The organism is Streptomyces sp. NPDC047002, from assembly GCF_040704505.1.
Classification (GTDB): domain Bacteria; phylum Actinomycetota; class Actinomycetes; order Streptomycetales; family Streptomycetaceae; genus Streptomyces.
The window spans coordinates 1-55,466 of sequence record NZ_JBEYWC010000035.1 but is presented as its reverse complement, the minus strand read 5'-3'; the positions used below and the strand labels follow the sequence as shown (position 1 = coordinate 55,466).

At 73.5% G+C, this 55,466-nt stretch carries 49 protein-coding genes, 1 pseudogene and 2 CRISPR repeat arrays; of the genes and pseudogenes, 24 read left to right on the top strand and 26 right to left on the bottom strand.

The annotated features are described in order from the left end of the window. Positions 1-68 precede the first annotated feature (68 nt). Both AB0910_RS26300 and AB0910_RS26295 read left to right on the top strand, forming a co-directional pair. Positions 69-914 (top strand): MurR/RpiR family transcriptional regulator, encoded by an 846-nt coding sequence (locus AB0910_RS26300; RefSeq protein WP_366747119.1) that lies wholly within the window; start codon positions 69-71, stop codon positions 912-914. Between the two features lie 136 nt (positions 915-1,050). Next, positions 1,051-1,617 (top strand): hypothetical protein, encoded by a 567-nt coding sequence (locus AB0910_RS26295; protein WP_366747118.1) that lies wholly within the window; start codon positions 1,051-1,053, stop codon positions 1,615-1,617. A gap of 84 nt (positions 1,618-1,701) precedes the next feature. Here AB0910_RS26295 and AB0910_RS26290 read toward each other — a convergent pair whose 3' ends face one another. The 5 genes from AB0910_RS26290 to AB0910_RS26270 form a co-directional block, all read right to left on the bottom strand. Further along, on the bottom strand, positions 1,702-2,076 hold the full coding sequence (locus AB0910_RS26290) for a hypothetical protein (RefSeq protein WP_366747117.1): 375 nt from the start codon (positions 2,074-2,076) through the stop codon (positions 1,702-1,704). Positions 2,077-2,181: 105 nt separating this feature from the next. Then, entirely contained in the window at positions 2,182-2,574 is a 393-nt protein-coding gene (locus tag AB0910_RS26285; protein ID WP_366747116.1) for a roadblock/LC7 domain-containing protein, read from the bottom strand. Positions 2,575-2,647: 73 nt separating this feature from the next. Continuing rightward, on the bottom strand, positions 2,648-3,424 hold the full coding sequence (locus AB0910_RS26280; protein WP_366747115.1) for a transcriptional regulator: 777 nt from the start codon (positions 3,422-3,424) through the stop codon (positions 2,648-2,650). Continuing rightward, a complete protein-coding gene (locus AB0910_RS26275; RefSeq protein WP_366747114.1) occupies positions 3,421-3,888 on the bottom strand; it encodes a hypothetical protein in 468 nt (155 codons plus the stop codon). Before AB0910_RS26275 ends, AB0910_RS26280 begins: the two co-directional genes overlap by 4 nt. A gap of 318 nt (positions 3,889-4,206) precedes the next feature. After that, positions 4,207-5,574 (bottom strand): diaminopimelate decarboxylase, encoded by a 1,368-nt coding sequence (locus AB0910_RS26270; protein ID WP_366747113.1) that lies wholly within the window; start codon positions 5,572-5,574, stop codon positions 4,207-4,209. Between the two features lie 166 nt (positions 5,575-5,740). Here AB0910_RS26270 and hutU point away from each other — a divergent pair, with 166 nt between their 5' ends. The 10 genes from hutU (at position 5,741) to AB0910_RS26220 (ending at position 19,098) form a co-directional block, all read left to right on the top strand. Continuing rightward, positions 5,741-7,414 (top strand): urocanate hydratase, encoded by a 1,674-nt coding sequence (hutU, locus tag AB0910_RS26265; protein ID WP_366747112.1) that lies wholly within the window; start codon positions 5,741-5,743, stop codon positions 7,412-7,414. Between the two features lie 20 nt (positions 7,415-7,434). Continuing rightward, a complete protein-coding gene (locus AB0910_RS26260; protein WP_366747140.1) occupies positions 7,435-8,637 on the top strand; it encodes an allantoate amidohydrolase in 1,203 nt (400 codons plus the stop codon). Next, positions 8,634-10,004: a formimidoylglutamate deiminase gene (locus AB0910_RS26255; RefSeq protein ID WP_366747111.1), complete on the top strand. Its 1,371-nt coding sequence runs from the start codon at positions 8,634-8,636 to the stop codon at positions 10,002-10,004. The genes AB0910_RS26260 and AB0910_RS26255 overlap by 4 nt, the downstream gene beginning before the upstream one ends. Positions 10,005-10,129: 125 nt before the next feature. Next, positions 10,130-11,299, top strand: coding sequence for an imidazolonepropionase (gene hutI, locus AB0910_RS26250; protein ID WP_366747110.1), 1,170 nt, complete (start codon positions 10,130-10,132; stop codon positions 11,297-11,299). A gap of 377 nt (positions 11,300-11,676) precedes the next feature. Next, positions 11,677-12,813, top strand: coding sequence for a GNAT family N-acetyltransferase (locus AB0910_RS26245; protein ID WP_366747109.1), 1,137 nt, complete (start codon positions 11,677-11,679; stop codon positions 12,811-12,813). A gap of 354 nt (positions 12,814-13,167) precedes the next feature. After that, entirely contained in the window at positions 13,168-14,529 is a 1,362-nt protein-coding gene (locus tag AB0910_RS26240) for a glycosyltransferase (protein WP_366747108.1), read from the top strand. After that, positions 14,520-15,332: a polysaccharide deacetylase family protein gene (locus AB0910_RS26235; RefSeq protein ID WP_366747107.1), complete on the top strand. Its 813-nt coding sequence runs from the start codon at positions 14,520-14,522 to the stop codon at positions 15,330-15,332. The genes AB0910_RS26240 and AB0910_RS26235 overlap by 10 nt, the downstream gene beginning before the upstream one ends. Before the next feature lie 207 nt (positions 15,333-15,539). Then, positions 15,540-17,429, top strand: coding sequence for a hypothetical protein (locus AB0910_RS26230; protein WP_366747106.1), 1,890 nt, complete (start codon positions 15,540-15,542; stop codon positions 17,427-17,429). A gap of 161 nt (positions 17,430-17,590) precedes the next feature. Next, positions 17,591-18,001: a hypothetical protein gene (locus AB0910_RS26225; RefSeq protein ID WP_366747105.1), complete on the top strand. Its 411-nt coding sequence runs from the start codon at positions 17,591-17,593 to the stop codon at positions 17,999-18,001. Between the two features lie 2 nt (positions 18,002-18,003). Next, positions 18,004-19,098, top strand: coding sequence for a glycosyl hydrolase (locus AB0910_RS26220; RefSeq protein ID WP_366747104.1), 1,095 nt, complete (start codon positions 18,004-18,006; stop codon positions 19,096-19,098). 114 nt (positions 19,099-19,212) lie between these two features. Here AB0910_RS26220 and AB0910_RS26215 read toward each other — a convergent pair whose 3' ends face one another. From AB0910_RS26215 to AB0910_RS26205, 3 genes are read right to left on the bottom strand one after another with little or no spacing between them, the layout of a single operon-like run. Then, positions 19,213-20,460 carry a dipeptidase gene (locus AB0910_RS26215; protein WP_366747103.1) on the bottom strand — a complete coding sequence of 416 codons (1,248 nt, stop codon included), beginning with the start codon at positions 20,458-20,460 and terminating at the stop codon, positions 19,213-19,215. A gap of 8 nt (positions 20,461-20,468) precedes the next feature. After that, positions 20,469-21,002: a 5-(carboxyamino)imidazole ribonucleotide mutase gene (gene purE, locus AB0910_RS26210; RefSeq protein ID WP_366747102.1), complete on the bottom strand. Its 534-nt coding sequence runs from the start codon at positions 21,000-21,002 to the stop codon at positions 20,469-20,471. Then, positions 20,999-22,156, bottom strand: a complete 1,158-nt coding sequence (locus AB0910_RS26205) for a 5-(carboxyamino)imidazole ribonucleotide synthase (protein ID WP_366747101.1) — start codon at positions 22,154-22,156, stop codon at positions 20,999-21,001. The genes purE and AB0910_RS26205 overlap by 4 nt, the downstream gene beginning before the upstream one ends. A gap of 161 nt (positions 22,157-22,317) precedes the next feature. Here AB0910_RS26205 and AB0910_RS26200 point away from each other — a divergent pair, with 161 nt between their 5' ends. Continuing rightward, positions 22,318-22,866: a GtrA family protein gene (locus tag AB0910_RS26200; protein ID WP_366747139.1), complete on the top strand. Its 549-nt coding sequence runs from the start codon at positions 22,318-22,320 to the stop codon at positions 22,864-22,866. A 49-nt stretch (positions 22,867-22,915) separates the two neighbouring features. On the opposite strand, the gene AB0910_RS26195 is transcribed toward AB0910_RS26200, so the two are convergent. After that, positions 22,916-24,181 carry an ATP-binding protein gene (locus AB0910_RS26195; protein WP_366747100.1) on the bottom strand — a complete coding sequence of 422 codons (1,266 nt, stop codon included), beginning with the start codon at positions 24,179-24,181 and terminating at the stop codon, positions 22,916-22,918. 349 nt (positions 24,182-24,530) lie between these two features. Next, positions 24,531-25,208: a response regulator transcription factor gene (locus tag AB0910_RS26190; RefSeq protein WP_366747099.1), complete on the bottom strand. Its 678-nt coding sequence runs from the start codon at positions 25,206-25,208 to the stop codon at positions 24,531-24,533. A gap of 392 nt (positions 25,209-25,600) precedes the next feature. Between AB0910_RS26190 and AB0910_RS26185 the strand changes: the two genes are divergently transcribed. Next, the gene (locus AB0910_RS26185; RefSeq protein ID WP_366747098.1) at positions 25,601-27,121 is read left to right on the top strand and encodes an oligopeptide:H+ symporter; all 1,521 of its coding nucleotides are present in this window, start codon (positions 25,601-25,603) and stop codon (positions 27,119-27,121) included. Positions 27,122-27,292: 171 nt separating this feature from the next. Here AB0910_RS26185 and AB0910_RS26180 read toward each other — a convergent pair whose 3' ends face one another. Then, positions 27,293-27,775, bottom strand: coding sequence for an ATP-binding protein (locus AB0910_RS26180; RefSeq protein WP_366747097.1), 483 nt, complete (start codon positions 27,773-27,775; stop codon positions 27,293-27,295). A gap of 174 nt (positions 27,776-27,949) precedes the next feature. Beyond that, entirely contained in the window at positions 27,950-28,318 is a 369-nt protein-coding gene (locus AB0910_RS26175) for an STAS domain-containing protein (protein ID WP_366747096.1), read from the bottom strand. Between the two features lie 354 nt (positions 28,319-28,672). Here AB0910_RS26175 and AB0910_RS26170 point away from each other — a divergent pair, with 354 nt between their 5' ends. From AB0910_RS26170 to AB0910_RS26160, 3 genes and pseudogenes are all read left to right on the top strand, one after another. Next, positions 28,673-29,665, top strand: a complete 993-nt coding sequence (locus tag AB0910_RS26170; protein ID WP_366747138.1) for an RNA polymerase sigma factor SigF — start codon at positions 28,673-28,675, stop codon at positions 29,663-29,665. 222 nt (positions 29,666-29,887) lie between these two features. Continuing rightward, positions 29,888-31,078 (top strand): DegT/DnrJ/EryC1/StrS family aminotransferase, encoded by a 1,191-nt coding sequence (locus tag AB0910_RS26165; protein ID WP_366747137.1) that lies wholly within the window; start codon positions 29,888-29,890, stop codon positions 31,076-31,078. Between the two features lie 64 nt (positions 31,079-31,142). Next, positions 31,143-32,339, top strand: a pseudogene (locus AB0910_RS26160) (lipopolysaccharide biosynthesis protein); the annotation flags it as partial. 49 nt (positions 32,340-32,388) lie between these two features. Here the strand turns inward: AB0910_RS26160 and AB0910_RS26155 are convergent. The 3 genes from AB0910_RS26155 to AB0910_RS26145 form a co-directional block, all read right to left on the bottom strand. After that, positions 32,389-33,060: an MmpS family transport accessory protein gene (locus AB0910_RS26155; RefSeq protein WP_366747095.1), complete on the bottom strand. Its 672-nt coding sequence runs from the start codon at positions 33,058-33,060 to the stop codon at positions 32,389-32,391. A 196-nt stretch (positions 33,061-33,256) separates the two neighbouring features. Then, a complete protein-coding gene (locus AB0910_RS26150) occupies positions 33,257-33,514 on the bottom strand; it encodes a non-oxidative hydroxyarylic acid decarboxylases subunit D (RefSeq protein ID WP_366747094.1) in 258 nt (85 codons plus the stop codon). Further along, positions 33,511-34,968: a non-oxidative hydroxyarylic acid decarboxylases subunit C gene (locus tag AB0910_RS26145; protein WP_366747093.1), complete on the bottom strand. Its 1,458-nt coding sequence runs from the start codon at positions 34,966-34,968 to the stop codon at positions 33,511-33,513. Before AB0910_RS26145 ends, AB0910_RS26150 begins: the two co-directional genes overlap by 4 nt. A gap of 256 nt (positions 34,969-35,224) precedes the next feature. Here AB0910_RS26145 and AB0910_RS26140 point away from each other — a divergent pair, with 256 nt between their 5' ends. After that, a complete protein-coding gene (locus AB0910_RS26140) occupies positions 35,225-36,055 on the top strand; it encodes a helix-turn-helix domain-containing protein (protein ID WP_366747092.1) in 831 nt (276 codons plus the stop codon). A 21-nt stretch (positions 36,056-36,076) separates the two neighbouring features. Here the strand turns inward: AB0910_RS26140 and AB0910_RS26135 are convergent, their stop codons facing one another. The 3 genes from AB0910_RS26135 to AB0910_RS26125 form a co-directional block, all read right to left on the bottom strand. Then, entirely contained in the window at positions 36,077-36,802 is a 726-nt protein-coding gene (locus tag AB0910_RS26135; protein ID WP_366747091.1) for a class I SAM-dependent methyltransferase, read from the bottom strand. A gap of 66 nt (positions 36,803-36,868) precedes the next feature. After that, positions 36,869-38,356 carry a class I adenylate-forming enzyme family protein gene (locus AB0910_RS26130; protein ID WP_366747090.1) on the bottom strand — a complete coding sequence of 496 codons (1,488 nt, stop codon included), beginning with the start codon at positions 38,354-38,356 and terminating at the stop codon, positions 36,869-36,871. Positions 38,357-38,457: 101 nt separating this feature from the next. Further along, a CRISPR array of direct repeats spans positions 38,458-38,867; the repeat unit is 21 nt; unit sequence CCCCGCACGCGCGGGGAGCAC. Between the two features lie 109 nt (positions 38,868-38,976). Then, positions 38,977-39,441 carry an ATP-binding protein gene (locus tag AB0910_RS26125; protein WP_366747089.1) on the bottom strand — a complete coding sequence of 155 codons (465 nt, stop codon included), beginning with the start codon at positions 39,439-39,441 and terminating at the stop codon, positions 38,977-38,979. 194 nt (positions 39,442-39,635) lie between these two features. Here AB0910_RS26125 and AB0910_RS26120 point away from each other — a divergent pair, with 194 nt between their 5' ends. Continuing rightward, positions 39,636-40,484 carry a helix-turn-helix transcriptional regulator gene (locus AB0910_RS26120; protein WP_366747088.1) on the top strand — a complete coding sequence of 283 codons (849 nt, stop codon included), beginning with the start codon at positions 39,636-39,638 and terminating at the stop codon, positions 40,482-40,484. A gap of 2 nt (positions 40,485-40,486) precedes the next feature. Then, a complete protein-coding gene (locus AB0910_RS26115; RefSeq protein ID WP_366747087.1) occupies positions 40,487-40,693 on the top strand; it encodes a DUF397 domain-containing protein in 207 nt (68 codons plus the stop codon). Positions 40,694-40,740: 47 nt separating this feature from the next. Continuing rightward, a CRISPR array of direct repeats spans positions 40,741-41,013; the repeat unit is 29 nt; unit sequence GGGACCACCCCCGCACGCGCGGGGAGCAC. Positions 41,014-41,159: 146 nt separating this feature from the next. Here AB0910_RS26115 and AB0910_RS26110 read toward each other — a convergent pair. Then, positions 41,160-41,522 carry a VOC family protein gene (locus AB0910_RS26110; RefSeq protein ID WP_366747086.1) on the bottom strand — a complete coding sequence of 121 codons (363 nt, stop codon included), beginning with the start codon at positions 41,520-41,522 and terminating at the stop codon, positions 41,160-41,162. A 139-nt stretch (positions 41,523-41,661) separates the two neighbouring features. Here AB0910_RS26110 and AB0910_RS26105 point away from each other — a divergent pair, with 139 nt between their 5' ends. Beyond that, the gene (locus AB0910_RS26105) at positions 41,662-42,153 is read left to right on the top strand and encodes a CGNR zinc finger domain-containing protein (protein WP_366747085.1); all 492 of its coding nucleotides are present in this window, start codon (positions 41,662-41,664) and stop codon (positions 42,151-42,153) included. Between the two features lie 87 nt (positions 42,154-42,240). Here the strand turns inward: AB0910_RS26105 and AB0910_RS26100 are convergent, their stop codons facing one another. Continuing rightward, positions 42,241-43,584, bottom strand: a complete 1,344-nt coding sequence (locus AB0910_RS26100) for a UDP-glucose/GDP-mannose dehydrogenase family protein (protein ID WP_366747084.1) — start codon at positions 43,582-43,584, stop codon at positions 42,241-42,243. Positions 43,585-43,775: 191 nt separating this feature from the next. Here AB0910_RS26100 and AB0910_RS26095 point away from each other — a divergent pair, with 191 nt between their 5' ends. Beyond that, positions 43,776-44,957 carry an acyl-CoA dehydrogenase gene (locus AB0910_RS26095; RefSeq protein WP_366747083.1) on the top strand — a complete coding sequence of 394 codons (1,182 nt, stop codon included), beginning with the start codon at positions 43,776-43,778 and terminating at the stop codon, positions 44,955-44,957. Positions 44,958-45,033: 76 nt separating this feature from the next. Here the strand turns inward: AB0910_RS26095 and AB0910_RS26090 are convergent, their stop codons facing one another. The 4 genes from AB0910_RS26090 to AB0910_RS26075 form a co-directional block, all read right to left on the bottom strand. Next, positions 45,034-46,161 (bottom strand): methyltransferase domain-containing protein, encoded by a 1,128-nt coding sequence (locus AB0910_RS26090; RefSeq protein ID WP_366747136.1) that lies wholly within the window; start codon positions 46,159-46,161, stop codon positions 45,034-45,036. 74 nt (positions 46,162-46,235) lie between these two features. Next, positions 46,236-46,370 (bottom strand): hypothetical protein, encoded by a 135-nt coding sequence (locus tag AB0910_RS26085; protein WP_366747082.1) that lies wholly within the window; start codon positions 46,368-46,370, stop codon positions 46,236-46,238. Positions 46,371-46,439: 69 nt separating this feature from the next. Next, positions 46,440-47,693 (bottom strand): helix-turn-helix domain-containing protein, encoded by a 1,254-nt coding sequence (locus AB0910_RS26080; RefSeq protein ID WP_366747135.1) that lies wholly within the window; start codon positions 47,691-47,693, stop codon positions 46,440-46,442. Between the two features lie 103 nt (positions 47,694-47,796). Then, positions 47,797-50,187: an FUSC family protein gene (locus tag AB0910_RS26075; RefSeq protein WP_366747081.1), complete on the bottom strand. Its 2,391-nt coding sequence runs from the start codon at positions 50,185-50,187 to the stop codon at positions 47,797-47,799. A gap of 147 nt (positions 50,188-50,334) precedes the next feature. On the opposite strand from AB0910_RS26075, the gene AB0910_RS26070 reads away from it, so the two are divergent. Beyond that, complete coding sequence (locus AB0910_RS26070) at positions 50,335-50,883, top strand: MarR family transcriptional regulator (RefSeq protein WP_366747080.1); 549 nt, start codon at positions 50,335-50,337, stop codon at positions 50,881-50,883. A 111-nt stretch (positions 50,884-50,994) separates the two neighbouring features. Here AB0910_RS26070 and AB0910_RS26065 read toward each other — a convergent pair whose 3' ends face one another. Together AB0910_RS26065 and AB0910_RS26060 are read right to left on the bottom strand one after the other, a co-directional pair. Continuing rightward, positions 50,995-52,311 carry an LCP family protein gene (locus AB0910_RS26065; RefSeq protein ID WP_366747079.1) on the bottom strand — a complete coding sequence of 439 codons (1,317 nt, stop codon included), beginning with the start codon at positions 52,309-52,311 and terminating at the stop codon, positions 50,995-50,997. 194 nt (positions 52,312-52,505) lie between these two features. Continuing rightward, a complete protein-coding gene (locus AB0910_RS26060; RefSeq protein WP_366747134.1) occupies positions 52,506-53,882 on the bottom strand; it encodes an LCP family protein in 1,377 nt (458 codons plus the stop codon). Between the two features lie 487 nt (positions 53,883-54,369). Between AB0910_RS26060 and AB0910_RS26055 the strand changes: the two genes are divergently transcribed. Then, entirely contained in the window at positions 54,370-55,401 is a 1,032-nt protein-coding gene (locus AB0910_RS26055) for a glycosyltransferase family 2 protein (protein ID WP_366747078.1), read from the top strand. The last annotated feature ends 65 nt before the right edge of the window (positions 55,402-55,466 follow it).

Genomic DNA, 55,466 nt, shown 5'->3' with positions numbered 1-55,466 from the left:
TCCCGGTGTTCTGTATGGACGTATGCATACGGGTGCGGTCGTGAATGGATCACTGATACCTTGCCCGCATGAGCGACACCCCCGCAGAGCGGTTGCAGCGCCTCTTCGAGGGGCACCGCCTGACGCCCGCGCAGCGGCGCATCGCGCACAGCATGGTGCGCCGCGCGGGAGACGCCCCGTTCCTCTCCAGCGTGGAGCTCGCGGAACTGGCCGGGGTCAGCCAGCCGTCCGTCACCAGGTTCGCGGTCGCCCTCGGCTTCGACGGCTATCCGGCGCTCCGCCGCCACCTGCGCGAGGTCGCGCCCGCCGCGGCGCCCGATGAGGCGGACGAGGCCGCCGAGTGCAACGCGTACCAGCAGGCCGTCCTCGGCGAGATCGACAACCTGCGCGAGCTCGCCGCGCTCCTCGCCGACCCTGCGCCCGTCGAGCGGGCCGGGCGGCTGCTCGCCGCTTCGCGGCCGCTGCCGGTGCTCGGGCTGCGCGCCGCCTCCTCGCAGGCGCGGGGCTTCGCCTACTTCGCCGCCAAGGTCCACCCCGACGTGCGGCTGCTCGACGAGGGCGGCACGATGCTCGTCGACCGGCTCGACGCGGCCCGTCGCGCCGGCGCCACCGCGCTCATCTGCTTCGCCCTGCCACGCCACCCGCGCGAGGTGGTGGAGGCCCTGGCCCACGCCCGCGAGGTCGGGCTCACCGTGGTCACGGTCGCCGACTCGGCGTTCGCACCGGTCGCCGCCCACAGCGATCTGCTGATCCCGGCGGCCGTCGGCACCGGGCTCGCCTTCGACACGGTCTGCGCGCCCATGCTGCTCGGGCGCGTCCTGCTCGAAGCCATGTGCGACGAGCTGCCGGACGCGCCCACGCGCCTGGAGGAGTTCGACGCGGCCGCCGTCGCCCGCGGCCTCTTCGCCGGGTAGCCGAGTAGTCGATCAGCCGCCCGCCGCGCCCGCCTCCGTCCGTTTTTTCTCAGCGGGCGTTCAGCTTTTCTCATACCTCCCTCACGTGCGCTGATTACTGTGCGGCCACCGATGGCACGGACAGAGGAGGCAGATCGTGGCGCGCGGAGGGCAGCAGTCGCTCGCACGGGTGGCGGTGATCGTCCGGGCGGGCTCGGCACCGCTGTTCTGGCTGGGGGTGCTCTCCGCCGCGCTCGGCCTGCTCCTGCCGGGGCTCACCGGCCGGCGCGTGGGCGGGTACGCGGGCGCCGCGCTGTTCGTCGTCTGCGCCGCCCTCGTCGCGCTCGTGCGCCGCGGCCGCTACCGGGCCTGGGCCGAACGCGCCTCCCGCGCGGGCAAGTTCGACTTCCTCCAGGACCGTGCCGTGACCCTGCGCCATTGGCGCCGCGCGCACCGCTGGTGGCTCGTGGGCGCGTTCGTGCTCGGCGTCGCCTCCTCGTTCGCGGCGCCCGCCGTGCTCGGCCTCGCCTTCGCGGGCGCGGGCGCCGGGCTCCGACTCAAGGCCGGGTGGCTCGGCCGCAGGGAGCGCAGGGACGAGAGGGCGCTGTGGGTACGCACCGACTGGGCGGGCACCGGCAGCCCCGTGGGCAAGCGGGTCAAGGGCTACCGCACCACGGGCCTCGCGGCGGGCGACGCCGCGCCCGGCGGGGCGCGGCGCCGCTGAGCCACGGGGGCGCATCGGGCGCGTGCGGGGCCTGCGGCGGGTCCGCGGCGGCCTCGCAGCGGTCCGCCGGGCCGCGGCTCCGGCTCAGATCTCCAGGCCCGCCTCGATCTTGATCAGCTGGTGGCGGGCCATCGCGAGGTTCGAGCGGGCCTTGTCGAGCGCCAGATAGAGGAAGAGGCCGTTGTTGCCCCGCCCTCTGAGCAGCCGGATCAGGTGGTACTGGGTGCCCAGCGTGATCAGGATGTCCTCGATCTCGTCCTTGAGGCCGAGCAGTTCCATCGTGCGGACCTTCGCCCGTACGACGTCGGTGTTGCCCGCGGCCGCGACCGTCAGGTCGAGGTCCTTGCCGCCGCCGACCGTGCCGAGCGCCATGCCGCTCGTGTAGTCGACCAGCGCGGCGCCGAGCGCGCCGTCGATGGTGGTGAGGGCTTCCTTGAGGGAGGCTTCGGTGTTGGCCATGGGTGTCGCACTTCCTTTGCCGTCGGGTGCGGCCGCCGCCTTCGGCGCTCTGCGGCCGCGTCTCACAGGGGATGTGGGGGGTTTCGCACGAGCAGGGGTCATCGCTCAGGCGTTCTCCAATCGGTCGAGGGCGCCGTCCACCAGCTCACCGATGCGCGCGCTCGACCTGCGGGCCTCCAGATGCAGGCGGCCCACGTTGGTCCTCGGCTCGGCCACCAGGGTCAGGACCGCCGACGCGCCCGCCGCGTACGTGGCGACGTAGCCGTCCTCGCCCCGTACGAGCAGCTCGCGGAAGGCGCCCTGGCCGGTGGCGCCGGTCAGCCGCTGCGCCACCCCGAGAGCCGCCGCGGTCAGCGCGGCCACGCTCTCCGCCTCGGCGCCCGCGGCCTCCCGGGCGAGCACGAGCCCGTCGACGCTCGCCGCGAGCGCGCCGGTCACCTGGGGCAGGCGCGCCCGCAGGCGCCGCAGCTCGCCGAGTACGTCGGCCTCTGCCGTCATCAGCTGTCTCCTCTCGGCGCGCTGCCGCAGCGTGCGCCTCATGACGGGCTCGTCGGGGCGGGGGAGCGGGGGGTCACAGGGTCGCCTCCAGTGCGTCGCGCAGCCTGCGCAGCAGCGCGATGTCGGGGTCGTCGGAGACCGTCGCGACCCAGGCGGGCACGGCCCCCGCGGCCTGCGGCGGGGTGCGGGCCTCCCGGGGCGTGTCCAGGAGTCCCGCGGCGGCGAGCCTGCGGATGTCCAGCAGGGTGTGGAAGGCGGGGCGGCCCAGCGCCCACGCGATCGCGGCGGGCGACTTGGTGCCGTCGGCCAGCGCGAGCACGGCGCGCTGCCTGTGCGGCACGGCCTGCCCCGGTGCGGGCTCGCGGGCGACGACCGGTGCGGTGTCGACGCTCTGGTCGGGCCAGACGCTGTCGAGGAGTTCGCGGCGGCGGAGCGTCTCGCGCTCGACGGCCGCGGCCGACACGGGCCGTACGGTGCCGAACCAGTGCGCGGCCCCGTACCTGAACCTGGTCGGCCCGCTCCCCGGCGCAAGCGCGAAGAACGCCGCGTCGAACACCGCGCCCACATGGCACAGTTCGAGTTCGCCCCCGCGCACCCGGCCGCTGTCGACCAGGTAGCGTGCCACCTCGCGGCGGGCCCCCGCCCGGTCGACCGCCTCACGCCACGCGGTGGGCGCGAGCCGCCCGCCCGCGGTGAGCAGCACGTCGACGCCGGGCGCCGCCGGGCTCTCCGCGTGCACGACCCGCCCCTCGACGAGATACAGGGTGCCGTGGTCGCGCAGCAGGGCGCCGGTGGCGCGCTCCTCGGCGAGGCGCAGCAGCATCGGGGGGACGGAGCGCGCGGCGGTCATCCGAGCACCAGCCGTTCCGCGAGCTGCCGCAGGCGTATGCGGGCCAGCGCGAGGTTGCCGGTGTCCCGGTCGAGCCAGAGGTGCAGGAAGACACTGCTGTCGAACGTCGTCTCCACGAAGCACAGCACGTGGTAGCCGTCGCGGGTGGAGACGATCACGTCCTCGACGGGCAGGCCCTTGCCGCCCGCCGCACCGCTCCCCGCGCCGGGCGGGGGCCCGGGCGCCGCGCCTTCCGCGGACCGGGGCTCCGATGCCGTGCCCTCCCGTGCGTCCGGTGCGAACGTCGGGAACTCGGCCGCCGCGCGCGCCAGTTCCGCCGTCTCGGCGGCCGCGGCCTCCGGGTCGCCGCCGGGCGGCTCGCCCGCGGTGCCGAGCGCGAGCCCGCTCGTCCAGTCGACGACCGCCGCGCCGCGCGCCCCCGGCAGGGCCATGGCCTCGTCCAGGCATGCGTCGATTCCGGACACGCGCACTCCCTCCCCCAGACGGATGTCCTGACGCACAGTCGTGCGGAATCCGTGACGGCGACACTACGCACAGCGCACGCCGTGGGAGGGAAGTCCGGCCTTTTCCTTCACAGGAATCCAGTTATGAACCTGGCATATGCAAAAACCTGTCCGATCCCGACCGCCCCCGACCGCAACTGCCCGTTTCGCCGGGCATCGCGACGAGGGCGACGGGGGGACGGGCGTCGGGGGACGGGCGGCGGGCGTCGCGGCGGGAGACGGTGGGGCGTCGGGCGTCGCGCGGGTGCTCGGCGCCGCGGGAGCGCCGGCGCCGCGGGGCTAGCGCAGCAGCGCGTCCGTGTGGGCCGCGCCGGACTCGGCGACGATCTCGTCGACCGTCTGGGGCGTGCGCACCGTGGCGAAGCGCACGCCCGGCGTGCCCGCGGGGCCCTCCGTGAAGCCGTACACCCCCGGCCTCGGCAGGCTGTTGTACGCGTAGTGGTGGGCGAAGTAGTACGCGCCGGTGTCGAGCGCGGCCACCACGTCACCCTGCCGGATCCGCGGCAGCGGCCGGTCCGTCGCCAGCAGGTCGCCCGCGAAGCAGGCGGGGCCCGCCACGTCCTGCGCGACCGGCTCGCCGGTGCGCGGCGCGCCCTCGGCGTCGTACGCGGCGATGCGCAGCGGCCACGACTCCGGCGCGTACACCGTGCGTGTGGCGACCTGCACGCCCGCGTGCGTCACGGCGATCGGCCGGGCGCCCGCCGACTTGGTGTACTCGACCTTCGCGAGGACCGTGCCGTGCTTGGCGAGCAGCGACCTGCCGAACTCCGTCACCAGCCCGTACCGCCCGTCGAACAGGCCGGGGACCGCCTCCCGCAGCGCGCCCACGTACGCGGCGAAGCCCGGGGTGTGCTCGTCGGAGGCGAAGTTCACCGGGAGGCCGCCGCCGATGTCGAGCGTGTCGACCTGCCGGCGGCCCGCCGCCTCGTTGATCTCCTCGGCGAGCCCGTACAGCGCCGCTATGCCCTCGGCGATCAGCTTCAGCGGCACGCCCTGCGAGCCGGAGTGCGCGTGCAGCCGGGTCAGCCACGGCCGCCGCACGTACGCCTCGACGACCCACTCCCGCACCCCCGGGTCCCGCAGCGCCACGCCGAACTTCGACGTGGACGTCGCCGTGGACAGCGCGCCGATGGACCCCGTGCCGGTCTGCGGGTTGACCCGGACGCCCAGCGGCGAGCGGGTGCCGAGCTCGGCCACGAGCGCGTCGAGCCTGGCCAGCTCCTGCGCGTTGTCGGCGTTGACCGCGATGCCGAGCGACAGCGCCTCCCGCAGCTCGGCGGTGGTCTTCGCCGGCGAGTCGAGCACGGTCGCCGCCACCGGCACCCCGGCGGCCCGGGCGAGCGCCAGCTCGCCGGGGCTCGCGACCTCCGCGCCGACCCCCAGCTCGCGCAGCAGCCGCACCACGGGCACCAGCGGCGACGCCTTCACCGCGAACGCGTGCAGCACGGGCGTCCCCGGCGGCAGCGCCTCGTCGAACGCCGTGCGCAGCGCGGCGACGGACTCCCTGATGCCCGCCACGTCGAGCAGCCCGACGACCGGCTGCCCGTCGCTGATCAGGCCCTCGGCCACGGCGGCGCGCACCGCGCGGTGCCGCCGTGCTGCCGCCGCCGCGCCCCGGCCGGACGCGGAGTCCCGTATGTCGGTCATGTCGGTCTCTGTCTCGCCCTTGTGCATGTGCCCATCATGCTCGATGGCCCGGTTGGCCCGACCGACCCTGTTGACTAAGAATATTCATCCAGTCAGGATGTGAATAACCGGACGTGGACACCCGGTCCACCACGCCGCCGGATCGCTCGCGGAGGAGTCACCCGCCATGTCAGAGCCCCGCATCGTCAGGGCCCCGCGCGGCCCCCAGCTCAGCGCCCTGGGATGGCAGCAGGAGGCCGCCCTGCGCATGCTCCAGAACAACCTCGACCCCGAGGTGGCCGAGCACCCCGAGAAGCTCGTCGTCTACGGCGGCACCGGCAAGGCCGCCCGCGACTGGCGCTCCTTCGACGCCATGGTCCGCACGCTGCGCACCCTGAAGCAGGACGAGACGATGCTCGTCCAGTCCGGCCGCCCCGTCGGCGTGATGCAGACCCACGAGTGGGCCCCGCGCGTCCTCATCGCCAACTCCAACCTCGTCGGCGACTGGGCGAACTGGGAGGAGTTCCGCCGCCTCGAAGCCCTCGGCCTGACCATGTACGGGCAGATGACCGCAGGCTCCTGGATCTACATCGGTACCCAGGGCATCCTCCAGGGCACCTACGAGACCTTCGCGGCCGTCGCCGCCAAGCGCTTCGGCGGCACGCTCGCCGGGACGATCACCCTCACCGCGGGACTCGGGGGCATGGGCGGCGCCCAGCCCCTCGCCGTCACCATGAACGACGGCGTCGCCCTCTGCGTCGACGTCGACCCGCGCGCCATCGAGCGCCGCATCGAGCACCGCTACCTCGACGTGCGCGCCGACAGCGTCGAACACGCCCTCCAGCTCGCCGTCGAGGCCCGCGACGCCCGCCGCCCGCTCTCCATCGGCCTGCTCGGCAACGCGGCCGAGGTGCTGCCGAGGATGCTCGCCGAGGGCGCGCCCGTCGACATCGTCACCGACCAGACCTCCGCCCACGACCCCCTCTCCTACCTGCCCGTCGGCGTCGACTTCGACGACATGGCCGCCTACGCGGCCGAGAAGCCCGCAGACTTCACCGCCAGGGCCCGCGAGTCCATGGCGCGCCACGTCGAGGCCATGGTCGGCTTCCAGGACGCCGGCGCCGAGGTCTTCGACTACGGCAACTCCCTGCGCGGCGAGGCCAAGCTCGCCGGCTACGAGCGCGCCTTCGACTACCCGGGCTTCGTCCCCGCCTACATCCGCCCGCTGTTCTGCGAGGGCAAGGGCCCCTTCCGCTGGGCCGCCCTGTCCGGCGAGGCCTCCGACATCCACAAGACGGACAAGGCGATCCTCGACCTCTTCCCGGAGAACGAGTCCCTCCACCGCTGGATCACCATGGCTCAGGAACGCGTCCACTTCCAGGGCCTGCCCGCCCGCATCTGCTGGCTCGGCTACGGCGAACGCGACCGCGCCGGCGAGCGCTTCAACGACATGGTGGCCTCCGGCGAACTCGCCGCCCCGCTCGCCATCGGCCGCGACCACCTCGACACGGGCTCCGTCGCCTCCCCGTACCGCGAGACCGAGGCCATGCGCGACGGCTCCGACGCCATCGCCGACTGGCCGTTGCTCAACGCCATGGTCAATGTCTCCTCCGGTGCCTCCTGGGTCTCCATCCACCACGGCGGCGGCGTCGGCATGGGCCGCTCCCTGCACGCGGGCCAGGTCACCGTCGCCGACGGCACCCAGCTCGCGGGCGAGAAGATCCGCCGCGTCCTCACCAACGACCCCGGCATGGGCGTCATCCGCCATGTCGACGCCGGCTACGAGGAGGCCGAGACCGTCGCCGAGGCCAAGGGCGTCCGCGTCCCCATGCGCGAGCAGGCCGCGGAGGAGACCAAGTGAGCGTCCCCTCCTTCCAGACGATGTGGGCGGAGCTCGCCCGCATCGGCAAGGACCCCGGCACAGGCGGCTACCGCCGCTACGCGTGGACCGGCGCCGACCTCGACTGCCGCGCCTGGTTCCGCGACCAGGCCGAGGCACGCGGCCTGCGCCACGAGACCGACCGCAACGGCAACCTCTGGGCCTGGCTCGGCGACCCGGACGCGGGCGACGCCGTCGTCACCGGCTCCCACCTCGACTCCGTCCCGGACGGCGGCGCCTTCGACGGCCCCCTCGGCGTGGTCTCCGCCTTCGCGGCCCTCGACGAACTGCGCGCCCGCGGCGCCCGGCCCGTCAAGCCCCTCGCCATCACCGCCTTCGGCGACGAGGAGGGCGCCCGCTTCGGCGTCGCCTGCGTCGGCTCCCGGCTGTCCGCGGGACAGCTCACCCGCGCCCAGGCCCACGCCCTGCGCGCCGCCGACGGCACCACGCTGCCGCAGGCCATGGAGGCCGCGGGACAGGACCCCGACGCCATAGGCGCAGACCCCGAGCGGCTCGGCCGCATCGGCGCCCTGGTGGAGCTCCACGTCGAGCAGGGCCGCGCCCTCGACCTCACCGGCGCCCCTGTCGGACTCGCCTCCGCCATCTGGCCGCACGGCCGCTGGCGCTTCGACTTCCGCGGCGAGGGCAACCATGCGGGCACCACCCGCCTCGCGGACCGCAGGGACCCCACGCTCCCCTACGCGGAGACCGTCCTCGCGGCCCGCCGCGAGGCGGAACTCGCCGGGGCCCTCGCCACCTTCGGCAAGGTCCTCATCCAGCCGAACGGCGTCAACGCCATCCCCTCCCTCGTCAGTGCCTGGCTCGACTCACGCGCCGCCGACCCGGCGTCCCTCGACACCGTCGTCGCCGCCGTCGAGGCGGCGGCCCGCGAAGCCGCCACCCGCTCCGGCGTCGAACTCGCCGTCGTACGCGAGTCCTTCACCCCGAGCGTCGAGTTCGGCCACGCGCTGCGCGACGAACTCGCCCGGATCCTCGAAGCCCGCTCCACCACCTCGCTTCCCGTGATCGACTCGGGTGCCGGACACGACGCGGGCATCCTGTCCGCGTCCGTCCCCACCGCCATGCTGTTCGTACGCAACCCCACCGGCGTCTCGCACGCCCCGGCCGAGACCGCGGCCGAGGACGACTGCGTGGCCGGTGTGCGCGCCCTCGCCGACGTACTGGAAGGACTCGCGTGCGCATGAGCACCGCAGGCGCCGCCACCTACTGGCTCGAACACGCCTGGCTCGGCGACCGCGTCGAGCCGGGCGTCACGGTCGAGACCGCGGCAGGACGCATCGCCGGCGTGCGCACCGGGACACCGGCCACGCCACCCGGCGCGACCGCGCTGCGCGGCCTCACCCTGCCGGGCCTCGCCAACGCCCACAGCCACGCCTTCCACCGCGCCCTGCGCTCCGAGGTCCAGGTCGGCAGCGGCACCTTCTGGACCTGGCGCGACGTCATGTACCGGACGGCGGGCCGCCTCACCCCCGACACCTACCACGCCCTCGCCAGGGCCGCCTACGCGGAGATGGCCCTCGCGGGCATCACCGCCGTCGGCGAATTCCACTACCTGCACCACGCGCCCGGCGGCACCCCCTACTCCGACCCCAACGCCATGGGCGAGGCCCTCATGGCCGCCGCCGCGGAAGCGGGCATCCGCATCACCCTCCTCGACACGCTCTACCTCTCCTCCGGACTGTCCGCCACGGACCCGGCGGGCGAGCCGCCCACTCCCGAGCAGCTCCGCTTCTCCGACGGCACCGCGGACGCCTGGGCCGAACGCGTCTCCGCGCTGCGGACACCCGACCCCGACCAGGCGCTCGTCGGCGCCGCCGTGCACTCCGTGCGCGCCGTGCCCCCGGGCCAGTTGGGCGCCGTCGCCGCCTGGGCCGAGGCCCGCTCCGCGCCCCTGCACGTCCACCTCTCCGAGCAGACCGCGGAGAACGACGCCTGCCTCGCCGCGCACGGCCGCACCCCGACCAGGCTCCTCGCCGACCACGGCGTGCTCGGCCCGCGCACCACCGCCGTGCACGCCACGCACCTCACCGAAGAGGACATCGCCCTCCTCGGCGCCTCGCGCACCGGCACCTGCATGTGCCCCACCACCGAGCGCGACCTCGCCGACGGCATCGGGCCCGCCGTCGCCCTGGAGGCCGCCGGCTCCCCCCTCTCCCTCGGCAGCGACAGCCACGCCGTCATCGACCTGCTCGAAGAGGCCCGCGCCATGGAGCTCGACGAGCGCCTGCGCACCCGCAAGCGGGGCCACTGGACGGCGGCGGCGCTGCTGCGGGCCGCCTCGGGGACCGGTCACGCCGCGCTCGGCCGGCCCGACGCCGGCCGCATCGAGCAGGGCATGCTCGCGGACCTGACGACCGTCGCCCTCGACTCCGTCAGAACCGCGGGGCCGCGGGCCGCACTGGGCGCGGAGACCGCCGTATTCGCCGCGTCAGCGGCCGATGTGCGCCATACCGTGGTCGGCGGCCGCCATGTCGTACGGGACGGGGCCCACGCCCTCGTATCCGATGTGCCCACCGCGCTCGCCGAAGCCGTCGCCGCGCTGCGCCCCTGACCCGCGGCAGGCCGCGGCCCGCGTCCTCCGCGCCGCCACGGCCGCCGGGCCCTGCGGCCCACGGCCACAGCCGGGGCCACCGGCCGCCACCCACCGCTCGTCCCCGGAAGGAACACAGCATCGCGATGACGACACTCGTCACCAACATCGCACGCCTGGTCACCAACGATCCCTCCCTCGGTGACGGAACCCCCCTCGGCCTGATCCAGGACGCGGCCGTCGTCATCGACGGCGACCACATCGCCTGGGTCGGTGAGACAAGCAAAGCACCCGCCACTGACAACCGGGTCGACGCGCAGGGCCGCGCGGGCCTCCCCGGCTTCGTCGACTCCCACTCCCACCTGGTCTTCGCCGGCGACCGCACCGCCGAGTTCAACGCCCGGATGTCCGGCCGCCCGTACTCCGCAGGCGGCATCCGCACCACCGTGGCAGCGACCCGCGCGGCCACCGACGCCGAGCTGGCCGCCACCCTCGACCGCTACCTCGCCGAGGCCCTGCGCCAGGGCACCACGACGATGGAGACCAAGTCCGGCTACGGCCTCACGGCGGCCGACGAGTCCCGCGCGCTGCGCGTGGCGGCCGCCCGCACGGACGAAGTCACCTACCTCGGCGCCCATATCGTCGCCCCCGAGTACGCGGACGACCCCGGCGCGTACGTCGACCTGGTCACCGGTCCCATCCTCGACGCCTGCGCCCCGCACGCCCGCTGGGTCGACGTCTTCTGCGAGCGCGGCGCCTTCGACGGCGACCAGGCACGCGCCGTGCTGACCGCGGGGATGGCGAAGGGGCTGCTGCCGCGCGTCCACGCCAACCAGCTGACGTACGGCCCCGGCGTGCAGCTCGCGGTGGAGCTCGGCGCCGCCTCGGCCGACCACTGCACCCACCTCAGCGACGCGGACGTGGACGCGCTCGCCCAGGGCGACACGGTCGCCACGCTGCTGCCGGGCGCCGAGTTCTCCACCCGCGCCGAGTGGCCCGACGCCCGCCGCCTCCTCGACGCGGGCGCCACGGTCGCGCTCGCCTCGGACTGCAACCCCGGCTCGTCGTTCACCTCGTCCGTCCCCTTCTGCGTGGCGCTCGCCGTGCGCGACATGGGCATGACCCCGGACGAGGCGGTATGGGCGGCGACGGCCGGCGGCGCGGCCGCCCTGCGCCGCAGCGACGTGGGCCGGATCGGCCCCGGGGCCCGGGCCGACCTCGTGCTGCTCGACGCGCCGAGCCATGTCCACCTCGCCTACCGGCCTGGCGTCCCCCTGGTCTCGGCGGTCTGGCGGGCCGGGCACCGGGAGGTCTGAGCAGCGCGCAGGGGCCGCGGGCCCCGGGCCCTCGCCCCCTGCTCCGCGGGGGCGCGGGTGCGGGCGCACGGGTTCCGGTTCAAGGGTGCTCGCACCGGAGACGCGCAGGACGGCGTGGGACGGCGGCCTCGGCGCTGCGGCACCGCCGGTGGTCGCCCATTCCGCCTCCGTCGCTCGCCCGCGGATCCGCACCGGTTCCCGGCTGCGGAGAGCCGCCGCAGTCGGCCCGTTCGTCCCCTGCGTCCCACCGGTCCCAGACGTGAGGGGAAGCCCTGTCGGCGGCGGATTTGGGCCGGTAACGTCCTGTTCCGTATGCGGGCTTCCGGTGACGGTGCCGCCCGCAGGGGGGACCGTGCGCTGCGATCGGGGGGGTCGAGTTGAGCGTTGTGGGCAGTGCCGTGCGGATACGGGTGGTCGCGCCCGGCCGGCTGAGCGAGCGCGAGGCGGACGCCTGGCGTGCGCTGCGCGCGAAGTCGGGGGCTCCCGGCAATCCGTTCATGGAACCCGAGTTCACCCGCGCGGTGGGCCGGGTGCGGCCCGCCGCGCGGGTCGCCGTGATCACCGAGGGCCGGGAGGGCGCCGACTGGACGGAAGGCCCTGGTGCGGCCGTGGAGCCCGCCGGGTTCTTCCCGTTCGAGGCGGGCCCGCTGGGCCGCGGCCGGGCCCTTGGCCTCGGAGTCTCCGACAGCCAGGGTGCCGTCCTGCGGCCGGGCCTGCGGTTGGCCGCCGGCGAACTGCTGCGCGCCTGCTCGCTCGCGGCCTGGGAGTTCGACAACCTCGAAGAGGGCCAGACGTCCCTCATGGCGGGCGCAGTCGGCGAGTTCGAGTCGCCTGTCGTGGACATAGGGGACGGCTTCGCGGCGTACGAGGCGGCGCTGCGCGAGCGGTCGCCGAAATTCCATCGCACGACCACCGCCAAGGACCGCCGACTCGGCCGCCAGGTCGGCGAGGTCCGCTTCGTCTTCGACGAGCGCGATCCGGCCGCGCTGGCGCAGCTCATGGCGTGGAAGTCCGCGCAGTACCGCAGGACGGGCCGCCGCGACCGGTTCGCCAAGGAGTGGATACGCGACCTCGTGCGGCTGCTCGCCGGCACCCGGAGCGCGGGCTGTTCCGGCGTCCTGAGCGTGCTGTACGCGGCGGACCGGCCGATCGCCGCGCACTTCGGGCTGCGCTCCCGGACGGTGCTGTCCTGCTGGTTCCCCGCCTACGACACCGCGTTCGCGAAGTACTCGCCCGGACTCGTGCTCCATCTGCGGATGGCGCGGGCGGCGGCCGCCGAGGGCATCGGGACGCTGGACCTCGGGCGCGGGGCGGCGGAGTACAAGGACTCGCTGAAGACGGGCGGCCTGACGGTGTACGAGGGGGCGGTGGTGCGGCCGGGGCCACGAGCCGCGCTCTACCGGCTGAGCAGAGAGCCCGGCAGGCGCGTCCACGGCTTCGTCAGGGACAGGCCGGGGCTTGCCTCGCTCGCGCGGCGGACGCTCAACCAGGTCGGGCGGGTGCGCGCGCGATGAGGCGGACCACGTGCGGCGACGGCCCGCAGGACGCCGCGGCGGGAAACGCCGCCGACGAATCGTCGAAACCGTGCGTGACGAATGGCGACGGCACGTGTCCAAGTGGGTATGGAAAGCACCGAGCAGAGCCGCACGCTTCTCATCAGCCGCCTGCGAGGCGGCCGCACCGCGCCGCCACCGCCGTCAAGCCAGGGTGCCGCGCCGCCGCGGGCGCATCCCGCAGCGCCGCCGCGAACGCCCGCCGTCGCGCCGCCCCACGGGCCGGACGGCCCGATTGAGCACGCCGAACACCGCGCCGGGCCCAGGACGTTGACCTTGCCGTTCCCGAAGGCGGCACCGCACCGAGGGGGGACCATGCCGTACGGGAATCCGCCACCGCAGCCATCGCCGCGCGCCCACCGACCCGCGCCCGGAGGCGCGGCGGCCGCACCCCCGCGCTCCGCCGCGGTCGCCGTCGCCGACCTCGATCTCGCCGGGCCGGACGGGCCGGTGCTGTCCTGCGTGCCCGCGCCCGGCGGCCAGGACCCCGGGCCGGGAAGCGTTGTGTACGCACTGGTCCGCCTGCGCGGAAGACCGGTGGGCGCGGTGCTGACCCGTGTCCCGCCCGGCGCGGAGCCCGCCGAGGCGATCGCCGCCGCCTACCGGGCCGGACCTTCTGCGGGTGCCGGGGCTCCCGCACCGGCCCCCGCAGGGGTCGACCCGGCAGCCGCGCCGCCGCGTACGACCGTCGTGGTCGCCACCCGCGAGCGCGCCGGTCGCCTCGGCCGCGCCCTCACCTCCCTGCTGGCCCAGGACCACCCGGACTTCGCGGTCCTCGTGGTGGACAACGCCCCGGAGACCCGGGCCACCCGCGATCTCGTCACGGGGCCCTTCGCCGGCCGTGTCGGCTATGTGCGGGAGCCCGTGCCCGGCCTCGCCGCGGCGCACAACAGGGGCCTCGCGTCGCTGCCACCCGATGTGGCGGCCGTCGCGTTCACGGACGACGACGTCGTCGCCGACCCGCACTGGCTGACCGCGCTCACCACGCCCTTCGCCGACGATCCGCGTCTCGGCTGCACCACGGGCCTCATCCTTCCCGCCCGCCTCGGCACACCGGCCCAGATACTCCTGGAGAGCCACGGCGGCTTCGCCAAGGGCTTCGTGCCCCGGTTGTACGACCCGGCGCTGCCGCCCGCCGACGAGCCGCTGTTCCCGTTCGCCGCGGGCAGCTTCGGCTCCGGGGCCAACATGGCGTTCCGTGTGTCCGCCCTGCGGGCCGTGGGCGGCTTCGACCCGGCCACGGGCACAGGCACCCCCGCCAGGGGCGGTGACGACCTGTACGGCTTCGTCAGAATCCTCGCCGGGGGCCACCACCTGAGGTACACCCCGGACGCACTGGTCTGGCACCACCACCGCGAGACCTGGCAGGACCTCAGGAACCAGGCGTTCGGCTACGGGGCGGGGCTCACGGCCTATCTCACCGCGGTCCTCGCGCGCCGGCCCGCCCTGCTGCCCGCGCTGCTCGCCCGGCTCCCGCGCGGCCTGGCGCACGCCAGGGCCCTCACCGCGCCCCGCTCCGGCGGACAGGGGCAGGCACCGGCGCCGTGGACGCACGGGGCGCAGAGCCACCCCTGGCCCCGCTCGCTCTCCCGGCTCGAACGCCGGGGCATGCTGTACGGGCCCCTCGGCTATCTGCGGGCCCGTGCCGCCTGGCGGGGGAGGCGGCGATGGTCGTGACCCCGGTCCCCGTGCTGCTGTACCACGCGGTGACGGACGAGCCGCCCGCCTGGATCGCGGAGTTCACGGTCGGGCCCCGGGAGTTCGCGGCCCAACTGGACGCCGTGGCCGCCTCCGGCCGCACACCGGTCACCGCGGGCGCGTTCGCGGCGGCGCTCACCGGCCAGGGGCAACTCCCCGCTCGGCCAGTGGTGTTGACCTTCGACGACGGATTCGCCGACCTGCAGGGCCCGACGGCCGACGCGCTCGCGGCCCGCTCCCTGCCCGCCACCGCCTACCTCACGACCGGCGCCCTCACCCGAGGGGCCGGCATCCCGGGACGCGGCAGCCTGCTGCCGCCTGCGCCGATGATGTCGCTCACCCGGCTGGTATCGCTGGAGGAGCGCGGCATCGAGATCGGAGCGCACACCGTGACGCACGCCCAGCTCGACACGCTGCCCGCTGCCGCGCTCCGTCGCGAACTGCGCGAGTCCAAGGACGTGTTGGAGGACGCCCTCGGGCACGCCGTGGACCACCTCGCCTACCCCCACGGCTACAGCAGCCGCGCCGTGCGCACCGCGGCGCGCACCGCCGGATACGCGTCGGCCGCCGCCGTGCGACACGCCCTCAGCTCGACGGCCGACGAACCGTTCCGGATGGCGCGGCTCATCCTGCGCCGCTCCCACACCGCGGCGGACGTGGCCGCGTGGATGGCGGGGGAGGGCGCCCGGGTGGCGCCGTTCCCCGACGCCGCGAGGACGGTCGGCTGGCGGCTCTACCGCCGGGCCAGGGCGCGGGTTTTCGGCCCGGAGTTCGCGGGGTAGCCGGCGCCGGGCCCGCACGCCGGAGGCCGGACGGCGCCGATGCTCCGCACCACCGGGGCCGGGAGGCGGCGCTCCGCATCACCGGGGCAGGGAGGCGGCGCTCCGCATCACCGGGGCAGGGAGGCGGCAGAGAGGCACGGCGGACCGGCGGCGCGACACCGAAGGCGTGACCGACAAGCACGACAGCACGACAGGGGGATCAGGACGGTGGCACAGCACGAGATGACCGCGCCGGGCGGCGCGCACGGCGCGCCGGTCGCCCGGGAGGGCGCGAGACGCCTGCCCGTCGGCCCCGTCCGGCTGCTGACCTGGCTGCCGTTACCCGCGGGCGCGGCGCTGTGGGCCTGGTCGCTGCCGAGGATCCGCTTCCACGACATGGGCGACTTCGGGCTGCTCGACCGCTTCCCCGTCGCGTTCTACGCGGCGCTGGCCGTCCTCACCGTCGGATTCGTCGCCTCGCTGCGCCGGGCGGGCACGGCCCCCTGGTGGCCGTGCGCCTACAGCCTCGGGATGCTGTTCGCGCTGAAGGCCCCCACGGCGCTGCTGTACGACACGGTGCGCTACGCGTGGGCGTCGAAGCACGACGCGGTCATCGCGCGGCTGCTCACCGAGGGCACGGTCCACCCGCACCACCAGCTGAACGGCGGCATGTCCGCCTACGACCAGTGGCCCGGTTTCTTCTCCCTCAACGCCGCCCTCATCCGCGCCTTCGGGGTGCACGGCGCCGCCGTCTACACCAACTGGGCCCCCGTCATCTACGGCGCCCTGACGCTGCCGGTCCTCGTGCTCCTCTACCGCACGTTCACCGACGACTGGCGTCTCGTGTGGACGGCGGTGTGGATCTTCCAGCTCGCCAACTGGGTGGGCCAGGACTACCTGTCGCCGCAGGGGTTCGCCTATGTGCTGTTCCTCGCGGTCTTCGCGGTGGTGCTGCGGCACTTCGTGCGGCCGGGCACGGCGGGCCCGCTGCGCGACCGGGAGGTACTCGACCCGGCGGCCGCCCCCGTGCCGCCGTCGACGACCTGGCGGCAGCGCGCGGTCGGCGTCGTGCTGCTTGCGCCGCTGATCGCCGCGATCAACTCCGCGCACCAGCTGACGCCGGTGATGCTGTGCGTGACCCTGTTCGCGTTCTGCCTCACCCGGCGCTACCGCAACATCGGGCTGTTCGTGACCGCCGTCGCCGTCATGGGGGTCTGGGACCTCACGATGGGCCGACCGTTGTTCGTCGACACGATGAAGACCCTCAGCGGGCAGCTCGGCGACCTGCTGAGCAACGCCAAGCCGGGCATCGGCGGCAATCCGACCGGCGCGGGCGCCGAACTGGTCGGCCTGGTCAACGTCGTGATGGTGGTGTCGCTCGGGGTGCTCGCCGTGGCGGCGGTCCTGCTGCGCCGCCGGCTCGCCCGGTCCGCCCTGCCGCTGCTGCTCGCCGCGCTCGCCCCCGCGCCGCTGCTCGCGGTGAACAACTACGGCGGCGAAATGGTCTTCCGGGTCTACCTGTTCGGGCTGCCCGGCTCGGCGTTCTTCGCCGCCGCCGCGCTGGTGCCCTCCGCGGCCTACGCGGGAAGGGCACGCAGGGTCGCCCAGCGCGTGATGGTCGTCGCGCTGCCCGCCGGAGTCCTCGTCCTGCTCGCGGGCTTCCTCCCGTCCTACTACGGCAAGGAGGCCATGCAGTACGCGCCGCCGCAGGAGGTGTCCTTCGTGGAGCGCGCCTACGACCGGGCGCCGACCGGGTCGCTGGTGATGGCGGCCACGGGCTCGTTCCCCGGCGCGTACTACCACTACAACCACTACGACCACTGGTTCTTCACCGAGCAGGACGCCAGCGCGAACCGGCAGCTGCTGAAGGACCCGGGCGACTACCTCGCCGAGGGGATACCCGCGGGCTGCCCGGCCTTCGTCCTCCTCACCCCGACGCAGCGCGACGCCGTCCAGGGCGAGGGCTACCTGCCGCCCGGCGGCTACGACCGGCTGGTCGCGGCGCTCAGGGCGTCCCCGCACTTCAAGGTCGTCGAGGACACCAGCCACGGACTGCTCCTCCAGCACCTGCCGGTGCCGACCACCCCCGAGGCACTCCCACCCGATGTCGAGCCCTGACCCGGCCCCTCCCGACAGGCACACCCCACCGCCCTGCCGCCCCGGTCGATCCACCGCCCCACCGCCCGTCGATCCACTGCCCGTCGATCCACCGCCCCACTGCCCGCCGATCCACTGCCCCGTCGATCCACCGCCCCAGCGGCCAGGAGGCCCGTCACACCATGAACCGCACTCAGGCACAGCTCAGAGCCGTCCTCGTGCTCTCCGGATGGGTGGCGCTCGCCGCGACCCTGCTGCCCGGCGGCGACTTCCTGCGCTGGGCCCCCGTCCTGCTGTTCGTCACCTTCGGGCCCGGCCTCGCCGTCCTCCACCCCCAGCGGGGGACGCCGCGCCCGGCGGCCCGCCTGGAGGCCCTGGCCCTCGCGGCACCGCTGAGCTGGTCGCTCGCCACGCTCGACGCGACCGCGCTCTTTCTCGTGCGGGGCTTCTCCGCGCCGGTCTTCCTGATCTCGCTCGCGGTGTTCTGCACCGTGGCCGCAATGCTGCCGGGCCTGCCCCTCCCGGCGGCGGTACGCGGCGGGCGTGAGGAGGCCGCCGGTGCCGCAGAGTCCGGCGCGGGGGGAGAGCCCTGACCATGAGACACCTCAGAGCACGGCCCTCCGCAGGGGTCCCGGCGCACCGCCCGGCCCGCACGCGGCTGCTGCTCGCGCTGGCGACCGTGGGCGCCCTGCTCGCCGGCATCGGCACCTGGTGGTTCGTCCGCGCCTCGGACGCCTCCTCGGACTGTGCGCCCACGGAGCTGCTTGAGCCGCCGTGCGGGGCCTGGTGGGGAGCGTATGTGCCGTACGCGCGGGACGGGTCGCTCGCCGAGGCGGTGCACGGCTTCGAGGCGAAGATCGGCCGCAGGCTCGACCTCGTCTACACGTACCACGACATGTCCGGCACGCAGCGGGACGGCGTGCTGCTGACGCCCGACGAGCGCGGGCTGGGAGAGGAGCGGATGCTGATGCTCGCCTGGGAATCGACGGTGTGGAAGGAGCCGCACCACAGGAACTACACGGAGACACAGCTCGGTTGGGAGCGGGTCGCGGCCGGGGACTTCGACCGCACGATCATCGACCCGCAGGCCGAGCGCATCAAGGAGTACGGGAAGACGGTCTTCCTCACCTTCGACCAGGAGGCGGACTTCCGCACCCCCGACGCCGGAACACCCGCCGAGTTCGTCGCCGCCTACCGTCATGTGCACGACCGGTTCAGGCAGTTGGGCGTGGACAACGCGGTCTGGGTGTGGACGGTCTCCGGCTACCTCGGCCACAAGGAACTGATGCGGCAGCTGTATCCGGGGGACGCCTACGTCGACTGGATCGGCATGGACCAGTACAACTACTACCTCTGCCACACGTCGCAGGACTGGCTGGACTTCCGCCGGAGCCAGCAGCCCTCCTACGACTGGCTGCGGAAGAACATCTCGGCGTCCAAGCCCCTGATGCTGGCGGAGTTCAGCACGGCACCCGACCCGGCCGACCCCGACCGGCAGCAGGACTGGTACGAGCACATACCCGACGCGGCGCCCCACCTCCCGGCGGTGAAGGCGATGGTCCAGTGGGACAGCCCCGTGCCGGGACCCGACTGCGACCTGCGGGCGGACCACGGCCCCGCGCTCCGGGGCTACCGGAAGGCGGGCACGTCGCCCTACTTCCACCAGCCCCTGCCGACCGCCGACCGCTGACACGCCCGCGGGCACTTCCCGCTGCCGAACCCTGGCCCGCCGCCACGCCCCGGCCGCCCGGCCCGGCGGGGCCGAGGCGGACCCGCCGGGCCGGGCGGCCGCGTGCGGCGGGAGCTACGCGGCGGGTGCGCCGCCTGCGGTCGCCGCCGGGCCGTCCAGCTGGTCGATCGTGGCCAGCGAAGGGCCGCGCCCCGCGCTCAGGGCTCGTGCCGCTTCCTCGGCCCCGCGCAGGGTGCGCACGGCGTTCTGCCAGGTCAGCTTGGCCAGGTCCGCGCGGGACCAGCCGCGGGCGCGCAGCTCGGCCAGCAGGTTCGGGTAGCCGGCCACGTCGGAGAGGTCGGCCGGGGTGAAGGCCGTGCCGTCGAAGTCGCCGCCGATGCCGACGTGGTCCACGCCCGCCACCTCGCGCATGTGGTCCAGGTGGTCGGCCACCGTGGCCGCGGTCGCGACCGGGCGCGGGTTGGCCGCCTCGAACTCCTCGTGCAGGCGCATCGCCCGCGGAGTGGTGTCGAGGTGGTGCAGCCCGTGGGCGCGCAGGTTCTCGTCGGCGGCCTGGGTCCAGGCGACGGCCTCCGGCAGGACGAACTTCGGCACGAAGGTCGCCATCGCGACACCGCCGTTGGCGGGCAGCTGCGCGAGCACGTCGTCAGGGATGTTCCTCGGGTGGTCGCAGACCGCCCGGGACGACGAGTGGGAGAAGATCACCGGTGCCTCGGTCACCGCGAGCGCGTCCCGCATCGTCGTCGCCGCCACATGGGAAAGGTCGACCAGCATGCCGAGCCGGTTCATCTCCCGCACGACCTCGCGGCCGAAGGCGGTGAGGCCGCCCGCCCGCGGCTCGTCCGTCGCCGAGTCCGCCCAGCGCAGATTGTGGTTGTGGGTGAGCGTCATGTACCGCACGCCCAGCTCGTACAGGGCGCGCAGGGTGCCCATCGACTCGGCGATGGACTGGCCGCCCTCCGCCCCCATCAGCGACGCGATGCGGCCCTCGGCGCGCGCGGCCTCCATCTCGTCGGCCGTGCGGGCCGGTGCGAGGGACTCGGGGAAGCGGGCCAGGAGCCGGCGCACGAAGTCGACCTGCTCCAGGGTCGCCGCGACCGGGTTCTCGCCTGGGCCCATGTCGGACGGCACGTACACCGACCAGAACTGGCCGCCGACTCCGCCGCGGCGCAGGCGGGGGAGGTCGGTGTGGAGCTGCCCGGTGCGGTCGCCCGCCACGTCCAGCGCATCGAGGTCGTAGCCCGCGTGTTCACGCATCGCCCACGGGAGGTCGTTGTGTCCGTCCACCACCGGGAACTCCGCGAGGAGTTCGCGCACCTCGTCGAGATGGTCCTGCGCCGCGCTGCCGCTCTCCTGCGCCACGTCCCGCCTCACTTTCCGAAGCCGAAGGACGCCTCGCCCTGGGCCTTCGCCCGCAGCCGCTTGCCCTTCTCCGTCGCCTGGTCGTTCAGCTCCTGCTGGAAGTCCTTCATGTGGGACAGCAGCGCCGGATCGCTCGTGGCGAGGATGCGGGCGGCCAGGAGGCCCGCGTTGCGGGCGCCGCCCACCGACACCGTCGCGACGGGCACGCCCGCGGGCATCTGCACGATCGACAGGAGGGAGTCCATGCCGTCCAGGTACTTCAGCGGCACCGGCACGCCGATCACCGGCAGCGGGGTCACCGACGCCAGCATGCCCGGCAGGTGCGCGGCGCCGCCCGCGCCCGCGACGACCGCCTTCAGGCCGCGGTCCGCCGCGCCCTCGCCGTACGCGATCATCTCGCGCGGCATGCGGTGCGCCGAGACGACGTCGACCTCGTAAGGGATGCCGAACTCGTCGAGGGCCTTGGCGGCGGCCTCCATCACGGGCCAGTCGGAGTCGGAGCCCATCACGATGCCGACGAGCGGCGCGTTGTCGGAGGTCATTCGGTGATCGTTCCTCGCAGGTAGCCGGCGGCGTGGCGGGCGCGCTCCAGCACGTCGTCCAGGTCGTCGCCGTAGGTGTTGACGTGCCCGACCTTGCGGCCCGGCTTCACGTCCTTGCCGTACATGTGGATCTTCAACTGCGGGTCGCGTGCCATGCAGTGCAGGTACGCCGCGTACATGTCGGGGTAGTCGCCGCCGAGGACGTTGCCCATCACCGTCCACCGCGCGCGGGGGCGCGGGTCGCCGAGCGGGAGGTCGAGCACGGCGCGCACATGGTTGGCGAACTGGGAGGTGATCGCGCCGTCCTGGGTCCAGTGGCCGGAGTTGTGGGGGCGCATCGCCAGCTCGTTCACGAGGATGCGGCCGTCGCGCGTCTCGAACAGCTCGACCGCGAGATGGCCGACCACGCCGAGCTCCTTCGCGATGCGCAGCGCCAGCTCCTGCGCCTCGCCCGACAGCTCGTCCGACAGGCCGGGCGCGGGGGCGATGACCGTGTCGCAGACCCCGTTCACCTGCTGCGACTCCACCACCGGGTAGGCGACGGCCTGGCCGTGCGGGGACCGTACGACATTGGCGGCGAGCTCGCGCGCGAAGTCGACCTTCTCCTCGGCGAGCACCGGGACGCCCGCCTTGAAGGGCTCGGCCGCCTCGGTCTCGGTGCGTACGACCCACACGCCCTTGCCGTCGTAGCCGCCGCGCACGGTCTTGAGGACCACCGGGTAGCCGTCGCCGCCGTCGGCGGCCGCGCCCTCGGCGGCGAAGGCGGTCACGTCCGCCGGGTCGCCGACCACGCGGTGGCGGGGGCACGGCACGCCGAGCGCCGTCAGCCGCTCCCGCATCACGCCCTTGTCCTGGGCGTGCGCGAGCGCGTCGGGTCCCGGGCGCACGGCCACGCCGTCCGCCTCCAGCGCCCGCAGGTGCGCGAGCGGCACGTGCTCGTGGTCGAAGGTGATCACGTCGCAGTCGCGCGCGAAGGCGCGCAGGGTCTCCAGGTCGCGGTAGTCGCCGACGACGACGTCGGACACCACCTGCGCCGCCGAGTCCTGCGCTGTGTCACTGAGGAGCTTGAACTTCAGGCCGAGGGGGATGCCCGCCTCGTGGGTCATACGGGCGAGCTGACCGCCACCGACCATGCCGACTACGGGAAACGTCACCGGACCAGGGTATCCGGCGCGTTTCCCACCACGGCGGGCCGCTCGCGCCCACCCCGGCCGCACGGCCTCCCCCTGGGCCGTACGGCGCCGGGAGCGGGCCCGCGCACGGCCCGCTGGTTAGCATGGGTCGCCACGACACCGAACGGACGGGGCTTGACCACATGGGCGTACGGGAAGCGGGCGCGGCGCCTGAGGCGCGGCTGCACCGGGTGCTCAAGGAAGTCGTCAAGTTCGGCGCCGTCGGCGGGGCCGGCCTGCTGGTGAACCTGCTGGTGTTCAACCTGGTCAGGCATGCGACGAGCCTGCCGGTCGTGCGGGCGTCGGTGCTCGCGACGATCGTGTCGATCGTCTTCAACTACATCGGCTTCCGCTACTTCGCGTACCGGGACCGCGACAAGAGCGGGCGGACCCGCGAGCTGACGCTGTTCCTCTTCTTCAGCGTCATCGGCCTGGTCATCGAGAACGGCATCCTCTACACGGCCACCTACGGCTTCGGGTGGGACTCGCCGCTCCAGAGCAACGTGTTCAAGTTCGTCGGGATCGGTGTGGCCACGCTGTTCCGGTTCTGGTCGTACCGGTCGTGGGTGTTCAAGGCGCTGCCGCCGGGCGGCGCGCCGTTCCTCGACCGGCCAGGGGCCGGGGCGGCCGGGCCGCAGGGGCACGGGCAGCCCGCCGAGCCCCTGGAGGCGGCGCCCCGCCGCCTCGGCTGAGGGCGCCTCGGCTGAGGGCGGGACCGCCGGGCCGCCGGGATCGCGCGGCTCAGCGCACCGGGCGCTCCCGCTCCTCGGGCTCCTGGGTCTCGCGGCTGAGGAACAGCGCGAACACCGGCGGATGCGGCTGGAGCAGTTCGAGGCGCCCCCCGTCGGCCTCCGCCAGGTCGCGTGCGACGGCGAGGCCGATGCCCGTGGAGTTGTGGCCGCTGATGGCCCGCTCGAAGATCCGCGCCCCGAGGTCGGGGGAGACGCCCGCGCCCTCGTCGGTGACCTCGATGACCGCCTGGTTGCCCGTGACGCGGGTGCGCAGCGCGACGGTGCCGCCGCCGTGCATGAGCGAGTTCTCGATCAGCGCGGCGAGTACCTGCGCGATCGCGCCGGGCGTCGCCATCACCCACACGCCCTGCCGCCCCGACCGCACGATGGCGCGGCCCGCGCTGCGGTAGACGGGCTTCCACTCCTCTATCTGCTGCTTGATGATCCGGTCGAGGTCGAGGGGGATCGCCGATCCGGTACGCGGGTCCCGCGCGTTGGTGAGCAGCCGTTCCACCACGTCGGTGAGGCGCTCCACCTGGTTGAGCGCGATGGACGCCTCGTCACGCGCCGTGTCCAGGTCCTCGGTGACGGTGATCTCCTCGAGCCGCATCGACAGCGCCGTCAGGGGCGTGCGGAGCTGGTGCGACGCGTCGGCCGCGAGCCTGCGCTCAGCGGTCAGCATGCGGGCGATGCGCTCGGCGCTGGAGTCGAGGACGTCGGCGACCCGGTCGAGCTCGGGCACCGCGTACCGCTTGTGCCGGGGCCGCGGGTCGCCCGAGCCCAGCTTCTCCGCCGTCTCGGCCAGGTCGACCAGCGGGGACGCGAGCATGTTGGCCTGCCGCACGGCGAGCAGGACGGCGGCGATGATCGCGAGCAGCGCCACCGCGCCGATGATCAGCAGCGTCCTGCCGACCTCGCGCGTCACGGAGGAGCTCAGCTCCTCGACGGTGACGATCTCGCCCTGTGCGCCCCGCGCCTCGCCCCGGATGACGGAGCCCTTCGGCTCGCTGCCGACCTGCACGTCCCGGTGGCCGGGCACGTCGACGCGTGCGTACCGGTTGGCGGTGATCTGCTGCTTGAGGACGCTCGCGCTGATGGACTCGCCGCCGAGCAGCCGTCCGTCGACGATGCTGACCACTCGCAGGGCCTCGGAGTCCACGCTCTCCTGGGCACTGCTCGTGATCGTCCGCGTCTCGACGATGACGAGCGACACGCCGAAGACGGCGATGACGACGAGCACCACGGCCAGCGTGGAGTTGATCAGTCGACGGCGCAATGGGCCCTCCGTGTGGGGGTGGGCGCGGCACGGGGCCGTGCCCTCGGTCGCGTCCAGCCTGCCAGGGCCACCCGCCCCCGAGCGCGGCACCCGGCCGCAAGGCGGCGCCCGGTCCCGGGCCGCACCCGACAACCAGCGCCTCGCCGGACGCCCCGGCCACCGGGCCCGCGGCCACCAGCTCCACAGCCACCCGCCGCCGGTGCCGCCGGCCCGCACCAGGTCCCGTGGCCGCCGGGCCCGCGCACACCGCCGCCGGCGCCGGCGCACCCCGCAGGCGGCGCAGGCCCGCGCACACCGGGGCGTGAGCGCCACCCCCGGGCGTGAGCAACTTCCCTGCCGGGCGGCGGGCTCAGCTCTTCTCGAAGCGGAAGCCGACGCCCCGCACCGTGGCGATGTACCGCGGGTTCGCCGCGTCGTCGCCGAGCTTCTTCCGCAGCCAGGAGATGTGCATGTCGAGCGTCTTGGTGGAGGACCACCAGGTCGTGTCCCAGACCTCGCGCATCAGCTGGTCGCGGGTGACGACCCGGCCCGCGTCCCGTACCAGGACCCGCAGCAGGTCGAACTCCTTGGCGGTGAGCTGCAGCTCGTCGTCGCCCATCCACGCCCGGTGCGACTCGACGTCGATGCGCACGCCGTGCGTCGCCGGGGCGGGCTGGGGCTCGCTGGCCCCGCGCCGCAGCAGCGCCCGGACGCGGGCGAGCAGCTCGGCGAGGCGGAACGGCTTGGTCACATAGTCGTCGGCGCCCGCGTCGAGCCCGACGACCGTGTCGACCTCGTCGGCGCGCGCCGTGAGGACGAGGATCGGCACCGTGTGCCCCTCGGCCCGCAGCCTGCGGGCGACTTCGAGCCCGTCCATGCCGGGCAGGCCGAGGTCGAGGACGACCAGGTCGATACCACCCTGAAGGCCCGCGTCGAGAGCGGAGGGCCCGTCCTCGCGGACCTCGACCTCGTACCCCTCCCGGCGCAGGGCGCGGGCCAGGGGTTCTGAGATGGATGCATCGTCCTCGGCGAGCAGTACACGGGTCATGTGGTGATGGTAGTCCGCGGGCGACGGCGGTAGGGCAACCCTCGGGCGCGCCTGCGGTACAGGCTGTGACGTATCGTTCGGCCTTCGAATCGGGTGTTTCCCTCACCCATAACCTGTGATTGATGTCTCAAGTCCTTCTAAATGGCTCCATGGTGTGCCGTATGGTGAGACAGAGCCTGTAGTACGACTAGAGGACCTTTGGCGATGACGCTGCCAAAGGTCTTTTTCGTGTGCGGGCGGCCTCCCCGCCCCCTGTGCGGGCGGGGCCTCCCGCGGGGCGCCCCGTCACCCATCGGACCCCCGCGGGCCCCCACGGCGTGCGGCCCCCGGGCCCCACGCCCCCATGACGTGCGGCCCCCACGGCCGGCACGCCCCCACGAGCTAGGAACACCATGGCGACCACACTGACGAAGGACGCGCCGAGCCCACCCGGCAGCGGCAGGACCTTCTTCGGCCACCCGCGCGGTCTGGCCACCCTCTTCATGACCGAGATGTGGGAGCGGTTCAGCTTCTACGGCATGCGGGCGCTGCTCACCATCTACCTGCTGTCCGGCGGCCCGGACGCGTCCAAGGGTCTGCACGGGGGCGGCCTCGGCATGGACCTCGCCGCCACCACCGCGATCTACTCGATCTACAACTCGCTGGTCTACCTGCTCGCGATGCCGGGCGGCTGGCTCGGCGACCGGGTGTGGAGCCCGCGCAGGACGGTGGCCGTGGCCGCCGGAACGATCATGGTGGGGCACCTGACGCTCGCGCTGCCCGGCTCGGGCACGTTCTTCGTCGGGCTCGCCCTCGTGGCGCTCGGTTCCGGCCTGCTCAAGGCCAACATCTCGACGATGGTCGGCCACCTCTACGACGGCCCGAACGACCCGCGCAGGGACGGCGGCTTCACGATCTTCTACATGGGGATCAACGTCGGCGCCTTCTTCGCGCCCCTGACGATCGGCACCGTGGGCGAGAAGTACAGCTGGCACCTGGGCTTCGCGCTCGCCGCCGTCGGCATGGCGCTCGGCCTCGCGCAGTTCCTCATCGGCACGCGCCACCTGAGCCCCGAGAGCAGCCGGGTGCCCCAGCCGCTGACCCGCGAGGAGCGCGCCTCGTGGCTGCGCAAGGGCCTGCTGTGGCTGATCGTCGCGGTCGTCGCGTACGGGATCATCGGGCTGAGCGGCCACTTCACGATGAACTGGGCGATGGTCCCGCTGACCGTCGCCGGCCTGGTCATCCCGGCGGGTGTGCTCTGGCGGATCAAGCGCGACCGGTCGCTGTCCACGGGCGAGCAGACGAAGATGTCCGGGTACATCTGGTTCTTCGTGGCCGCCGCGGTCTTCTGGATGATCTACGACCAGGGCGGCTCCACGGTCCAGGCGTTCGGCACGGACAAGGCGTCCGACTCGGTGCTCGGCCTGTCGTTCCCGACGTCCTGGTACCAGTCGCTCAACCCGGTCTTCATCATGGCGCTCGCGCCCGTGCTCGCCTGGTTCTGGCTCTGGATGAACCGGCGCGGCAAGGAGCCGAGCACGGTCGTCAAGTTCGCGGTCGGGCTGGTCTTCGTCGGCGTCTCGTTCTTCTTCTTCCTGATACCACTGGGCATGGCGGTCGGCGGGACGCTGGTCAGCCCGGTCTGGCTGGTCGGGATCTATCTGATCCAGACGGTCGGCGAGCTGTGCCTCTCGCCGGTGGGCCTCTCGGTGACGACGAAGATGGCGCCGGAGAAGTACGCGAGCCAGATGATGGGCGTGTGGTTCCTCGCCGTGACCGCGGGCGACTCGGTGACGGGCCTGCTCTCCCTCGCGAAGGTGGACCTGAGCGGCCCGGGCATCGTGGCGCTCGAAGCCACCCTCGCGACGCTCGCCGGCGTGGCCGTGGTGATGTACCGGCGCCGCGTACGGGCGCTGATGGGGGAGATCCACTGAGGCCGCGGGCCCGCCTTCCGGGGGCGGGTCCACGCGAACGGCCCCGGCCGGCGTCTGTGCCGACGGGGCCGTCGTGCGTCGTTAGGGGAGCGGTACGGGGTCCTGCGGGCCCACCGGCGGTCCTGGCGGCCGTCAGCCTCGCGGCCCCGCGAGAAGGCGCGCCCTACGGCCCTACGCCGGAGCCGCCAGTTCCGCCCACACCGTCTTGCCGGGGACGTCGGGGTCGTGCTGCACGCCCCAGTCGAGGCAGAGGCGCTGGACGATGAACATGCCGTGGCCGCCCGGCCGCCCCGCCCGGTGCGGGGTGCGCGGCTCTGGCCTGCCCTCGCCGCGGTCGGTGACCTCAAGACGCAGGACCTTCGCCGCGGTCGACACCCGGAGCCGCTCGGGGCCCTCGGCGTGCAGGCACGCGTTCGTGACCAGTTCCGAGACGACCAGCAGGACGTCCTCTGCCGCCGCACGCGCGTCCGGGGTCGCCGCGGGCAGCCAGCCCCAGTCGTAGAGCGCCTGGCGGGTGAAGTCGCGGGCCAGCGGGACGACGCCGCTGGCGCTGTCCAGCATGAGCGTGCGGTTCGTGCCCTCGGAGACGGACACCTGGCCGGCGTCCGGCTCGGGGCCGAGGTCGCCCGGCGGTGGCTGCCGGGTGGTGCTCATCAGCGCTTCACCTCACCGATTCGCCGAGTTGCCATGGTTGCTGCACAGAGAGTGATAACAGGGGAGTGTGCTGCCTGCGGGAGTCTTCTGCCCGAACGCGTCGGGACAACACCCGACGCCGCGGCACAACACCCGGTGCCGTCACAGCACCCCGCCGGAACCGGAGTCACACGCTCACTCCGCCAGCGCGTCGTGCAGCGAAGCGTGCACGCCGAAGACCGCGTCGGCACCGGTGATCTCGAAGACCCGGGCGACCACGGGCCGCATCCCGGCCAGGTGGACGCCGCCGCCGGCCGCGTCCGCCCTGAGGCGGGCGCCGAGCAGCACATTGAGTCCGGTCGAGTCGCAGAACTCCAGCTGCGAGCAGTCGATCACCAGCCGTGACCGTCCCTGATCAAGCGCCTCGTCCAGCGGGACCCGCAGCAGTTCGGCCGTGTGGTGATCGAGTTCACCCGCCGCCGTAACGACCTCGCTGCGGCCCTCGGTGCGAACCTCGACCCTGAGTCGGCCCTGGTTCGTACTGCCGACCGTCTGGCGGTCCATTCCGCCCCTTTTCGCCGTGATTGCCGTCTGGTGTTTCCTGCCGTGATCGCCCCTTGCGCGCAGGCCGCGCCGTGCGACGGCGGGCCCGGTGGCCTGTGGGGATCGGTGTACGCGGCGGAACCCGGCCGACCGCGGACACCGGCAGAACATTACGCCTTTCACTGGCCGCGGGGTAGCCGAAGTAGCCAACATTGCCTATCAAAGCGGACAATTGGGACTTGCAACGGTCTGCGCCTACCGGGTAGGGCTAGAAGAAGACACATCCGCACACGGCACGGCCTGGGAGGCGCCGCACGCCGCAGTCAATGCGCACCGGTATCGGCAGCCATATTGCCGAGAACGATGGAGGAGACCATGTCACCCCGGCTCGACGAACCGCGTACCCCGATCGCGCCGTCGGCATCAACGCACGAACCTTCTGTGACCGACGTCACATCCTGGATGTACGGTCCTGGCGCGGAGACCGCAGCGGCCCCCGCCTTCGAGGCGCGCACCCTCGCGCCGGCCACGGCTCCTTCCGCGGACGCGGGACTGCTTCCGCTGCCCGACATCCCGTCGCAGGAAGCCCTCGCCGACATGGGCGCGGTCGACGCGCGCGTCCTGTCCAAGACACTGTTCGCGCGGCTCGAAGCCCTTGAGGAGGGCACCCACGAGTACGCGTACGTACGCAACACACTGGTCGAGTTGAACCTCGCCCTGGTGAAGTTCGCCGCGTCGCGCTTCCGCACGCGCAGCGAGCCGATGGAGGACATCGTCCAGGTCGGCACGATCGGCCTGATCAAGTCGATCGACCGGTTCGAGCTGAGCCGCGGCGTCGAGTTCCCCACGTTCGCCATGCCGACGATCATCGGCGAGATCAAGCGTTTCTTCCGCGACACGTCGTGGTCGGTGCGGGTCCCGCGCAGGCTCCAGGAGCTGCGACTCGACCTCGCCAAGACCAGCGACGAGCTGGCGCAGCGGCTGGACCGCGCGCCGAGCGTCGGCGAGCTGGCCGAGGCGCTCGGCATCACCCGCGAAGAGGTCGTCGAGGGCATGACGGCGAGCAACGCGTACACCGCGAGCTCGCTCGACGCCCAGCCCGAGGAGGAGGACGGCGGCGAGGCGACCCTCGCCGACCGCATCGGCTACGAGGACCACGGCATCGAGGGCATCGAGTACATCGAGTCGCTCAAGCCGCTGATCGCGAGGCTCCCGCACCGGGACAGAACGATCCTCTCGCTGCGCTTCGTGGCCAACATGACGCAGTCCGAGATCGGCGAGGAGCTCGGCATCTCGCAGATGCACGTCTCGCGGCTGCTGTCGCGGACGCTCGCCAAGCTCCGCAAGGGCCTGACGCTGGACGAGTAGGAGTACGGCGTGGCGCACCGCGCCCGCCACGGACGCCCCCGCGGGGAGTTTTCCCGCGGGGGCGTCCGCGCGTCCGGCCGGGCCCGCCTGCCCTGGCAGGCGCCGGCGGGGCCGTATTGACGGGCCGTCCGGTACGGGCCACATTGGGCGCCGGGGCAGGGGGGAGTCGGCATGGCTCGTGGGGACGGCCGTCCGGGGGGCCGCGCGGCGCTCGAAACGCTGATGCGGCGGCGCCTCGGCAGGGAGTGCCTGTACACACCGTCGTGCAGGCTCGGCCTGTACGTGGCGCTGCGGCACTGGTGCCCGCCCGGCGGGCGGATCCTGATGTCGCCGGTCAACGACGACGTGATCTTCTTCGTGGTCCTCGCGGCCGGACTGCGGCCCGTGCAGGCGCCGTTGGACCCGCGCGACGGGACGATCGACCTCGCGGCCGTACCTGAGGCGACCTGGCGCGGCCTGTCCGCCGTCCTCACCACCAACCTCTACGGGAACCCCGACCCGGCCCCCGCACTCCGCGCCCGCTGCGACGCGTCGGGCATCCCGCTCATCGAGGACGCGGCGCACGCGATCGGCAGCGTCCACACCGACGGGCGCCCGGTCGGGGCCGTGGGGGACGCGTCCGTGTTCAGCCTCTCGAAGCACGCGGGCGCGGGGACCGGAGGCTTCCTGTCCTTCGCCGACCCCGCGCTGCGGCCTCGACTTGAGTCGTCACGGGACGAGTTGCTGCGCCCGTCCCGGTTCGCCTCCGAGGCGCTCTACGCGCTGCGCCCGTACGCGGAGGCCGGTGTGCGCGGCCTGCGGCTGGTCCGCGCGGCCCGCACCGCGCTGCGCGTCCTCGGCGCAGAGGAGCGCGCGGAGATCCGGATGCCGCTGCGCGCGGCCGCGTTGGCGCGCGCACTCGAACCCGCGCCTGCGCCCGGGCTCGACCGGCTCGACCCCTGGGTCCGCGTCGACATGCACCCCTACCGCATCGCCCCCGGCGCCCTGCGCCTGCGCCGCACCACCCGCCTCCTGGAACGGCTCGACGACCGCCTGGCCCGCCACGCCGCCGGCACGGCGGCGCTCCTGGGCGCCCTCCCCGCGCCCCTCTCGCCGGGCAAGAGCGCCGGGCGCCCCCAACCCCTCTTCCGCGTACCGCTGCTGGTCGCGGACCGGGACGCGGCGATCGCCGCGCTCGCCCGCCGCCGCATCACCGTCGGATACCTCTACGACCCGCCGCTCGACGCCTACGCGGGCGAGGAGTTCACGGACCCGTCGCCCGAACCGGGCCCCGCCGCCTGGTTCGCCCGGCACGCGCTCCCCGTCGACCCGTGCAGGGCGGCCGAGATCGCCCCGGCCCTCGCGGCGCTGCCCGTCACCCCTGTACGGCCGCCCCACCGGGCCACCGCCCGCGAGGGCCGCGACGGTGGCTGACACGGCGGGCCTGCCCACGACCCCCGCAGCGGGCGGCGCCCCGCAAGTTGCCGACGCCCGCCCGATGTTCCGCAACGCCTATGCGCTGATGCTCTCCACCGGCGTCTCGGCCGCGCTCGGCCTGGGCTTCTGGGTGGTCGCCGCACGCCACTACACCGAGGAGGCGGTCGGCCAGGGCTCCGCCGCCATCGCCGCGATGCGGCTGCTCGCGTCGATCACCGCGACCACCATGATCGGCGCCGTGGTCCGCTACGTGCCCCGCGCGGGACGCGGCACCGCGGCGCTGGTGTGGCGGGTGTACGGGCTCAGCTCGGTGGTGGTGTGCGCCGCGTCGCTGGTGTTCCTCGCGACACTGGACCGCTGGGGCGACTCGTACGCGCCGCTCGGCGGCCCGCTCCCCGGCCTCGTCTTCACCGCCGCCTGCGTCGCCTGGGCCGTACTCACCCTGCAGGAAGGGGTGTTGACGGGGCTGCGCAGAGCGTTCTGGGTGCCCGTCGGCAACACGGTCTTCTCCCTCGCGAAGCTGGTGCTGCTCGCCGTGTTCGCGGCGGCCCTGCCGGTCCTCGGTGTGTTCGTCTCCTGGGCGGCGGCGATCGCGCTCTCCCTGCTGCCCCTCTGCTGGCTGGTCTTCCGCAGGCTGATCCCGCGCCAGGCCGCGCAGCAGCGCGAACGCCCGCCCCTGCGCTACGCGGACGTCGGGCGCTTCATGGCGGGCGACTCGGCGGGCTCGCTGTTCAGCCTCGCCATGATCAACCTGCTGCCGGTGATGGTGGCCGTACGGTTCGACGCGGCGCACAACGCGTTCTTCTACGCGGCGTACACCGTGGGCGGCACCATGGAATTCATGGCCATCAACATGGCCTCCTCACTCACCGCGCACGCCTCCTACGACCCCGGCGCACTCGCCGCAGGCGTGCGCGGGGCGCTGCGCAGGATGGCCGTCCTGCTGGTGCCTGCGGTCGCGGTGATCGTGGGGTTCGCCCCGGTGGTCCTCGCGCCCTTCGGCACGGCGTACGCCTCGCACGGCACCACCGTCCTGCGCGTCCTCGCGCTCGCCACCCTGCCCCGCGTCGTGGTCGAGCTCTACCTGGGCGTCCTCAGGGTCCAGGGCCGCACGGCCCTGCTCGCGGTGTTCCAGGCCGCGATGTGCCTGGTCACCCTGGGCGGCGCGGCGGCCCTCATGCCCGCTCTCGGCATCACGGGCGCGGGCGTCGCGGTCCTGGCGGGGGTCACCCTGGTGGGCGCGGCGGCCGCCCCCGGCGTGGCCCGCACCCTGCGGGCGGGCCCGCAGGGTGCGGCGTGAGCGCTTCCTACTCCCAGCCCCCGAAGATGCCTTCGGAGAGCTGGGCCGAGCAGATGTTGTACCCACCGGAGGCGTGCCCGGTCTTCGTCTTCCCTTCGACGGTGACCGAGCAGTGGATGTCACCGCCGCCGGACAACTGCGCCGTGACGTCGTAGTACATGGCGTCGTCCGAGAGCGCGAGCGTCTTGCTCATGGGCAGGCCGTGCCCCTCGATGTTCTCGCTGTCGGACCCGTAGGTGATGTCGGCCCCCGAGGGCGCCGACCCCCACACCTTGAACAGCACCTTGCCCTTCGGGGCGCTCTCCGCCTTCTTCTTCGCGGGCGCGGGTGCGGCCGGCGCCTTCGCCTTCACGGTCCTCGTCGCCGTCGCGGTGACGGTGACGGTCGGAGCGGCCTCGGCCTTCGCGGCGGCCTTCGCCTCGGGCGCAGCCGTGGCGGTCACCGTGACGGTCGGCGCGGCAAGGGGCTTGGCGTCCGCGGCCGCCTTCACGTCCGTGCTGCCGCCACCACCCCCGGCGGCTGCACCGATGACGATCCCGACGACGAACACCCCGGCCGTCACCGGCAGGATGACCCGCTTCCTGCTCCAACCCGGCCGCCTCCCCGGGTCCTTCGGCGGCTCGGCCGCGAAGGCGGCCCCCCACTGCGGCTGCTGCGGCACGTTCGGTTCCTGGGTCACGACAGGCTCCTCCACTGAGCGACTGAACGACCCGGCGTGGGGGCGCCGTGCGTTGAAGGTGCCAGTGAGACCGCCGCACAGGCCGGAAGGTTGTACACGCCCCACCACGGACCGCACACGACCGCAGCGCGACCGGGACCACCCCCGCGGGCGGTGCCGGGCGGGGAGGGCGTACTCGTGGCCGGGCAGGGGCCGTTCAGGTGCCGTCGCGCAGTGGGGGGACTCCGGGGTAGGGGGGCGCCTGCTCGACGTCCCGCCGGGTCAGTCGGTATGCGTCGGGGAAGCGGGACCGGCGGGTCCTGCTCTCGGGCTCGGTGTCGCGCCACGTGTAGTTGCACAGGTCGCACCGGTACACCTCCCACACCCCCGCCAGGGGCGAGCTCGCCAGGTGCTCGACCGTCTCGTGGGCGCACCGCGGGCACATCTCGGGCACCGTGCTCTCCTGCGCGGTCATCGCCGGCTCCCCTCGTCAGGCGCCCCGGCCGCCGGCGCGCCGCGCAGCTCCGTGAGCCGCTCGAACCACGCGTCCGCGTCGGCGAGATCCCGTACCGGCGTCGCGTACTCCCCGCGTTCGTCGGGGAAGACCGGCGTGGTCGCGTCGATGACCAGCTTGTCGCTGATGCCCTGCGGCGAGGAGCCGGGATCCGCCGGCGTGATCGACATCGAAGGCAGCCGGATCACGTCGCGCCCCGGATCGGCCTTGGTCGAGATCGCCCACATCACCCGCGGCAGGTCGAACGGGTCGACGAAGTCGTCGACCACGACGACGACCTTGCAGTACCCGAGACCGTGGCGGGTGGTGGCCGTCCGTACGCCGACGGCATGGGCGAAACCGCCGTAGGGCGTCCCCGTCGAGACGATCGTGAGCAGGCCGTGGGTGTACATCGCGTTGACCGCCCGTACCTCGGGGAACGACGCCCGCAGCTCCTTGAGCACCGGCAGGCAGGTGCTCGGCCCCATCAGGTAGTCGATCTCGGTCCAGGGCGTGCCGAGATAGAGCACTTCGAAGATGGGCCGGGTGCGGTACGAGATCCGGTCGACGCGCACGACCGGCACCCTGCGCCCGCCCGAGTACTGACCGGTGAACTCGCCGAACGGGCCCTCGTGCACCCGCTGACGCGCCTCCACCACGCCCTCGATGACGACCTCGGCGCCCCAGGGCACGTCGAGCCCGGTGGCGGGCGCCGCGGTGATCGGAGCCGGTGTGCCGCGCAGCGCCCCCGACATCTCGAACTCCGAGTCGCCGGCGGCGATCGGCATGCCCGCCACGATCGGGAGGGTCGGCTCGTTGCCGAGCGCGATCGCGATCGGCAGGTCCTCCCCGCGCGACTCCGCGGCGGCGATGTGCCGCCCCAGGTCGTGGACGGCCACCGGGATAACGGTCAGCCGCCGCTTGCCGATCACCTGGAGCCGGTACGTACCGACGTTCTGCTCTCCGAAGTCGTCAGGTCGGTCCGGGTGCCGGCTCACGACGGCCGCCTTGTCGAGATAGAAGCCGCCGTCGGCGTCGTTGAGCCGGAACAGCGGCAGGATCCCGAAGATGTCGACGTCCTCGCCCCCGACGCCGTTCTCGAGGAACGGCGCGTCCGCCCGGCGCTCGACGGGGACCGGGAACGCGTCCCACCGCCTGCCGAACTCCTCGACCTGCTCGCGCACCGCGGTGCCCGGCGGCAGGCCGAGCGCGAGGGCGTGGTTCGTCCAGGAGCCGTGCACGTTCATCACGACCCGGGCGCCGGGGAAGCCCCTGAGGTTGTCGAACCAGAGCGCGGGGGCGCGTTCGCCGAAGCGGCCCAGCGCGTTGCCTGCGGCGCCCAGGTCGGGTTCGAGCGCCACCTCGTCGCGTACCCGCAGCAACTGCCCGCTCTCTTCGAGCTTCTCGACGAAGTGCCGCAGATCGTCGTACGGCATGGCGCGACCTCCTGGACGTGGCGGGGGAGCGGAGCACGTGCGCTCCGGGGAGCGCCTGCGCTCAGCCCGGAGCACGTGCGCTCCGGGGGGCGGGCCCCTCGCGGCCACCGTCGCACGGCTCCGCAGGGCCGGGCAGAGGCCGGTCCTGTCCTGGGACGCGGCTGTCCCAGGCAGGGCCGCAAGGACCGTGTCCGCAGGTCCGGCGGGCGCCTTCGGGGCGCGGCGGGCGCCTTCGGGGCGCTGCTAGGCTCCGCCCATGGGCGGCGGTGCTCACGGCAACGAGCTGGGCGACTTCCTCAGGGCCCGTCGCGGCGAGCTGCGCCCCGCAGACCTCGGACTCGCGGAGACCGGGCACCGACGGCGGGTCGTCGGCCTGCGCCGTGAGGAGGTCGCCGCGCTCGCCTCGATCAGCCCGGACTTCTACACCCGCCTCGAACAGGGCCGCCGCCAGCCCTCCGAGCAGGTGCTCGACACGCTCGCGCGGGTGCTCGGGCTCAGCGAGGAGGAACGCGACTACGCCTTCGAGCTGGCCGGCCTCGGCCCCGCCAGGCGACCGCGCCCGCCGCAGCAGGTCCTGCCGCACCTGCGGCGCATCCTCGACGGCCTGGCGGCAGTCCCCGCGGTGGTCATCGGCCTGCGCACCGACATCCTCGCGTGGAACCCGCCGGCAGCCGCGCTGTTCACCGACTTCGCCCGACTGCCGCGGGCCGAGCGCAACTTCCTCAGGCTGGTCTTCCTCGACCCGGGCGTGCGGTCGCTCTACCCCCAGTGGGAGCGGGTCGCCGCGGCCGGTGTCGCACAGCTGCGGCGCGAGGCCGCGCACCACCCGGACGATCCCGAACTGGCGGCCCTGGTAGACGACCTCTCTTCCGGCGACCCCGACTTCCGCTGCTGGTGGGCGGCGCACCACGTGGCCGTCCGCGGCGCGGGCACCCATACGGTCCGCCACCCGCGCGTCGGCGAACTGACCCTCGACTGGGCGGCCCTGGTCAGCACCGCCGTCCCCAGCCAGCAGCTGTTCAGCTGGACCGCCGAGCCCGGGTCCGAGTCCGAGGCCAGGCTGCGGGCGCTCGCCGCCCGCGCGTAGCCGCCCCTCGGTCCGCCGGAGTCACGGCCGCCGGGCCAGGAAGACGTACTCGCGGCCCGGGCGGTCCGGGGCGTCGCGGACCTCCTGGAGGACGAAGCCGTGGGCGGTGAGGTCCGCCTCGACCTCCTCGCGTCCGCGGAAGCGCAGCGTCGAGTCGGAGGTCAGGGTCAGGCCGTCGGACGCGAACGCGTAGGTCCAGCGGAAGCTCACCAACGGGCCTTTGACCTCGGTGAGTTCGACCCAGGCGCGGACCCGGCCGAGGCCCGGGACATCCCTCTCGTCGAGGGACGCCTCGCGGTTCCACTCCTCCCAGGCGCGGCGCGCCGGGACACGCGTCTCGAACACCAGATGCCCGCCGGGCCGCAGCGCGTCGTGAGCGCCGCCGAGCGTGCCCTCCCAGGCGTCGCGGGCGACGATGGCCTGCGCCACGTTCGCCGTCATCGCGGCGAGGTCCACGGCAAGGGGCGGCAGCTGCGTCGCGTCCCCGCAGAGCCAACGCACTTGCTCCGCGCCCGGCTTGGCGCGGGCCACGTCGAGCGAGGCCCGGCCGGGGTCGACGCCGACGACGCCGATGCCGGCTTCCGCGAGCAGGAGCGCGAACACGCCCGTACCGCAGCCGATGTCGAGCACGCGCCGGACCCCCAGCTGCCGTGCGAGGTCGAGATACGGGACGAGGTCGCTGCGGTCGGGGTCGAACGGGTCGTAGAGCGCGGTGAGTCGGGGGTGCGTGAAGATCTCGTCAGCCATGCGGTGGAACGTAGGGGAGCGGTGGGGCCGGCCGCGCGGCAATTGACGGGGCCGGCCCCTCCCGCCTCAGGCGAACTGGTTGCCCTCGGCGCGGAGTTTCCTGCGCAGGACCTTCCCGTTGCCGTTGCGGGGCAGCGCGTCCAGCCAGACGACGTCGGCGGGGACCTTGTACCAGGACAGCCGGGCACGGGCGAGGCCGACCAACTCGTCGGCGAGAGCGTCGGTGTCGGGGCCTTCGCCTTCTCCGTTCGCGGGGGACGCCACCACGTACGCGCGCAGGCTGGTGTCACCCGCCGTGCGCCGCACCGCGCTCACGGCCGCTTCGAGCACCTGCGGGTGCGATTCGAGGAGGCGCTCCACCTCGCCGGGTACGACGTTCTGCCCGCCGATGACCTCGACGTCGTCGAGCCGTCCGTGCGCGTGGACGACGCCGTCCTCGTCGAGCGAGGCGAGGTCGCCGGTGGGCCACCACACGTCGGCCTCCTGGCGCGGGCCGAGGCTGCCGCGGGCGACACCGCGGGTGGCGAGGGGCACGCGGATGTGCAACTCGCCCCGGGCGCCGAGGGGGAGAGGGCGGCCGTCGCCGTCGACGATGCGTACCTGCCGGTCGGCGAACGGCTGCCCGACCGCCGACGGCGCGTCGTACACGGCGGGCGGGCCCACGGCGATGCCGCCGATCTCGGTCGCGCCGTACGCGTTGACCAGCCGCTTGCCCAGCAGCGGCACCAGCCTCTCCCGCAGCCGCGCCGAGAGCACCTCGCCCGCGCACACCACCTGCTGGAGCTGCCCCAACACCTCGGCGTGGCCGGGTTCGAGCAGCAGCCGCGCGAGGAAGCTCGGCTGCGCGAACAGATTGGTCACCCGGTGGCGCTTGATGAGTTCGAGCGCGGCGGCGGGGGTGGCGCGGGGCCGGGACAACACGGCGACCTGGCCGGTTTCGACGGCGGTGAACAGCGAGGCGCTGAGGCCGCCGAGGAAGTACATCCGCGACACGGAGAGCCCTACCGCGCCTGCGCGGATGGCCTGTTGAGGGCCGCGGGGACGGCCGAGGTCGCGGTGGAGGTAGAAGCAGAGCTTGGGGGCGCCGGTGGTGCCCGAGGTGAAGAGGGCGAGCGCGGCGTCCTCGCCGCCGCCGGTGAACTCGGTGTCGGGCTCGTCCGCGATGAGCGCGCGCGCCTCGGTGGTCGGCACGGATGACGCGCCGTCGAGCCACCCCGCGGTCTCGGGGTCGGCCACGATCAGCGCGGGCTCGGCGGTGCCGATGTCGCGCGTCAGGTCCTCGCGGCTCATCTGGACGTTGACCGGCACCGCGACGAGGCCGGCCTGCCAGGCGCCGAGCAGGCACCACACCATCTCGATGCTGTCGGGCAGCGCGAGCAGGACCCGGTCGCCGGGCCGTAACCCGGCCCCTCGGTACCCCCGGGCGACCCGGGCCGCCCCCTCGAACACCCCCCGGAACGTCCACGCGTCGTCCTCCACGAGGAAGGCCGTACGGTCGCCCCACCCCAGCCCGTCGACCTGCTCACCCAGCCGCCACGTCAGATTCCCGCCCACGTCCACAACCCCTCCGAAGTCACGCAACTCCCCTACCAGGAGCCTCGCTTGGACGATAGCCCCCCAACGCCACCCCGGGCAGAGGGCGTTACTCGGCGCACGCACCTGGCGCCGGGCGCGCGGGGGCGCCCGCACGGCGGGGGCGCCCCGCTGCGGGGAGTGCGCCGGCCCCGGGGGTGCGCCGGCCCCGCGCGCGCGGGGAGCACGCGGGCTGCACGGTCAGCGTCACGTCTGCGTCGGGACCACCCCCGCACGCGCGGGGAGCACATGACCGCAGCATCCGACGCATCTGACGGAACGGGACCACCCCCGCACGCGCGGGGAGCACGACGCCAAGACCGCCGCGGGCGTCGTGAGCGGGGGCCCACCCCGCACGCGCGGGGAGCACTTCACCTGCCTCAAACCGCGCCAGCTGATCACGGGACCACCCCCGCACGCGCGGGGAGCACGGACTGCATCAGGGTGCGGTGCAGCACCAGGTAGGGACCACCCCCGCACGCGCGGGGAGCACTCTTCCTGACCTGGGGTGTTGTGGGACGCCGACGTGGTTTCTCACCACTTTGCCGAGTTTCGGCATTCCTCGCCTTTCGGGCACCCGTGCCTCGCCTCCTCCTCGGACCCTAGCCCGTTCGGGCGGGGTGCGTGGGCTGTGACCGGGAGGAGGTCGCCGACAGGGGGAGGTGGTCCCGTGGGGCCTCGATCGAGCAGCAGACGTTCTTGCCCTTTCGGGTGATCACCGTCAGGCGCTGGTCGGTGAGCGCGTCCACGATGGCGAGGCCCCAGCCCTGGCCCTCTCGCCAGGGGTCCTTGATGCGCGTGGGGACCTTCATCTCCGTGTCCGTCACGGTGATGAAGATCCGGCCCTCCTGTGCGCGCAGGATCAAGTCGCAGGCGCCCCGCGTGTAGTCGTAGACGTTGGTGAGTAACTCGGACACCACGAGGACGACGTCGTCGGAGACGAATCCGTACCCCCAGGCGAACAGTGTCTCCGCGATCTCGCCGCGGATGCCGCGGAGTTGCTCCGGGGAGAGCGCATAGCTCCTGCGTGTCTCGTGTCCGGTGTCGTGCGGGTCGGGGCTCAACATGCCACCTCCGTAACCGCTGCGAGTCGCAGCGCAGTTGTCGCGCTGCGGGCGTGGGGCGCCGCGTCGCGTGAGGGTGTTGATAGTGGCCCACATGTCGGCCACTAGGCAAGTTATTCCACTCGTGCTTCATCTCTTAGGGTGAGCGGACCGCTTGTGAATGTTCAATCCTGGTGAAGCTGTGCCATCGTGGCGCCATGGCTCAGGAGGACATGCCCACGATGCGCAGCAGGCGGCTCGGCAACGAGCTGCGGAGGCTGCGCGTCGAACGCGGCTTCAAAGTGCAGGACATCGCTGACAAGTTGCAGTGCGGCCAGCCGAAGGTCTCGCAGATCGAGAACGGCAAACGCGGCATCAGGCCGTTGGACCTCACTGTCCTGCTGGACTTCTACGGCATTGAGGACGAGGCGTACGTGGCGAGCCTGAAGCGGCTCGCCAAGGACATCCACAAGGTGGACTGGTGGAGCAGCCAAGGGCCGCTGCTGCACGACGACCTTCGGGACTACCTGACGCTCGAAGCGGACTCGGAGCTGGTCCGCGAGTACAGCCAGGCCGTCGTTCCGGGAATCCTCCAGACGGAGGCGTACATGCGGCGCATCTTCGAGGCGCGGCTGCCGGCCGAGAAGGTCGAGCCGTACGTGGCGACGCGGTTGAGGCGTCAGGAACTCCTCGATGCCCACCTGGACTTCCGGGTTCGCGCGATCATCGACGTGACGGCTCTGCACCGCATCGACGGTCCGCGCGAGGTCGCGCGGGAGCAGTTGGCACATCTGGTCGATGTGGGGACGCGGAGCAACGTCCACATCCAGGTGCTGCCGCTCGACGCGGTGATCAGCCCCGAGCAGTACACGCCGTTCACGCTGTTCTCGCTGCGTGGTGAGCCGTCGATCGATGTCACATGGCTTGAGTATTTGACCAGTGGTACGTTGCTGGAGCAGCGCTCTGACGTGGAGCCGTATGTGCGAGCCTGGGACGAGTTCACCGCTGTTGCGCTGTCTCCGTCTGTGTCCCGGAAGTACATCCGTGATCTGATCAAGGACAGTTGAACGTGGACCCGAGGCGTGACGAGTTCGACGGTGCTCTGTGGCACAAGAGCACGTACAGCGGCAGCAATAGCGGCTGTGTCGAACGCGGCGTGCTCGGGTCCGGGCGTCAGGCCGTGCGAGACACCAAGGACCGGGGCGCCGGCGCAATGGTCTTCGAGGCCGACGCGTGGCGTGAGTTCGTGGAGGCCGTACGGCGCGGGGCGCTCTAGGCCGAGACTGGCGGCTGGTTGTCGTCGAGGAGTTCGCGGGCCGCGTAGGGACCACCCCCGCACGCGCGGGGAGCACCTGCACGAGGTGCGGGTCCAGGGCGGTCGCCAGGGACCACCCCCGCACGCGCGGGGAGCACAGCGTCACGGCCTGGTCGTGTATCCGCAGATGGGGGCCACCCCCGCACGCGCGGGGAGCACAAGGACCTGAGTTCGGTCTCGGACTGGACGGCGGGACCACCCCCGCACGCGCGGGGAGCACTGATCCAGACCGCCGACGAGGGCGCCGCGATCGGGACCACCCCCGCACGCGCGGGGAGCACTCTTCGTGACCTGGGGTGTTAGACGACGCCGGCCTGGATCTCGGCCACTTTGCCAACTCTCGGCATTCTTCCCCTTTCGAGCATCCGGGCCTCGTGTCGCACTGAGACCTTAGCCCCCCGGGGGGAGAGGTGGGGCGACGCAGGCGTCAGTCGACGCAGAGGCAGAACGGGTGGCCGGCCGGGTCGCGGTAGACGCGGAAGTCGCGGCCCGGGGCGTCGGTGTCGAGGGGGGTCGCGCCGAGGGCGAGTACCTCGTGTTCGGCGGTGTCCAGGTCGGGGACGGTGAAGTCCAGGTGGAACTGCTGTGACCTGTCCTCGGAGGGCCACTCGGGCGGTACGAGCCCCGGCGCGGACTGGAACGAGAGGCGGGTGCCCGCCGCGCCCTCCAGGTCGACCCAGCCGTCGCCTTCGTCCTTCACCTCGCCGCCGATGATCCCGGCGTAGAAGCCCGCGAGGGCCACGGGGTCGGGCGCGTCGAGGACGATGGCGCGCTGTGTGGCGATGGGCATGGCGGGTACCTCCGGTAGGTGTGGGTGGGTGCGCTGGCGCGAGCGTGCGCCGGGGCGGGTTCGTCTGGGCTGCCGTTACCCCTTGGAGAGGTGTTACCGGTAATCACCATTGAACAGGTAACGCGATACCGTCGCAACCATGAATGACCGACCCTCCGCGCCCGAGGGGCTGCTGCTGATCCAGGACCTGGTGAACACCCGGGACATCGAGGACGGCACCGACACCCTCGACTCAGCGGCGGGGCGACGCGCCTTCGGGCTCGCGGCCGCCGACGTGCCCGCGGCGAAGGCGCTGCGGGAGGCGCTGCGCGCGGCGTGCCTCGCGCACGCCGGGCACGGCTCGGCGCACGCGCTCGACGTGCTGCTCGCGGACGTGGCGCTGCGCGTGAGCGTGGGCGCCGACGGCGCGGCCTCGGTCGCGGCGCGCGGCGGCGACCTGCGGGCGCGCGTCGCGGAGTCGGTCGCACGGGCCTCGCTCGACGGCACCTGGCTGCGGCTCAAGGCGTGTGAGGCCGAGACCTGCCAGTGGGCGTACTACGACAGGAGCCCGGCCGGGCGGCGCCGCTGGTGCTCGATGTCGGTCTGCGGCGCCCGCAACAAGATGCGGAACTACCGGGCCCGCCATGCCTGAGCGCCCGAGACGGCCCGCCATGCCTGAGCGCCCGAGACGGCCCGCCGCGCCTGAGGCCCCCGCCGCAGCCGCACCGCCCCCTGCGGGCTACGCGTTCGGCCGCCCCATCGCGCGGTACGTCCAGCCCGCCGCGCGCCAGCGCCCCGCGTCCAGGACGTTGCGGCCGTCGAGGACGACGCGGGCGGCCGCGACCTTGCCCAGCTCCGCCGGGTCGAGCTCGCGGAACTCCTGCCACTCCGTGAGGTGCAGGACCACGTCCGCGCCGCGCACCGCTTCGTGAGCGGTGTCCGCGTAGCCGAGGGTGGGGAAGACGCGGCGCGCGTTGTCCATGCCCTTCGGGTCGTACACGGTGACCTGGCCGCCCTGGAGGTGGATCTGCCCGGCCACGTTGAGCGCGGGGGAGTCGCGCACGTCGTCGCTGTCCGGCTTGAACGCGGCCCCGAGCACCGCGACCCGCTTGCCGAGGAACGAGTCGCCGCCGACGGCCTCGCGCGCCATGTCGACCATGTGGCCGCGGCGGCGCATGTTGACCGAGTCGACCTCGCGCAGGAACGTCAGCGCCTGGTCGGCGCCGAGCTCGCCCGCCCGGGCCATGAACGCGCGGATGTCCTTCGGCAGGCAGCCGCCCCCGAAGCCGATGCCCGCGCGCAGGAACTTCCTGCCGATGCGGTCGTCGTGGCCGATCGCGGCGGCGAGCGTCGCGACGTCGCCGCCCGCCGCCTCGCACACCTCGGCCATCGCGTTGATGAAGGAGATCTTCGTGGCGAGGAAGGAGTTCGCCGCCGCCTTCACCAGCTCGGCCGTCGCGTAGTCGGCGACCACGAAAGGCGTGCCCTCGGCGACCGGCTTCGCGTACACCTCCCGCAGCAGCTTCTCGGCGCGCTCGCTGCGCACGCCCACCACGATGCGGTCCGGGTGCAGGGTGTCGTCGACGGCGAAGCCCTCCCGCAGGAACTCGGGGTTCCAGGCCAGCTCGACCTGGTCGCCGGCGGGCGCCAGCCGGGCGATACGCGCCGCGAGCCGCTCGGCGCTGCCGACCGGCACGGTCGACTTGCCGACGACGAGCGCGGGTCCCGTCAGGTGCGCGGCGAGCGCGTCGACCGCACTGTCGACGTACGACATGTCGCAGGCGTACTCGCCCTGCTTCTGCGGGGTGTTCACGCACACGAAGTGCACGTCGCCGAAGGCGGCGACCTCGGCCCAGTCCATCGTGAAGCGCAGCCGCCCCGAGGAGCCCTCGATGCCCGCGACATGCCTGCGGAGCAGGTCTTCGAGCCCGGGCTCGTACAGCGGGACGCGCCCGGCGCGCAGCGCGTCGATCTTCGACTCGACGACATCGAGCGCGAGCACCTCGAACCCCAGGTCGGCCATGGCCGCGGCGTGCGTGGCGCCGAGGTAGCCGGTGCCGATCACGGTGATCTTGAGGGCCATGCGCTGCTCCATATGCATACGACGGTCGGGACGCCGCCTGAGCATAGCCGCGGCCCTCCCTGTGCCCCGGCTCACCTATGCCATCGGGCGGCAGGCGCTCTAGTATCGGGTTACTTAACGGTAGTTAGCATCGCCCGGGCCGCCGCCCGGGCCGTCGTCACAGCGAGCAGCTTCCCTGGGAGTGAGAGACCGTGGCCGGATCGACTGGGTCGTCGTCGTTTGACCTGTACCGCCCCGCCGAGGAGCACGACGCGCTCCGGGAGGCCGTGCGCGGCCTCGCGGAGGCGAAGATCGCGCCGTTCGCCGCGGCCGTCGACGAGGAGGCCCGCTTCCCGCAGGAGGCGCTCGACGCCCTCGTCTCGAACGACTTCCACGCCATCCACGTGCCGGAGGAGTACGGGGGCGCCGGCGGCGACGCCCTCGCGACGGTGGTCGTGATCGAGGAGGTCGCCCGGGTGTGCGCGTCCTCCTCGCTGATTCCCGCGGTCAACAAGCTCGGCTCGCTGCCCGTGATCCTCTCCGGCAGCGAGGAGCTCAAGCGCAGGTACCTGCCGCCGCTGGCCGCGGGCGACGCGATGTTCTCGTACTGCCTCTCCGAGCCCGACGCGGGCTCCGACGCCGGCGGCATGAAGACCCGCGCGGTGCGCGACGGCGACGCGTACGTCCTCAACGGCGTGAAGCGGTGGATCACCAACGCGGGCGTCTCCGACTACTACACGGTGATGGCCGTCACCGACCCGGACAAGCGGACCAAGGGGATCAGCGCGTTCGTCGTGGAGAAGTCCGACGAGGGCGTCTCCTTCGGCGCGCCGGAGAAGAAGCTCGGCATCAAGGGCTCGCCGACCCGCGAGGTCTACCTCGACAACGTCCGCATCCCCGCCGACCGGATCATCGGCGAGGAGGGCACGGGCTTCGCCACCGCGATGAAGACCCTCGACCACACCCGCATCACCATCGCCGCCCAGGCCCTCGGCATCGCCCAGGGCGCGCTCGACTACGCGAAGGGGTACGTCACGGAGCGCAAGCAGTTCGGCAAGCCGATCGGCGACTTCCAGGGCGTCCAGTTCATGCTGGCCGACATGGCGATGAAGCTGGAGGCGGCCCGCCAGCTCACCTACGCGGCCGCCGCACGCTCCGAGCGCGTGCACCGCGGCGCGGCCAAGGAGGACCTGACCTTCTTCGGCGCCGCCGCCAAGTGCTACGCGTCCGACGCCGCGATGGAGATCACCACCGACGCGGTCCAGCTCCTCGGCGGCTACGGCTACACCCGGGACTACCCGCTGGAGCGCATGATGCGCGACGCCAAGATCACCCAGATCTACGAGGGCACCAACCAGGTCCAGCGCATCGTCATGGCCCGCAACATCCCGTAACCGCGCCCGTACGGAGGCAAGAAGCGCGGAGCGTCGGGCGGCCGCGCCCGACGCGGGCCGGCCGCACCGCCGCGGCTCACCGGCCCGTGGGTGCCGTGCTCAGTGGGTTGGAGGGGTGGTCGAGCCAGGGCGTCTGGCCGTCCGCCGTCACGGTGAGGCCGAAGCGCTCGAAGCCCGGCCGCCCCTGCCGCCGCCACCAGTGCAAGGCGGCCTCCACTTCCTGCCAGAGCCGCCGGGGTCCCGACTGGTGGACGACCGACTCGTCGCGGTCGTCGCGGAAGGTGACCACGGCCCACGATCTGTCCGTGAGGCCGTAGAACCACACGGAGCGCCTGCCGTTCTGCTTGCGGTCGGCCACCCGAACGCAATCCGGGACCCGCAGACCGACCGCGAAGCCCTCCACGCCGAGGCCGCCGGTGAGGAACTCCGCCTCGGTCACGGCCGTGCTGGACTTCTCGGCTTCCCCCGCGCCGTTCGTCGGCACGTAGGCGTCGTGCTCGGGCAGGGCAAGGCGCTGGGAGCGCATGCGCATGAACGTGACGGGGCGGGTGAAGCAGCCGGAAGCGCTTCTTCCGTCATCCGCCACCACCAGGCGGGCGACGGCCTCGGTGGGGCAGTGGTGGGTCCCCCAGGGGACGACGATGACGCCGCCCGGTACGGTCTGCCGCACCCAGCCGTACACGCCGGACCGCAGACCACAGGTGGCCACGACGCGGTCGTACGGAGCGGCCTGCGGACATCCGAGGAGTCCGTCTCCGGTGACGACGGTCACCGCCCCGCAGCCGGCCCGCCGCAGTGCTCCACGCGCCTGCTCCGCGACGGCCGGGTCCACCTCGACCGACACCACGTTCCCTGCGCCCACCCGATGAGCCAGCAGAGCTGCGTTCCAGCCGGTGCCCGTGCCGATCTCCAGCACGTGCTGTCCTGGCCGCACATCCAGGTCCGCGAGCATCGAGAAGACCACGCTCGGCATGGACGACGAGGAGGTGAACCTCCGCCCGGGAGCCGAGCCCTCGTGGTCCCCGTCGTCCCACTGGGTCACGATCGGTACATTGGAATCGGCCCGGGCATGCCAGTCGCTCGCGTCTGCGGTCCTGTCCACGGCGACCGCCCGGCCTCCCGCGGCGTCGTGCGGCCACATCAGCGGGGGCAGGAAGGCCGAGCGGGGCACGGCTGCGAACGCGGGTGCCCAGTCCGGGGTCATGAAGCCCTCGCCGAGGAGGAAGCGGCCCAGGTCCTCGCGGCCGGACCGCTCATCCCGCTCGATGGAGCCGCTGGTCACTTGCGGTGTTTCCCGTCGCCCTCGGGGCTGCCGCCGTCGGGGCTCGGCTCAGGGGGCGTCCAGGGCTTGCCGGGAAGCTTGTCGTCGTCGCCTTCGTTGCTCTGGGCTGGGCACGGTCCGTGGATGCGCATGAGGTCTCCTCTGCCAAAGGGTCCTGCTGTGCGCCTCAGCGTAGGGGCGTGATCACAGGCGGACATGAATCAGGGGAATACCCGCTCGGGATCGAGGCGGAACCGGTGGGACATGCGCCGCAGACGCTCCCGCGTGGCGACTCGTTCCGCGTGGACGATGCGGCGCAGAGTCGCCCTGGCCACGGGGTGGTTGCGGACCAGCTGGGGCGCGATCCGTTCCGCCTTCTCCAGCTCGTCCACCGCTCTGTCGCGGTTCCCGTCCCAGAGCCAGGCCCGCGCGAGATCCATGTGGTGGTGGCCGCGCCGGGACTTCTGGAGGGACAGCAGCATCGCCGCCTTGTCCCGGCTGATGCGTGCGTCCTCCTTGAGCGCCGCCGCGTGGTGGCCCATCTCCACGGCCACGGACACTGAGTGGACCAGTACGTTGCCCGTCGAGAAGGTCAGTGAGTGGCGGTCGTGCACCGGCGGGCCCGCGTACGTGTCGATGCGGAGGGCGGTCTCGCGTGCGAGGGAGATCCGGTGCCGTGCCTCGCCGGCGTTCCCCGCCCGAGCCGCGCTTACCGCTGCGCGCAGCTGAAGGGAACCCCAGGCGCGGAGCGCCAGTTGGTCCCCTCGGGCATGCTCGCGCTGGATGGCGTGCAACGACGTGTCCAGCAGTGCGGTCGCGTCGCCCCAGTCCGCCGAGGCCCACATGTCCCAGGCCCTGAGGCTGTTCGCCACGGCCGGCATCATCGGGTCGCCCGAGGCTGCTGCCGACCATGCCGCACGCTCGCACGCCATGGCGATCAGCTCTGGATGGCCCAGCGAATGTGCCGCGTTGTGGGCGGTCTTGCAGCAGATCGCGTAGATGGCGAAGGCTTCTTCACGCTCGTGCCCCGTCGAGTTCTCCGCCAACGCCCGGCTCTCGCGGAAGAGGTCGGGAAGCCGCTCCATGATGCCGGTGTAGTCGGCCGAGTCCCGTCTCGCGTGCAGTGCCGTGAGTTCGCCCCAGAGGACACCCGAGGACCGGGGGACGCCGTCGAAGACGGGCGCCAGATCGTAGCGGCGCAACTCGCGTACGATCGCCGCCGCGGCCGCGCGCCAGGCGCTCTCCGTCCCCCTGACAGGGTAGGGGCGCCCGAGCAGGTCGTTGGGGTGGCAGTGCAACGCAGTGGCCAGCTCGTTGATGATGCTTGTCCGGTCGAGCTCGACCCTGTTGTTCTCCACCTTGGAGACCCAGCCCTGCGTGCGCCTCATCGCTGCGGCGAGATCGGCCTGCGCCATGCCCAGTCGAAGGCGTTGACGCCGCACCCTTCGGCCCACGGTCTCGTCGTCGTCCAGCATCCCTCGATGCTTGCACACGACGTGGGGGCCTGCCGAGCCTTCGTGGGGCGCCCTGGGGCACCAGGCGCATCCGGTCGGCGGCCCGACCGCGGGGGCGGTCGGGTCAGCGCGGGACCCGGTCGGTGCGGTCCTGTGGCGCGGCGGGGTCGGCGGCGTGTGCTCGCACGCGGGCGCCCGAGGGGGCGGGGGCGCCGGCGGGGGCCGCGTCCGCGGTGCGTTCTGCGGCGGCCGGGACGTCGGCCGAGCCGGCGAGCAGGCGCAGCTTCGGCTCCGGCGTCCTGCGGTGCTTGGCGCCGGACAGCGGGCGTACGGCGGCGAGCTCGCGCAGCAGCTGGGTGAGCTGGAGCAGCGGCAGGCTCACCGGGGGCAGCGGGAGCGGCGCGGGCCGCTCGGGGCGGCGCGCGAGCAGCGCGTACTCGGCGTCCCTGAGGTGCTGCTCCACCTCGCGGTGCGGTGCGGCGGTGAGCGCGGGACGGTCGGCCAGGTGGGCTGCGGCCGCTGCGAGGGAGCGGGCGGCGCCCGCGAACCCGGCCATCGCCTGCGGGTCGGCGGTGCGCCGTGGCGCGAGCGCGAGGGCACGGCAGCGCCGGGAGACCGCCGCGTACAGGGTGAGCCGGTGCCGGGTGAGCCGGGGGTCGTTGCCCCAGATCAGCGGCCGGGTCAGCGGGCCCGCGACCAGCGCGAGGCCGCGCACCTGGTGGTCGATGGCGCGGGCCATGGCGTCCAGGTCGGCGGCGGGCGCCGAGCCGTCGAGGCGGCCCGCGGCCCCGTCGAGCAGCGCGGAGACCGCGGAGAAGAACGTCGTACGCGCGCTGTGCACGGTGTCGCGGGTGCTGGTGGGCAGGACGAGCAGCCCGACCAGGATGCCGATGGCGGCCCCCGCCGCGGTCTCTTCGAGGCGCAGCACGAGCAGCCCGGGGGAGAATTCGTCGAGGATGCTGTAGAGCTGCGACACCATGATCGTGACGAAGAAGATCATCAGGGCGTACGAGATGCGCACCAGGTAGAAGCCGCACGACATCGCCAGGATGATCACGGCGAGCGCGGTGTAGGTGTGCCCGGCCGTCAGGTGGACCAGGCCGATGCCGGCGCCGAGGCCCACCAGGGTGCCCGCGACGCGGTTGACCGCCTTCAGGGTGGTCTCCGAGCGGGTGGCGGTGCCGGTGAAGGCGACGAAGGTGGCGATCACCGCCCAGTAGTACCGCTGCTCGTTGATCTCCCGGCCGACGAGGATCGCGAGCCCGCCCGCCACGGCGACCTGGATCGCCTGGCGGGTGGTGAGCCTCATCCTGGCGAGGGCGTTCCAGCGGTGGCCGCGTGCCGCGACGCCGCCCGCTATGGCAGCCGAGCCCGGCAGGTTGCCCATCGCGAGCTGCACCGCAGGGGTGTACTCCCGCGGGTGCCGGTCGGTCGCGGGCGGCGCCTCGCCCTGGCGGAAGAGGTCCGCGTACTCCAGCGCTGCGGCGGCCAGCTGGTGCGCCGCCCACTGCCCGTCGGCGCCGTGCGCTGCGGGGCCGCGCGTCCCCACCGGGCGGGGCACCAGCGCGGACGGGTCGAGCAGCGGCACGGCGAGGCGCTCGACGGTGGCGAGGTCGCCCGCGGCGACGGCGCGGGCGATGCGGACCGCCTCTGCGCGCAGCGGCCCGTCGGCGACGGCGAGCGAGTCGGCCGCCGTGGCCAGCGCCTCCACGGCGAGCTGGAGGTCGAGCACCCGGCGGCGCAGCGCGGGCCCGGTCCAGCCGCCTGGCAGTGCGCCCGGCCTGCCCGACCAGCCCTCGATCATCAGCGCGGTCTCCGCGAGCCGCAGCTGCCGCCCGTGCAGCGCCCTGCGCGCCCGTGCGAGCCGCGCCGGGTCGGGTGCGTCGAGCACGAGCAGGTCCGCCGCGGCCCGCGCGACCGCGCGGGCGCGGGCGTCGAAGGCGCCCCGCACGCGGCGCAGGGTGCGCCGGGTGTTGGTGCGCAGGGCGGTCAGGGAGAGCAGCAGCACCCAGGCCGTGGAGACGGCGACGGCGGCAAGCTGGAGCGGCAGCTGGGCGAGTGTGGGGTGGAGGAAGGCGGCGAAGAAGTACCCCATCCACACCATGAAGCCGTAGAAGAAGAAGGCGGGGCCGAAGCGCCGGATGTAGACGGCCGCGAACATCACGGCGACGAACACCGCGAGCATCAGCGAGGTGCTGCCGCCTGCCAGGATGCCGAGGACGAGGCCGGTGCCGAGCGCGACGGGGAAGCCCGCGGCCGTCCACACCTGTGTCGCCGCCGGGATGCCGCCGAGGGCCATCGAGCCCATCATCGCGGTCACCGTGCCGAGCATGATCGTGACGAGCACGCCCTGGGCGTCCTCGCCGAGCGCGGTGCCGAAGCCGTATTCGACGGCCATCGCGCCGGTCATGGCGACGGCCGCGCTCACGGCCTGGTGGAGCCTGCTCAGGCCCGGGTCGGAGGAGAGGATCGTGTCACGGGTCCCGGAGGCACCGCTCCGTATGCGCCAGGCCATTCAGCACCTTTCCCCGAAGGGGTCACCGCACCTATTCATGTATCGTACACACAATAACATGTATGGTACCGGTATCCCGCGCGGGGTGACAGGGCGCACGGCGCGTCCCCGCGGCGGACACCGCGCACAGGAGGGTGGGCGAGGACCATGCGGGCGCATCCCGAGCGCGCGGGCGCACAGCCGCCCGCCCCGGCCGAGGGCCCGGCGGTCGGCGGCGGCGCTGCCGCGGCGCCGCAGGACCCGATCCGGCGCATCGAGCGCCAGACCGCCGTCCTGAACAGGAACTTCGAGCTGCTCTACCGCCGCACCGCGATCCATGACCGCCTCGACCGCGCCGGCTACCTCCTGCTGCGCACCCTCGCCGACGACGGCCGCATGGACATCAGGACCCTCGCCGACCGCCTGGGCCTCGACCCGTCCACCGCAGGGCGGCAGATCGCCGCCATGGAGCGCGCCGGGCTCGTCGAGCGCCGCTGCGAGCCGCCGGACCGCCGCCGCGCCCTGATCACCCCCACCGAGGAGGGCCTGGCGCGCGCGGAGAGCGTACGGCGCGAGCGCACGGACGGCTTCGCGCGGCTGCTGGCCGGGTGGAGCGAGGACGACCTGCGCACCCTCGGCGAGATGTTCGCGCGCTACAACGAGGCCGTCGCCGCGCACCACCTCACCGGCGGCCGCGCCGGGGCCCCGCCCGCCTGACCCGGACCGCGGCCTGGGCGCGGGGGAGCGGCACGCACGCGGAAGGGCCGCCGGATCCCCGAGGGGTCCTGCGGCCCTTCCGTACGGCGTACGGCCTGCCGACCGGTCCGGTCAGCCGCCGTCCGAGACGGTGACCTTCTCGCCGTCGTTCAACTCGCCGACCAGCTGCTTGACCTTCGCCTGGTCCCAGACCAGGTTCCCGCCGCTGCTGCCGGAGACCGGCATCGTCATCGACACCCCGTCGCCGCCGGTCACGTCCTTCATCGCGAAGAACATCCTGGCCAGCGCGTACGGCGACATGTCCTTGTCCACCGACAGCGTGTCCAGGCCCGCGCCGAGTGCCGGGTAGAGCTTGAACGGGTTGAGGATCGTGCTGGGCGTCGCCGTCTGCGAGGCCAGCGCCGAGAGGAACTTCTGCTGGTTCTTCTCGCGCTGGAGGTCGCTGGCGGCGAAGGCGTGCCGGGTCCTGACGTACGCCAGGGCCTGCTTGCCGTTGAGCGTCTGCTCGCCCGCCTTGAAGTCGGCGCCCGAGTAGGAGTCCTTGAAGCCCTGCGGGAGGTTCATGTCGACGCCGCCGATCGCGTCGACCACGTTGGCGAAGCCGGAGAAGCCGATCTCCACGTAGTGGTCGATGCGCAGGCCGGTCTCCGCCTCGACGGTGCGCACCAGCAGCGTCGGGCCGTCCGTCGCGTACGCGGCGTTCAGCTTCATGTGCACGTTGGGCTGGGCCGGGTACAGCTTGCCCGACTCGGCGCCCTTGAAGGACGGCAGCGTTATGTCGGAGTCGCGCGGCAGCGAGATCAGCGCGGGGCCGCCCGCGCCCTCGTGCAGGATCATCATCGAGTCCGTGCGCTGGCCCTCGGCGCCGCCGGTGTGCAGCTCCTTCTCCTGCTCCTTGGTCATGCCCTTGCGGCTGTCGGAGCCGACGATCAGGTAGTTCGTGCCCGCGCCGCCCGACGGCCGGTCGATGACCTTCGACAGGTCGACGTCCTTGTGGAGCTTGGAGTCCGCCCAGAAGTACGTGCCGACGGAGACGCCGAGCACCACGACGACGAGCGCGAGCACGCCGTACTTGATGCGCCGGCCCCAGTGGGCGGGGCGCCGGGGCCGCGGCGGCGCGCCGCCGGGTCCGTAAGGGCCGCCACCGCCCGGTCCCTCCCCGGGGCCGCCGGGGCGCCCGTACACCTGGCCTGTGTTGTAGCCGCTGTCGTAGCCGGGGCCCGCGGGGGACCCGGCGTACGGGTCGTCGTAGCCGGGGGCCTGCTGCGGCGGGACGCCGTAGCCGCCGCGCTGGCGGGGCGGGACGTTGCCGCGCTGGACGTGCGGCATGACGCGCGCCTGCTCGGGCTCCGCGCCGGAGCTGCCGCGCCCGTAGCGCTCGGGGCGCCCGCCGCGGTCGCCTGTCCATCCTTCGGGCCACTCGCTCATGCGGACCAGTGTGCAGGTGATCCGGGCGGCCCAGACAGATCATGGATTAAATCGCACCGGCCCTGTTGCCAACCTGATGCAATGCCACCGGGATCCGCACATCTGTGAGACCGCTCACCACAGATGTCCCACCCGTGCCACCGGTACGGGGCGTGTCCGCGGGCCCACAGCGCGTCCCGCAAGGACGGGCGCCGCTACGAGCAGACCACCTCGTCGCCGGTGACCGTGGAGAACGCGCCCGACGGCGCCTCCTCCGCCCTGACCTGCGCCACCTCGGTGAAGCCGCTGCCCGCGACCACCTTCAGCGTCGCGCCCTGCCCCTTCACCGCCTTCAGCCGGCTGCCCGGCAGCGCGGCCGCAAGCGAGCGGGCCGAGCGGTCCCAGCGCGGGTCGTAGGCGACGACGGTCTCCCTCGCGTGCAGCGCGGGCTCGGTCACCGGCTCCCGCGTGGTGTCGAAGCCGGTCGCCTTCAGCGCGTCGTCGACCTTCTTGCCGAGGCCGTCCGTGCCGGTGCCGTTGTAGACCTGCACCCTGATCTGGCGCGGCGCGACGTCCACCACTGTGGCCTGCCGCTTCGGCGCGGCCTTGTGCGGGAGAGCGAGCGGCTTGTCGTCGCGCACGGCGCGGAACATCGCCTTCGCCTTCACCGGGTCCCACTTCACCGCGGAGCCCACGCCCTTGATCGTCACCCCGTGCGCGGCGAGCGGCACGGAGGCGAACTCCGACGACGACACGGAGAAGCCGCGCATCGCCTCGCCGAGCGAGAGCAGCTGCTCGGGCCCGAACCCGGCGTCGGCCCGCACCGAGTCGAGGGCGGCGGAGACGACGCCCTTGAACTTCACCGGGTTCAGCAGCACCCCGCTGTCGGTGGCCCGCGCGATCATCGCCGCCACGAACCGCTGCTGGCGCTGCATCCGCCCCAGGTCGGCGCTGCCGTCGCCCTCGATGTGCCGCGAGCGCACGTACTGGAGGGCCTGCCCGCCGTTCAGCGTGTGGGTGCCGGGCGCCAGGTCGAGGCCGGTGTTGGAGTCCTTGAGCCGACGCGGCGTGCAGATCTGCACGCCGCCGAGCGCGTCCACCGTCTTCATGAAGCTGGTGAAGTCGACCTCCAGGTAGTGGTCGATCTTCACGCCTGTCATCGACTCGACGGTGCGCACCGTGAGGTGGGGACCGCCCTCCGCGTAGGCCGCGTTGAGCTTCGCCGGGTGCGTGGCGTGCCGCTCGCCCGTGGTCCTGTCGGTGTGCTCGGGCAGCCGGGTGTAGCTGTCGCGCGGCAGGCTCACCACGCTCGCCCGCCGCCCGCCCTCGCCGAGGTGCACCAGCATGATCGTGTCCGTGCAGTGGCAGGGCGCGCCGCCGAGCCGGTACTTGCGCTTCTCCGCCTTGCTGATCGCGGAGCGGTCGTCGGTGCCGACGAGCAGCACGTTCATGCCGTGCCCCGCCGACGGCCGGTTCTTCATGTCCTTGAACGGGTCGATCCGGCCGATGCCGCTGTCCAGGCTGGAGACGACCGCGTGGCCGATGCCGCCGGCGCCGAGCACGAGCACGGAGAGCGCCGTCGCGAGCCGCATCCCCCAGCGCGGCACCGGGGGGACGCCGCGTCCGACGCGCCGCCCGCCCGGCCGCCGCCCCGGGGGTCCGCCGCGCCGCTGCGGGGGCCGCCCGCCGCGTCCTGCCGGCACCCGCACCCCGGTCACGCCGCCCGCGCGGCGCTGCGGGGCGCCTTGCGCCCCGCCCGTGCCCGGCCGCGGCACCTGGCGCTGCCGTGCACCGGTGCGCTCGGGGCGGTGAGGGGGCCGGGGCGGGGTGGGCACGGGATACCTCCGCGGGGACTTCGGCGGGCGGCGCGGCCCGCGGGGCGGACCGCCGGGCGGCCGGCGGCCCCCGCGGACAGGGCAGGACCAGCGGAACGGTAGGCCCATACGATCAGCGGCACCCGCGCGCGGCCGGGCGGCACGCCTCCCGTTCCCCCGTTCGCGGTAACGTGACGCCCGCACCCACGCTCCTGACCTCGCGCCCCGCGCGGCCGAGGTCCCGCATCAGGACCCGAAGGACCCCATGTCTGACCACTCGCCCGCGGTCTCCGTGATCATGCCGGTGCTCGACGAGGAACGTCATCTGCGCGACTCCGTCCGGCACATCCTGGAGCAGGAGTACGACGGTGAGATGGAGGTGGTGATCGCCCTCGGCCCTTCCAAGGACCGCACCGACGAGATCGCCGCAGAACTCGTGCGGGAGAGCGCGGCGGACGGCCGCGGCCGCCGCGTGCAGACCGTGCGGAACCCCACGGGCCGCACCCCCGCCGGGCTCAACGCGGCCATCAGGGCGTCAGGGAACCCCGTCGTCGTCCGCGTCGACGGCCACGGCATGCTCTCGCCCGACTACATCTCCACCGCCGTGCGGCTGCTGGAGGAGACCGGCGCGCAGAACGTCGGCGGCATCATGCACGCCGAGGGCGAGACGCCCTGGGAGGACGCCGTCGCCGCCGCCATGACCTCGCGGATCGGCGTGGGCAACGCGGCCTTCCACACCGGCGGCGAGGCGGGCCCCGCCGAGACGGTGTACCTCGGTGTGTTCCGCCGCGAGGCGCTGGAGCAACAGGGCGGCTACAACGAGGAGTTCATCCGCGCCCAGGACTGGGAGCTGAACTTCCGCATCCGCGAGTCGGGCGGCGCCGTCTGGTTCTCGCCCGAGCTGCGCGTCCAGTACAGGCCGCGCCCCTCCGTGCGTGCCCTCGCCAAGCAGTACAAGGACTACGGGCGTTGGCGCCACGTCGTCGCCCGCTACCACGCGGGCTCCATCAACCTGCGCTACCTCGCGCCGCCCGTCGCGGTGTGCGCGATCGCCGCCGGCATCGTCGTCGGCGCGGCCGTCACACCGTGGGCGCTGGTGGTGCCAGGGGCGTACGTCCTCGCCATCGCCGCGGGGTCCCTGCCCGCGGGCAAGGGGCTGCCGCTGCGCTCCCGCCTGCGCATCCCCCTCGCCCTCGCCACCATGCACATGGCCTGGGGCTACGGCTTCCTGACGAGCCCGCGCTCCCTCGCCAGGCGCGTCATCGCCCGCGCAGCTTCGCCGCGACGGCGGCGGTGACGCGGGCCAGCAGGTCGGCGGCGGGCGCCGCGGCCCCGTCGCGGGCCGCGAGGGTGCCGCGCATG

What these genes read in the sequence shown, in the direction of transcription:
- AB0910_RS26300 (WP_366747119.1), top strand. Translation starts at nt 69, where the DNA reads ATGAGCGACACCCCCGCAGAGCGGTTGCAGCGCCTCTTCGAGGGGCAC.
- AB0910_RS26290 (WP_366747117.1), bottom strand. Translation starts at nt 2,076, where the DNA reads ATGGCCAACACCGAAGCCTCCCTCAAGGAAGCCCTCACCACCATCGAC.
- AB0910_RS26285 (WP_366747116.1), bottom strand. Translation starts at nt 2,574, where the DNA reads ATGACGGCAGAGGCCGACGTACTCGGCGAGCTGCGGCGCCTGCGGGCG.
- AB0910_RS26280 (WP_366747115.1), bottom strand. Translation starts at nt 3,424, where the DNA reads ATGACCGCCGCGCGCTCCGTCCCCCCGATGCTGCTGCGCCTCGCCGAG.
- AB0910_RS26270 (WP_366747113.1), bottom strand. Translation starts at nt 5,574, where the DNA reads ATGACCGACATACGGGACTCCGCGTCCGGCCGGGGCGCGGCGGCGGCA.
- hutU (WP_366747112.1), top strand. Translation starts at nt 5,741, where the DNA reads ATGTCAGAGCCCCGCATCGTCAGGGCCCCGCGCGGCCCCCAGCTCAGC.
- AB0910_RS26260 (WP_366747140.1), top strand. Translation starts at nt 7,435, where the DNA reads ATGTGGGCGGAGCTCGCCCGCATCGGCAAGGACCCCGGCACAGGCGGC.
- AB0910_RS26255 (WP_366747111.1), top strand. Translation starts at nt 8,634, where the DNA reads ATGAGCACCGCAGGCGCCGCCACCTACTGGCTCGAACACGCCTGGCTC.
- hutI (WP_366747110.1), top strand. Translation starts at nt 10,130, where the DNA reads ATGACGACACTCGTCACCAACATCGCACGCCTGGTCACCAACGATCCC.
- AB0910_RS26240 (WP_366747108.1), top strand. Translation starts at nt 13,168, where the DNA reads ATGCCGTACGGGAATCCGCCACCGCAGCCATCGCCGCGCGCCCACCGA.
- AB0910_RS26235 (WP_366747107.1), top strand. Translation starts at nt 14,520, where the DNA reads ATGGTCGTGACCCCGGTCCCCGTGCTGCTGTACCACGCGGTGACGGAC.
- AB0910_RS26225 (WP_366747105.1), top strand. Translation starts at nt 17,591, where the DNA reads ATGAACCGCACTCAGGCACAGCTCAGAGCCGTCCTCGTGCTCTCCGGA.
- AB0910_RS26220 (WP_366747104.1), top strand. Translation starts at nt 18,004, where the DNA reads ATGAGACACCTCAGAGCACGGCCCTCCGCAGGGGTCCCGGCGCACCGC.
- purE (WP_366747102.1), bottom strand. Translation starts at nt 21,002, where the DNA reads ATGACCTCCGACAACGCGCCGCTCGTCGGCATCGTGATGGGCTCCGAC.
- AB0910_RS26200 (WP_366747139.1), top strand. Translation starts at nt 22,318, where the DNA reads ATGGGCGTACGGGAAGCGGGCGCGGCGCCTGAGGCGCGGCTGCACCGG.
- AB0910_RS26190 (WP_366747099.1), bottom strand. Translation starts at nt 25,208, where the DNA reads ATGACCCGTGTACTGCTCGCCGAGGACGATGCATCCATCTCAGAACCC.
- AB0910_RS26185 (WP_366747098.1), top strand. Translation starts at nt 25,601, where the DNA reads ATGGCGACCACACTGACGAAGGACGCGCCGAGCCCACCCGGCAGCGGC.
- AB0910_RS26180 (WP_366747097.1), bottom strand. Translation starts at nt 27,775, where the DNA reads ATGAGCACCACCCGGCAGCCACCGCCGGGCGACCTCGGCCCCGAGCCG.
- AB0910_RS26175 (WP_366747096.1), bottom strand. Translation starts at nt 28,318, where the DNA reads ATGGACCGCCAGACGGTCGGCAGTACGAACCAGGGCCGACTCAGGGTC.
- AB0910_RS26170 (WP_366747138.1), top strand. Translation starts at nt 28,673, where the DNA reads ATGTCACCCCGGCTCGACGAACCGCGTACCCCGATCGCGCCGTCGGCA.
- AB0910_RS26165 (WP_366747137.1), top strand. Translation starts at nt 29,888, where the DNA reads ATGCGGCGGCGCCTCGGCAGGGAGTGCCTGTACACACCGTCGTGCAGG.
- AB0910_RS26150 (WP_366747094.1), bottom strand. Translation starts at nt 33,514, where the DNA reads ATGACCGCGCAGGAGAGCACGGTGCCCGAGATGTGCCCGCGGTGCGCC.
- AB0910_RS26145 (WP_366747093.1), bottom strand. Translation starts at nt 34,968, where the DNA reads ATGCCGTACGACGATCTGCGGCACTTCGTCGAGAAGCTCGAAGAGAGC.
- AB0910_RS26140 (WP_366747092.1), top strand. Translation starts at nt 35,225, where the DNA reads ATGGGCGGCGGTGCTCACGGCAACGAGCTGGGCGACTTCCTCAGGGCC.
- AB0910_RS26135 (WP_366747091.1), bottom strand. Translation starts at nt 36,802, where the DNA reads ATGGCTGACGAGATCTTCACGCACCCCCGACTCACCGCGCTCTACGAC.
- AB0910_RS26125 (WP_366747089.1), bottom strand. Translation starts at nt 39,441, where the DNA reads ATGTTGAGCCCCGACCCGCACGACACCGGACACGAGACACGCAGGAGC.
- AB0910_RS26120 (WP_366747088.1), top strand. Translation starts at nt 39,636, where the DNA reads ATGGCTCAGGAGGACATGCCCACGATGCGCAGCAGGCGGCTCGGCAAC.
- AB0910_RS26110 (WP_366747086.1), bottom strand. Translation starts at nt 41,522, where the DNA reads ATGCCCATCGCCACACAGCGCGCCATCGTCCTCGACGCGCCCGACCCC.
- AB0910_RS26105 (WP_366747085.1), top strand. Translation starts at nt 41,662, where the DNA reads ATGAATGACCGACCCTCCGCGCCCGAGGGGCTGCTGCTGATCCAGGAC.
- AB0910_RS26100 (WP_366747084.1), bottom strand. Translation starts at nt 43,584, where the DNA reads ATGGCCCTCAAGATCACCGTGATCGGCACCGGCTACCTCGGCGCCACG.
- AB0910_RS26090 (WP_366747136.1), bottom strand. Translation starts at nt 46,161, where the DNA reads ATGACCCCGGACTGGGCACCCGCGTTCGCAGCCGTGCCCCGCTCGGCC.
- AB0910_RS26085 (WP_366747082.1), bottom strand. Translation starts at nt 46,370, where the DNA reads ATGCGCATCCACGGACCGTGCCCAGCCCAGAGCAACGAAGGCGACGAC.
- AB0910_RS26080 (WP_366747135.1), bottom strand. Translation starts at nt 47,693, where the DNA reads ATGCTGGACGACGACGAGACCGTGGGCCGAAGGGTGCGGCGTCAACGC.
- AB0910_RS26075 (WP_366747081.1), bottom strand. Translation starts at nt 50,187, where the DNA reads ATGGCCTGGCGCATACGGAGCGGTGCCTCCGGGACCCGTGACACGATC.
- AB0910_RS26070 (WP_366747080.1), top strand. Translation starts at nt 50,335, where the DNA reads ATGCGGGCGCATCCCGAGCGCGCGGGCGCACAGCCGCCCGCCCCGGCC.
- AB0910_RS26065 (WP_366747079.1), bottom strand. Translation starts at nt 52,311, where the DNA reads ATGAGCGAGTGGCCCGAAGGATGGACAGGCGACCGCGGCGGGCGCCCC.
- AB0910_RS26060 (WP_366747134.1), bottom strand. Translation starts at nt 53,882, where the DNA reads ATGCGGCTCGCGACGGCGCTCTCCGTGCTCGTGCTCGGCGCCGGCGGC.
- AB0910_RS26055 (WP_366747078.1), top strand. Translation starts at nt 54,370, where the DNA reads ATGTCTGACCACTCGCCCGCGGTCTCCGTGATCATGCCGGTGCTCGAC.